A 56978-nucleotide genomic window follows, 5' to 3' on the forward strand; every position below is an offset into this window, starting at 1 on the left:
CTATCTGTTCAAACAAATACGCTATTGGATTCTCAAACCACATACACTCACCCGTCACCACACACCATCAAACATGGCGGTCTACACCGGGGGTGTCAGTTTCAATTTTCGTTGTCATCTCGCATCCAGTGAACGATCAACCCAAACTGTGTTTGTGCTGGTCATACCGGGTGAAAACTGTTCTCGAAGAGTTCGTTTTCTGCGGGGCAACGAGATACAACTCTAGACCAGGCTGGCTGGTGCGTGCAACTCGAAACCGGAAAACTCGACGTGACGCCCGTCACCAGGGACGATACGAGGGCCTCCTCCCCCGGAAAACCGGGGATCGGTGCGAGCAGAACCTCGCCGATGCCGGGTTGTGCCGGTGTTACGGTCGCTTCATGACTGCGGACAATGTTTCTCCTCGCCCCGACAACGGCTCAGCACCGATAGCTGTCATCGCCGGAGCCTCCGGCTTCATCGGCAGATCGCTCATTGCTCCCCTTCGGTCGTGGGGTTACCAGGTGTGCACCATCGGGCGGGCCGCTTCCTCTGACACACATGTCTCCTGGGACGATCCGGACGGAATCGCTGCCATGGTCGATGGCGCCGATCTGCTCATCAACTTCGCCGGCCGCAGCGTGGGGTGTCGATACAACGATCGCAATCGGCAGGAGGTCTGGGACTCACGAGTCACGACGACGCGGACCTTGAACGATGCAGTCAGAGCCGCCGCAGCACCACCGCGTCTGTGGATCAACTCGAGCACGGCTACTATCTACCGCCATGCAATGGACCGGCCGCAGACCGAGAACGACGGGGACATCGGTGAGGGCTTTTCCGTCGATGTGGCCACAGGCTGGGAGCGAGAATTCTTCCGTGGTGATCTCTTCCAGACCAGACGGGTCGCTCTGCGGATGGCGATTGTGCTCGGCGACGGCGCGGCGTTGAACATGCTCGCGACCGCAGCCAGATTCGGCGCCGGCGGTCCCCAGCTGGAAGGGCGCTGGTTCGGCCACACTCGCTACCGCGGCATCGGACCCGAGGCGTCAGGACCTGAGATCTGGCGGGGACATCCGCTCAGTCATGGGAAGCAGAGGTTCAGCTGGGTGCACATCGACGATGTTGTGCGTGCGATCCGATTCATCGATGCCCACGAGGAGATCACTGGTGCTATCAACGTCTCGAGTCCCGGTGTCTCGGACAACACCTCGCTGATGACCGCACTGAGACGAGCCGTCCGGATGCCGATCGGCATTCCGGCACCACGCTGGCTTCTGGAAATCGGGATGATCGTCCTCCGACAGGAATCGGAGCTGGTGCTCAAGAGCCGCTGGGTGCTGCCGCAGCGATTGGAGGAGGCAGGGTTCGAGTTCAGGTGGACGGATATCGGGGCGGCGACGAAGAGCCTGCTTCGGTAGAAGCTGGTCCACACGGATCCAGCACGGACGGCGTCAGCCGACGGCCACCTCGGCGGGGTTCCCTGCCTGCACACAATCAGGGCAGTAGGGTTGACGGTTCTTCTCCGTGCAGTCCACACAGCGCAGGTACTGCTCACGGCAGTCCAGGTTCGCGCAGTTGACGAAGTTCGGGGTCGCCTTCTCACACGCGACGCAGTGACCGATCGATTCGGCTCCTTCGCCGAATTCCACGTGCATGCGCTTGTCGAAGACGTAGAGGGAACCGTCCCAGTACCCGGTGTTGCCGAAGGTCTCTCCATAGCGGACGATGCCGCCGTCGAGCTGGTAGACCTCTTCGAAGCCCCGGTTCTTCATCAGCACAGACAGGACCTCACAGCGGATGCCGCCGGTGCAGTAGGTGACGACCGGTTTGCCCTTGAGGTCGTCGTACTTGCCCGATTCGATCTCGGCGATGAAGTCCTTGGTGGTGTCCGTCTCGGGCACGATCGCATCGCGGAACTTCCCGATCTGAGCCTCCATCGCATTGCGACCGTCGAAGAAGACGACATCGTCGCCGCGTTCGTCGAGGAGTTTGTGCAGGGCTCCCGGTTTGAGATGCTCGCCGCCGCCTTCGACTCCGCTCTCGGTCACAGTGATCTCGTCGTCGGTGCCGAAGGTCACGAGCTCGGGTCGGACCTTGACGCTCAGGCGGGGGAAGTCGTCTCCCTCGCCGTTGGACCATTTGATGTCGGCTTTCTTGAACGGCTCATACAATCGCGTCGCCCGCACATACCGCTTGACGTCGAAGATATCGCCGCCGATGGTGGCATTGATGCCGTCCTTCGACACGATCACGCGCCCCTTGAGCCCGAGACTCTCAGCCAGAGTATGTTGCCACAGCTTGACTGCCTCTGGGTCCGCCAAGGGAGTGAAGACGTAGAACAAGACGATTTTGGGAGTTGCCATGGCCCACATTCTAGTGGTCGAGACCTCGGGCGGTACCCGCATGTGGCGCAGACTACTGGTCGCCTCGATCACATCATCCACTCATCGATGAGACCGGTTTCTTCCCCTCCCCCGCACCACGGCTAAGATTGGCCCTGATGCCGTGTCGTATGAAAGGGCCGTTAAGAGGACATGTCGAGTAACCTCAACTCTGCGAATTCCACGCAGGTCGAATCCCAGCAGATCGAAACCGATCAGGCCGCCTCCAAGAAGGTCAAGGAGACCGTCGAGTTCGCTGCTGCGAATCCCGACGTGGACCAGCCCTATGCCGACCTCGGACTGAAGGCCGACGAATATGCGCAGATCCGCGAGATCCTGGGACGCCGCCCCACCTCGGCGGAGTTGGCGATGTACTCGGTCATGTGGTCCGAGCACTGCTCCTACAAGTCCTCGAAGGTGCATCTGTCGAAGTTCGGTGACAAGGTCACCGACGACATGAAGAAGCACCTGCTCGTGGGCATAGGCGAGAACGCCGGCGTCGTCGACATCGGCGACGGCTGGGCAGTGACCTTCAAGGTCGAGTCCCACAACCACCCCAGCTACGTCGAGCCGCACCAGGGTGCTGCCACCGGCGTCGGCGGAATCGTGCGCGACATCATCTCGATGGGCGCGCGCCCCGTGGCCGTGATGGATCAGCTGCGCTTCGGTGCCATCGACCACCCCGACACTTCTCGCGTGCTCCACGGAGTCGTCTCCGGAATCAGCAACTACGGCAACTCCCTCGGTCTGCCCAACATCGGCGGCGAGACCGTCTTCGACTCCGTCTACCAGGGAAACCCCCTGGTCAACGCCCTCGCGGTCGGCGTCATGCGCCACGAGGACATCCGTCTGGCCAATGCTTCGGGCAAGGGCAACAAGGTCATCCTCTTCGGTGCCCGCACCGGTGGCGACGGCATCGGCGGAGCCTCGATCCTCGCCTCGGAGTCCTTCGACGACACCAAACCTTCGAAGCGTCCAGCTGTGCAGGTCGGGGACCCCTTCGCAGAGAAGGTCCTCATCGAATGCTGCCTCGAACTCTTCCACGCAGGCGTGGTCGAAGGCATCCAGGACCTCGGTGCTGCCGGCATCAGCTGTGCCACATCCGAGCTGGCCTCGAACGGCGACGGCGGTATGCACATCGCCCTCGACGACGTACTGCTGCGCGATGAGACTCTCACCCCTGAGGAGATCCTCATGTCGGAGTCCCAGGAGCGGATGATGGCCGTTGTCACCCCCGAACGCCTCGACGACTTCCTGGCGATCGTGGGCAAATGGGACGTCGAAACCTCCGTCCTCGGCGAGGTCACCGACTCCGAACGCCTCATCATCGAATGGCACGGTGACGTCATCGTCGATGTGCCGCCTCGCTCTGTCGCCCACGACGGCCCCGTCTACGAACGTCCGATGGTCGAGCCATCATGGACCGCCGAGGTCGCGGCGAACACCGTGGAATCCGCTGGACTGGTCAAGCCCGAGGGCGACGAGCAGCTGCGCGCGACCGTCCTCCAGCTCGCAGGAGCACCGAACCTGGCGTCGAAGGACTGGATCACTTCCCAGTACGACAAATATGTGCAGGGCAACACCGCCCAGGCGTTCCCCGACGATGCGGGAGTCATTCGCGTCGACGAGGAGTCCGGGCTCGGCGTGGCCATCGCCACCGACGCCAACGGTCGCTACTGCTACCTCGATCCGGCCCGCGGCGCAGCGCTGGCGCTGGCCGAGGCCTACCGTAACGTCACCACCGCTGGTGCCATCCCTCGCGCGGTCACTGACTGCCTCAACTTCGGCTCACCCGAGGACCCTGAGATCATGTGGCAGTTCGCGGCCGCAGTCGAGGGCCTCGCCGAGGCGTGCCAGGACCTGGGCATTCCCGTGACCGGTGGCAACGTCTCCCTCTACAACCAGACCGGCGGCGTGGCCATCCACCCGACCCCGGTCGTCGGTGTCCTCGGCGTCTTCGACGACGTCACCCGCGCTACTCCGAGCGGCTGGAAGGAGCCGGGCCAGACCATCTACCTGCTCGGAACGACCGAAGCCGAACTCGACGGTTCGGCGTGGGCCGACGTGACTGCCGGCCACCTCGGTGGAGTGCCTCCGCAGTACAAGCCGGGCACAGAGAAGGAACTCGGTGAGATCCTCATCAACTCCTCGCGTGACGGCATGATCGATGCCGCGCACGACCTGTCAGAGGGCGGTCTGTCGCAGGCACTCATCGAATCCTGCCTGCGCTTCGGCACCGGTGCCCGCATCTGGCTCGACGAGGTGTGCGAACGCGACAACATCGACGTGTTCACTGCCCTGTTCTCTGAGTCCACCGCGCGTGCGATCGTGGCCGTGCCGCGGTCCGAAGAGGTCCGCTTCAAGGACATGTGCACCGCCAGGCATTTCCCGTTCATCCGCATCGGGATGACCGACACCGGCGACGAGGCACCTGTCCTCGAGGTCGTCGATCACTTCGAGATCGGACTCGACGAGCTGCGCGAGACTCACGAGGGGACGCTCCCGAAGTACTTCGGCTGAGCCGACCTCAGCTGAGTTCGTCGGCTGTTCGCAGCGGCGGGCAGCACGTCCTCACCTGCACGATCGTCGAGGGGACCACTGAGCATCGAGGGAGCCGGTTGCGACTGGCTCCCTCATCGCTTGGTGGTCCCCTCGACGATTCACACACCGCTCAGCTGATGGCTCACAAGTGATGAAGGCTCACATGTGGAGGAAGGGCACCAGCAGGGACACGATGAAGAGGTTCACAGCCCCGCCGAGTCGGGTGCTCAAGGCTGCGAAGGGCATGAGGTGGATGCGGTTGGCGGCACTGAGGACCGCCACATCTCCACTTCCTCCTGTATCTGCCATGACCAGCCCCGGGGTGATGGCGGCTTCGACGAAGTTGAACTTCAGCAACCAGCCCAGCACTCCGGCCACCAGTCCGGCCGACATGACTGTGAGCACTGTCAGCCCCATGAAGATCGGGTCCGAGATCGCACCGACGACTTCGTTGATGTCGATGTAGGTGATGCTCACGGCGACAAGTAGAGCCGGTAAGAAGTAGGAGGTCATGAGCTCTCCCCATTCTGTGCTCGCCTCTTCGAGCTCCCTGGGGAACAGGCCGAATATCTTGATCAGCGCTGCTGCGATGATGGTCCACGCATAGGGGTGGAGGAATGGCATGATCGCACCCAGCAGCGTCCCCAGGATGAAAAGCCCGGCGGCGATCGCCACTCCGATTCCCAGCTGCTGGAATGTCGACCCGCTCTTCTTCTCCGGCAAGCTCAGCTCGTTCTTCCGTCCCTTGACTCTCATCAGCTCGCCGTCGCCGTTGAATCCGACGAACCATTGCCTGCCGGACCGTCCGAGGCCGTTGAGCAGGCCGGCGAAGATGATGCAGAAGATGTTGCCGATCACCAGCGCTGCCATGAGGTCGGCCATGAAGACCGATGCGTCGGTGCCGGTCTGAACCGCATACATCTGCGACATCGGGATCGCCCCGACGCCGAGGCCACCGGCCATGATCGGTCCCGCGACGAAGAGGATGCCCTTGATGAACCCGAACCCGAGAATTGCGCTGATGCCTCCGATGATGAGGAATGTGACGACGATGCAGCCCAGCAGCGGGATGAGGAAGCGCGGGCCCGCTTTGAGTAGGAGTGCACGCGGCATCCCCAGGACGGAACCGGCGATCACGGCAACGACGAAGAAGTCGAGGAAACCGTAGCCGTCGAGGAAGTTCGTCACCACCGGCGGGATCGATGCCGGCATCGCTCCGGCGTAGATGAGGATGGCCGGGACGAAGGTGCACAAGAGCGTGGGCAGTCCGTAGTCGCGGACCTTCGGAATCGATTGGCCGATGGCCATGAGTGCCCCACCGAGGACGACTGTGATCCCGAAGCCCACGAGCATGCTGTCGGGCAGATTGTCGGTCACTGCCGCAACGAGGAAGGTGATGAACAGTGCGCCGAAGTAGAGGTAGGGCATGCCTGCGATCCGAAACAGATCACGTTTCCTGCGGGTACCTGTGGAGGCCTCGAGCGCGGGGGCGGCAGGAGCTTCAGTCTCGGGGTGAGCGGGACGACGAACTTCTGACATCATTGTCTCTTTTCGTTTAATGCGAATGGTGCCGATTCACTTACTGGGATGACCGTTGTACGGAGGGACCGATCTGTGTCGATCGCCCGTCGTCTTCAGGCGGCGACGGGCGTGCCTCTCGCGAGGGCTGCAGTCAGGAGTTTCCTGACTTCCGCCAGCCCCTCAAGGTCGATGCCTGTCTCGTATCCCCGCGCGCTCAGGTGCTCAACGAGTTCTTCCGTGGCGATGTTCCCGTGCGCACCCGGTGCGAAGGGGCAGCCTCCGTATCCTCCTGTGGCTGCGTCGAATTCGGTGATTCCGAGGTCAAGTGCTCGATCAACGGTGTCGAATGCCTGTCCTTTGGCATTGTGCAGATGCAGGCTGAGGTCGACGTCGGGCAGTTCGCCGCGCAGATGCTCGAGACTCGCCTCCACGTCCTGCGGTCTCGCGGTGCCTATGGTGTCGGCCAGACCGATCCGGCTCACGCCGATGTCGGCGTACGCCCCGGCGATCTCGGTCACTGCCTCAGGTGCGATGTCACCTTCGAAGGGGCACACGAATGCTGTCGAGATTCCTCCGCTGAAGTCCACTCCGGGATATGATTCAACGATCGGAGCCAGTTCGGCGATCGCCTCGCTCGGACTCCGTCCGGCGTTGGCCCGACTGTGAGCGGCACTGGCAGAGACAACCAGGGTAACGGTGGTGAATCCTGCTGCGACAGCTCGATCGACTCCGCGGCGATTGAGCGCCAGTGCCCGCCATGTGATCGCCGGGCGTTCAGAGACCAGACCGGCTAGCTCCTCGGCGCCGCTCATCTGCGGGACCCGTTTCGGATTGACGAACGAGGCCGCTTCGATGTCGGTGATACCAGCCTCGACGAGGGCCGCCGCGATGAGCAGCCGGTCCTCCACCGAGGTGACTCGGGGTTCGTCCTGCAGTCCATCGCGCAGGACGACGTCGGTGATCCTCGCTTGCGATTTCCTCATCAGATCACTCCTCTGCGCTTGAGGTCCGAGTAGTCCTCGGCACTCACTCCGAGGACGCCGGTGAGAATGGATTCGGTGTGTTCTCCCAGCTCAGGTCCGACCCATCTGATGTGCCCTTCTGACCCGGGGATCCGCGGTACGATTCCGGGAAAGCGGATCGCCTCGGTCGTATCGTCCTCGATGCTGACATCGATGGATTCGAGCATTCCCCTGGCCGCGAAGTGCTCGTCTGCGGCAATGCCCGTGGCATCGTAGACGGGACCAGCGGGCACTCCCGCCGCGGCGAGTTCGTCCACTGCTTCAGAGACCGTACGGTCCAGCGTCCAGTGCCGAACGATGTTGTCGAGTTCGGTCTCACGTTGGCTGCGTGTGTGTCCGTCAGCCAAGGTCACGTCGTCTGCCAGATCCGGACGGCCGCACAGCTGCATGAGCGCTCGGAACGGCTTTGCCGCATTGCCTGCGATCATCACTGACTGACCATCGGACGTCGGGTAGCTACCACTGGGGACGACCCCGGGGAGGTTGGCCCCGCTGCGTTCGCGCACCATTCCGTAGGCATCGTAATCGGGGATGAGAGATTCCATTGCCGAATACACCGCCTCATAGAGAGCGACGTCGACCACACGAGTCTGTTCGGCCCTATGACCGTTCTTGAGTGCGAACAGTTGGATCACCGCGCCGAGGGCACCATAGAGTCCGGCCATCGCATCCCCGATCGGAGCGGCCGGTCGAACAGGGGCGCGGTCGGCATGACCGGTGACATGACGCAGTCCGGCGAACGCCTCGGCCACTCCCCCGAATCCGGCACGGTCACGGTAAGGTCCGGTCTGCCCGTACCCGGAGATGCGCACCATGATGATGTCGGAATTCACCGCTTTGAGGTCGTCCTCGCCGAGGTGCCAATTCTCCAAGGTGCCCGGTCGGAAGTTCTCGATGACGACGTCGGACTTGGCGACGAGGTCCCTGACGATCTCCTGACCCTCTTCAGTGCGCAGATCGACGGTGACGGATCGTTTGTTGCGGGCCAGAGTTCGGAACATCATCGACACCTTGCCGCGCTGGCGGCGCCAGTTGCGCAGTTCATCCCCGGTGCCGGGCGTCTCGACCTTGATGACTTCCGCTCCGAAGTCTGCGAGAAGACGGGTGGCGAATGGTGCTGCGATGAAATTACCCAGCTCGAGTACCCGCACGTCGCTGAGCAGCGCGCCATCAGTTCGACTGTCTGCCAGCGGTGCGCTCTGGGCTTCCTCTGTGGTGGCCAACTGCGCCCTCCCATCCATTGATTATCATTATTTGATAACGTACGATCAGAATATGATTGGACATAATGTAACGGACGTCGGAGTCCTTGACAAGAGCATGGCCATCATCTCGGCCTGCGAAGCCTCACCGAGGATGGCGGCAGACATCGCCGAAGCTCTGAATCTCACTGTTCCGACTGTCCACAGACTGGCGCGGGCACTGGTGGCACATGGACTTCTCGCAAGAGAATCCAGCGGAGCGTTCCGACTCGGTGCACGCTTCATCAGCTTCGGCTTAGGCCAGATTGCGCGTGGACCTCTGCGCACCCTCGCCGAACGCACAGGTGAGGCATGTCAGCTGTGGGTCCCCCGGGGACCCAATCGCCTGTGCCTGGTCAGCGAGGCTATGCCCAACGAACTTCATGTCGAGCTCCACGAGGGCACTCAGCTGCCGCTCGAGGACGGAGGAACCGCGGCCCGCGTCATCGGCGGTGAACGTTCGGAACAAGGGTGGGTGCTCACCGTTTCGGAGCGGACGGTCGGTCTCACCAGCGTCAGCGCACCGGTAGAAACCAAAGATGGTCTGGTCGGAGCCGTGTGCATCGTGGCACCGGTCGCCAGAGTCAGCAGCAACCTCGGCGAACTCTACGGAACCCGCCTGCTCGTCACTGCCTCGGCGATCGAGCGGGCACTGGCCGCGGCATAGCGATCCGATGCTCCGCTGGCCACCCGGCTGAGCCCGTGCAGAAGTCCCAGGCCGCCGAATGACACTCCCAGCAAGACGAACTGCGTGAGGACCATTGACGTCGCGATCGAGGAACCAAGCCAGTTCATCGCCCATTCGACGAAGGCGACGACAAGTCCCGTGCACATCGCATATCCGGCGGCTACGAGGTGCGTCCACCAGGCTCTGTAGCGAGCGAGGTTCCAGGCGATGAGCATTCCGGCCAGTACGACGCCGCCGTGGAAGGTCCAGATGATGCTCTGGATGTTCATCGCCAGATCGACGCTGCCGACAACACGGTTCACGATGATCGGCAGCAGGTGCGGCAAGGCGAATGCGTAGATGCTGATGAAGATGGTCAGTCCCATCCCGAACAGCCGCATCGCCATCGGACTGCCCTTCACGATCAGCAGCGCGACGACGCCGAGGGTGAGTTCGAGGAACGCGACCACGACGGTCACAGTCGGATACAGGGTGAAGAATTCCGGTCGCACTCCATCGATCATCATCGGCATCAACACGAATTTCGGCAATGAGCCGACGACCAGGGCGGACCAGAACAGGATTCGCGCCGTCCACCCTGGACCGACTGCCCGTTCGTATCCTCCCGAGGAAGCCTGCTGACTCATGTCATCACTGTAGGTCTGCAAGGGCGAGGACCGCATTCTTTTCAGCAGGCGAAAGCCGAAAGCACGTGACCCAACATGACAGCCCCCTCGCATGCGGGACCGCTTATGTGATTGCCTGAGAGGGAACGCTGCGGCTGAACTGCCGCCGAACAACCAGAGGAGTCACACATGGTCACGATCCGCACCTCGCACGCAGGATCCTTACCCCGCACCCCCGAACTCATCGAAGCCAACAAGGTCAAGCAGGCTCAGAACCACGCTCGCCTCGCCGGTGAAACCGTCTCCGACGCTCAGACGCAGGAATTCGATGAACTCCTCGCCGCCAGCGTGGCCGACCTCGTCAAGCGCCAGAAGGATCTCGGCATCTCGAACCCCAACGACGGGGAGTACGGCCATTCGATGGCCGCGGACTTCGACTACGGCGCCTGGTGGCACTACTCCTTCGCCCGCACCGGCGGACTCGAACTCGACAATGTCGACAAGTGGGATGCGCCAGCCGTGCGCTCAGAACCAGGCAAAACGGTGCTGACCAGCTTCGGCGACCGCCGCGATCGCAATCTCTTCCCCGGTGTCTACGGCGATGCCAACGCTGGCACCGACACCGGCGATCAGCCGCAGTTCCCCAAGGCCACCAGCGCCATCCGCTACGTGGGCCAAGACCAGGTCGCCAGCGACATCGCCAACCTCAAGGCCGGTCTCGGCGCCGCCGGGTACGGTGAACGCGACGGCTACATCAACGCCCTGTCCCCCGGCTCGGCGTCTCGCATCGCCAATGAGTACTACACGACCGATGAGGAGTTCATCTGGGCGTGGGCCGATGTGCTGCGTGAGGAATACCTCGCCATCACCGAGGCAGGTCTGACCGTTCAGATCGACGATCCTTCCCTGGCCGAGAACTTCGACCAGATCAACCCGGAACCGTCCTTCGCCGATTACCGGTCCTTCATCCAGGTCCGCATCGATGCACTCAACCATGCACTGCGCGGCATCGATCCGGCTCAGGTGCGCGTCCACACCTGCTGGGGTTCCTGGCACGGTCCCCACGTGACGGACCTGCCGTTCAAGGAGATCGTCGACCAGGTGCTCACGCTCAATGCCGCTGGCATCACCTTCGAGGCTGCCAACGTCCGCCACGAACACGAATGGCGGATCTGGGAGGACACGAAGCTGCCCGAGGGCAAGTACATCATCCCGGGCATCGTCTCCCACTCCACGAATGTCGTCGAGCACCCCGAACTCGTCGCCGATCGCATCGAACGCTTCGCGAAGCTCGTCGGCCCCGACAATGTCATGGCCTCGACGGACTGCGGCCTGGGCGGACGCGTCCATCCCGAGATCGCCATTGCGAAGCTGCAGTCGCTGACCGCCGGAGCCGAGATCGCCGGAAAGCGTCTCTGAACTCAGGCTCCTCTGGGGCCCACGAACCTCACCTGAAACCCTTCGCCCACTTCACGCTCCGCTGCCGAGTTCCTCCTCGAGGCAGTCGGACAGCGTGGGGTGGGCGAACTGGTATCCGGTCTCTTCCAGCTTCTCCGGACGCACCTTCTGGTCAGCCAGGGCGAGCTCCTTGGCTCCGTCGGCCCCGAGCACCAGCTCGGTGACGAAACCGGGCGTGGGAATGCGGGCCGGGCGGTGCAGATGGGCGGCGAGCGCCTCGGCGAACTCCCGCTGCGAGATCATGTCCGGGGCCACCGCATTGACGGGTCCGCGGACGTAGTCGGTGAGCACCGCATGGACATAGGCTCTGGCCAGATCGTCGAGAGAGACCCAGGCCAGCCCCTGTTCACCGCTGCCCAATCGCCCTCCGGCACCGGCCAGGTACAGAGGCGTCTGGAGTCTGAGGAATCCGCTCAGTGAAGTCAGCGCAATGCCAGATCGGATCGAGACCCGGCGGATGCCCAGCTCTTCGACACGGGCGGCTGCGGCTTCCCATTCCTGGCACACCTCGGCGAGGAATCCGTCCCCGACCGGGGCGGTCTCGTCCACCGGCTCTTCAGCGTGGGATCCGTAGATCCCGACGGCGGAGGCGCAGACGAAGACTTCGGGTCGTTTCGCCTCGGGCAGGGTGCGCATCGTCTCCGCCAGCAGGGTCGTCGAGTCGATGCGTGAGGAGCGGATCTCCTCTTTCGCCTTCTTCGTGAACCGGGTGGCGATGGTGCGCCCACCGAGGTGGACGACCGCATCCGCCCAGGCCAGGTCGCGCGGGTTGATGATTCCCAATTCGGGATTCCAATGAGATTCGTATTCGACCTTCGGAGTGCGACGCACGAGCAGACGCACGAAATGTCCTGCAGTGGAGAAGAGTGCCGCGACCTGCCGGCCGACGAGTCCGCTGCCGCCGGCGATGAGGATGCGTTTGCCCTTCTTGCGCGTCAGCAGTGGTGCGTTCATGCGTTCGAGGAATTCGATGTCCATGAGCATGCGCTGCTGCCTGGCCTCGAAAGTCGCTTCCAGGTTGTGGATGAGGCTGCGGTCGATCGAGTCGAAGCCCGCCGGTGCCATCGAGAACTCAATATGGTCGTCGATCTTGGTTCCTCCAGCAACCGAGGAGAATTCGTGGGTGTGCTTCCACTGGCTCAGTGGGCCCTTTTTGAGCTCATCGACGAACGAGAACCGGGAGGGGCCCTCGGAATGCACCGAACTGAATGGCCGTCGGACGAGGCCGTAGCTGCCGGGCATGCTGGTCTTGACCTGAGCCACCGACCCCGGCGCGAGCGGAGGATAGCTCTCCTCGACGATCTCTTGGGCCCAGTGCGGGGACAGTCTGGTCAGCGCTCCGGGCTGTGCGTGCCACAGATAGGCTGTCTCGGCGGCGAGCGGGACTTCAGATGTCCACTCGAAATTGGTCATGGCATCCCTCCTACTCCAGATGATGCCACCGGAGTCTGAGAGTGTGACCTGCAACTCGCCCAATCCTGAGTGAATTATTCCTGCCTAGGTGGGGAGTCGGCACGAGCTGGGCCTCATCGAGCGCACGCCCCACCGTCGAGAGCCGACCGCAGGGACTCACCTTTCGATGTTGCGGTCGGCTGTCGACGATTCAGTGACGAGCGCGCGTGCGCTGGCGCCGTGCCTCAGGCGGTGGTGTCGGGGATCTTTCCGAACCTGAACGCGGTCCAGAAGTCTCCGCGGACGTAGCCGTTCTCAGGTTCCGGATCGTAGTCCCAGTGCCGGACCGTGCCGATCTTGAGCGCATCGGCGACGAGCTGGCGGCTCGACTGACTGCCCAGCACATGCTCCTCAAGATGCTCGAGGTCGTAGCGCGAGTCGAGCTCGGCTCGCATCGTGGCCACGAGCTCCGCACATCCGGCGTCGCTGGCGCGATTGACCAGCTCGTCCGGATCCGTTTCGAGGTCGAAGAGCAGCTCCGGATCTCCCGGGCAGATCGTCAGCTTGTACTGTCCGCGGATGAGCGTCACCTGCGGTCGGTATGTGCCCTCGGCGAAGTACTCGATGATGACGTCACGATCGGCTGGTTCCATCTCTCCTGCGGCTTCCCGCCGAGCGGACTCGAACAAAGAGACTCCTGTCGCATCGGGGTCCGAGGTTCCTGCCAGCTCCAACAGAGTCGGCATCAGGTCGACGAGGCTGACGGGGTTGGCATACCGACCCGGTGTGACCGCCTCGGCGGGGCCGTTGATGATGATCGGGACACGGGAGGACTGCTCGTACGGAGACATCTTGTACCACAGGCCCTTCTCCCCCAGCATATCTCCATGGTCGCTGGTGACGATGATTACTGTGTTGTCCTCCAGGTCGAGCTCGCGCAGACGCTGGCGGATCTTGCCGATGTGATCGTCGATGTAGCTCACCGAGGCATAGTAGGCACGGCGAGCCCGACGGATGTCCTCGGTTCCCGGTTCCTGCTGATCCAGCCCGCTCATCGTGCGCAGCCGGTGGCTGTGCGGGTCCTCGGCGATATCGGGGACCTCAGGGTGGGCTGGGTCCGGGATGTCCACCTCGGCGAACCTGTCCCAGTTCTCCCGCGGCGGCTCGTACGGGTCGTGCGGGTGGATGAACGAGGTGACCATGAGGAACGGCTGGTCCTCACCTGCGGCCTGGTTGGCGCGCACTCGTCCGTTGAGGTGACGCAGGGTCCGAAAGATCACCTCGTCGTCGAAGTCCTGCTGGACGTTCGCCTTCGCAGCACCGGCGGTGAACACCGGATCGGCCTCGTGATACCACTGGAGCTTCTGGTCGAGAGGACGCTGCCAGTCGGGAACCATGTCGAGGTCGGCCGGGTAGACGTCGGTGGTCAGGCGCTCTTCGAAACCGTGGTGCTGATCGGGGCCGATGAAGTGCATCCGACCGATGAGCGCGGTGTGGTATCCGAGCTTGCGCAGGCGGTGGGCGAACGTCGGCACCGAGGCGGCGAAGTCATCGCCGTTGTCGAGGCAGTCGATGTCGGAGGGCATCCGCCCGGTCATCATCGACGCCCGCGAGGGTGAGCACAGCGGGGTGTTGCAGTAGGCGCGATCGAAGACCGCTCCATCCTCGGCCAGGGAGTCCATGTTCGGGGTGAGTGCGGCGGTGTCTCCGTAGGCGCCCAGTGCCTGTGCGGCCATCTGGTCGGCCTGGATCACTACGATGTTCGGCGGTTGCATATGCTTGGTCACGTCCTTTCTCAAAAACGTATGGTCTGCTTGTGAAAGCATGATCTGCGAAGTCAGCTGCGTTGAAGACCTGCGCAGGTGTGTCAGATGGAACAGATTCTTGCGAAACCGGTTCCTAGATGTGGATTGAAGGTGGCGACATTGGCCTCATGCTGTGGCCCAGCACGGAACTCGCCCGTCGGAGCGAGCCAGGGTAGTCCTGGGTCCGCCGAGGTGGGTGTTGAGGAAGAAGAATCCCCCGCCGAGGTGCGAACGTCGAGCCGGGAATCGGCCACCATGTCCACTCCCGATCGGCAGCTGGCGACCGAGCTCGCGGCTCTGGCTCCGCAGGATCTGGCGATGATCGGCCTCAGCGGCGGCACATTCCTGATGGGCAGCGAGGACCCGCTGGCCTATCCCGAGGACGGTGAAGGCCCGGTCCGCGAAGTCGGTGTCGAGGGTTTCGCCATCGGTGCGACGACCGTCACGGTCGCAGAATTCGCCGCGTTCGTTGCAGCCACGGGTCATCGCACTGATGCCGAAACTCATGGTGACTCCTTAGTCTTCACCGGCCTGGTGGCCGAAGGTCTGGCCGAGATCTCTCCCTCTGTGCAGGCTACCCCCTGGTGGCGTCAGGTCACAGGGGCGACCTGGCTCCACCCCGGCGGGCCCGGGCCGACTGGTGTGGCAGGTGTGGCTGGCGTTCCGGGTTCGAGTCTCGACGCTTCGAGTCTCGAACAGTGGGCCAGGCATCCGGTCACACATGTCTCCCACACCGACGCCGAGGCGTATGCGCAGTGGGTGGGTGCCCGGCTGCCGACCGAAGTCGAGTGGGAGTTCGCCTCCCGCGGCGGCCTTGAACGGCAGCCCTACCCCTGGGGTTCGGTGCGCGAACCCGACGGCGTGGCCCGCATGAACACCTTCGCCGGGGTCTTCCCCAGCGGACCGACGGCGCCGGTGGGCACCGTTCCCGCCGACGCGTTTCCTCCCAACGGCTTCGGTCTGCACAACACGACCGGGAACGTATGGGAGTGGACGAGCAGTCACTTCAGTGCGCACGACCAGCGACCGGTGCTGCGTGGCGGGTCCTATATGTGCCATGACTCGTATTGCCGCAGGTACCGGACCTCGGCACGTTCGGCCGCGACTCCGGACACCTCACTCGGTCACACGGGATTCCGCCTCGCCCTCGACCTCTGAACTCGCCGAGGTGGTGTCGGAGTCGTCGCTCTCATCCTCCTCGGGAGTCCAGCCGTCGGCCCATTCGCCGGTTTCGTAGTCGAAGCCGACCGGCTCACCGTATTCATCGGTGCGCTGGTACCAATCGGTGTAGTCCCCATGCTCGGAGTCGATGCCGCCGTTGGCGCCGTCGCCCGGTTCGGTCTGCACGACTTGGAACGCGAAGTCGTCACCGAATCGGTCGGCACCTTCGACCACGGCATTGTCCACAGCGTTCTGCGCGTACTGTCGCCGCAGTGCCAGCGGGTCGGTGCGCAGTTCTTTGAACCAGGCGATGATGATGAACAGCATGATGACGGCGAACGGCACAGCGGTGACGATGACGAGCTGCTGCAGACCTTCCAGGGCGCTGGCGTTGCCCAGAAGGAGCATGACGACCGCGATCCCGGACATCACGAGCCCCCAGAACACGACGACCCACTTCTTGGGTTCCTGATCGCCTCGGCTGGTGAGCATTCCCATGACCACTGAGGCCGAGTCTGCTGAGGTGATGAAGAAGATCGCAAGGACGACGATGGCGACCGCCGGCAGCCATTCGACGTAGGGCAGGTTGCCGATGAGAGTGAAGAACACCTCGGGGGCTTCCATGCTGTCGGTGAACCCGGATGCCCCTGACCGGTACATCCAGATCGATGTTCCGCCCATGATGCCGTAGGCGACGAAGAGCAGGGTCGAGGGAATGAAGATCGTGCCGAGGATGAACTGGCGGATGCTGCGTCCTCGTGAGATGCGGGCGATGAACGTGCCGACGAACGGGGACCAGGAGATCCACCAGGCCCAGTAGTAGACGGTCCATACGGACTGGAATTCCTGGGTTTCGCCGCCCCAGGACAGGGAGCGTCCCATCATGTCGAAGAGCGAACCGAAGTATTCCATCATCGCCGAGGGCAGCAGGTTGAGCAGGAACAGCGTCGGGCCCAGGAACAGCACGAGCGCCACGATGCCGACGGTGAGGATGATGTTGATGCTCGACAGGTAGCGGATGCCCTTCGAGACACCGGAGACCGCGGAGATGATGAAGCCGACGGTGAGGACGCAGATGATGACGACGAGCATGTTGTTCGTCATCGGTCCTACCCCGCTGACGATGCTCACGCCCGTACCGATCTGCATTGCTGCGATGCCCAAGGCAGCAGCAGTTCCGAACAAGGTCGCGACGATCGCGAAGATGTCGACAAGCTTGCCGGCGAAGCCCTCGGTTTGGCGTTTGCCGAACAGGGACTGGAAGATCGAAGACAGCAGAAGTGAGCGTCCGCGCCGGTAGGCGGCATAGGCGATAGCGCCACCGACGAGGGCGTACATCGCCCAGGCGTGGAATCCCCAGTGGAAGTAGGTCTGGGCCATCGCCCCGTGCAGGGCCTCCGTGGTTTCGGGGTCGTTGGTCAGCGGCGGTGGGCTGATGAAATAGGTCAGCGGTTCGGACGGGCCGAAGAACAGCACCCCGATGCCGATGCCCGCGGCAAAGAGCATCGCCACCCAGGAGAAGGTGCTGAACTCGGCTTTCTCATCGTCCTTGCCCAGCGGAATCTTGCCGTAGGACGAGAACGCGAGGATGAGGAGGGCGACGAGCACCACAATGGCGACGACGTTGAAGAACCAGCCGACGTTCAGAGTCGCCCAGTCGTAGGCGGCCTGAGCCACCGAGGCGACGCTTGAGGGACTCGTGATGCCCCAGATCACGAAAGCAACGGTGAGTGTGCCGGCGACGACGAAGATGATCTTGTCGAGGGAGTAGTGGCGACGCTGTTCGTCGATCGCGATTCCCGGGACCAGGATCGGGTGGGTGTTGTGCGGATACTGGGTGTTGTTCTCCGGCTCATTCTCGGCAGGATGCCTGGGGCGGCTGTAGTCCAGTTTGCCCAAGCCCTTCCCCGTCTCGCGGCTCATTCGTCGGGCATCGGCCTTGAGCTTTTCGCGTGAGGCTCTGCGTTCGGGGCGCAGGGAGCCGGAACCGTCAGAGCCGAGGGTCGGCGCGGTGGTCGCCGAGGTGTCGGCATCGCTTGCCGAAGCACCGGTTCCCGTGGTGTCGGTTCCCGCAGTATCAGCGGCGGTTCCTGTGGGTCTTGATGTGTCTGGTGTGGAGTCATCGGACATGCAGCGATGGCCCTTTCTCAATCGTCGAGGAAACTGATGATCGAAAGTTGCCAGAGTGGTCTACGGCTCTGAACCGCACCACCCGATTGCTGCGCCTTCCCAGGAATCATTGGCGAAACCGGCAGTGGGATGGGGTGCTGTGCGCGTGGCAGAAAGGGTCCGGGCACAGAGGTCTGCCCCGAAAATACCTGTCTGTGCCATAGCTTCGGACCTTAACAGCTTCCTGAGAGCTTCTCAAAGGAATCCTGTCACATTGCTGCGGCGCCCCACGCAATCGCACGAAGGTTCGTACTGCCCCGGGTCAGTCGGTGAGGAAACGCTGCTCGATGAGATCCACGATCTCCTCGCTCGCGGCAGCGGCGTCGTACCCCGGGTCCTCGAGTGCCTCGCCGACGACAGCGTCGATGGCACCGCCGATGATGAGTGCAGCCGTCCGCGAATCCGACGGGCTCTTGACTCCGCGCGCTTCCCGTGCCGATTTGAGCAGCTCAGCCACCGGCTTCCACCGTGCGGAACTGTCTGTTCTTGCCCCACCGTGGATCAGCGCTTCGACGCTCACTCGGGTATGACTGGGGTGGTTGACGTAATGGGTGACCAACGAACGCACATAGGCACTCGGACGGTCGGTGACCTCGGCGGCGTCGATCGCCTCTCCGACCGAGGAGACCATAGCGTCGAGCACATGCTGATAGGCGCCACGGACAAGAGTGGCCTTGTCGGTGAAGTGATACAGGACAGTCGGCTTGGTCACGCCTGCACGATCAGCGATCTGAGACAGTGACACACCGGAGAATCCGTGCTCGGCGAGCAGCTCGATCGTGACATCGATGATCTGTGCGCGCCGTGCTCGCTGCGTGAAGGTCGACTGCCGACCCTTCGTCTTGTCCTCTGCCGAGTCTTGTCCCATACCGCGATTATACTATACGGTTGAATCACTGACCGATCGGTAGAGGAGTGCTGATGACGGATCGCGATACCCAAACCCCCAGACGCCGAATGCTGCGCCCTCGGGTGCTCATGCCGATAGCCTCGGCCATTGTTGCCGCGGTTGCCATCGGGTACTTCCTCCGGGCCCCCTCGCCCGTCGGCCACTGGGACAGCGCCGAGGGAGAGGCAGAATTCGACTCCGCCTACACCGCGGCCTTCGCCAGCATGCCGAAGCCAGCAGACACCATAGACATCCGCACCGCCTTCGGATTCGTCCGGGTCTATCGCTTCGAAGGAACCGGCGACGCCGCGCCGATGATGCTGCTCCCCGGAACCGCCTCGTCGACTCCGGTCTGGGCCGACAACATGCCGTCTCTGCTTCGGATCGCCGATGTCTACGCCCTCGATCTCCTTGGTGAACCGGGTCGCAGCGTACAGAGTTCGCCGATCACCGATACCGAAGATGAGGCCGCGTGGCTCGCTGAGACGATCGCTGCGCTTCCAGAGGATTCTGTGAACCTGGTCGGGCTCTCGCTCGGGGGCTGGACGGCGGCCAATCTCGCCATCCGCCATCCGCAGCATGTGAGGACCCTGACCCTCATCGATCCCGTCCAGACCTTCGACGGCATACCGGTGGAGACGATCCTACGTGCGATCCCCGCAACGGTTCCATGGATGCCCAAGGCCGGACGGGATGCGTTCAATTCATACACCGCCGGCGGCATCGAGGTCGAAGATGTCCCGGTAGCCGACATGATCGAATCCGGGATGCATCATTACGCCATGAAGAAGCCTCAGCCGTCCCGAATCACCGAAGGACAGCTGTCCGACCTGCCGATGCCGGTGCTCGCGATCATTGCGGGACGCTCAGTCATGCATGACCCGGACACTGCCTCGGCCACGGCCACGCGAACCCTGGGTACTGGTGCGGTGCACGTCTATGAGGATGCCTCACACGCCGTCACCGGCGAGTATCCCGACGAGGTCGCAGCTGACATCGGGGAATTCGTCACTCGACCGTGACCGTCACCAGGTCAGTTGAGCAGCGCCCGGTCCCCCAGTGTCGCGCCCTTGAGTTTGGAGAACTCGCCCAGCAGAGTCTTCACCGTCAGCGTCTTCTTCTCTTCGGCCGAGGCCTGGTAGATGATCTCGCCTTCGTGCATCATGATGAGTCGGTTGCCCAGCGCGATCGCCTGTTCCATGTTGTGCGTGACCATGAGCGTGGTCAGCCCGTCATGGGACACGATCTTCTGCGTCAGGTCCGTCACGAGTGCCGCACGCTGGGGGTCGAGTGCCGCTGTGTGCTCGTCGAGGAGCAAGATGCGAGGCTGGGTGAATCCGGCCATGAGCAGGCTCAGCGCCTGGCGCTGTCCGCCGGAGAGCAGGCCCACCTTGGTCTTCAAGCGGTTCTCCAGCCCGAGCTCCAACGTGGCAAGCTCATCTCTGAACAGGTCCCGCCTCGCCGAGGTGGTTCCTCGTCCCAGCCCACGTGCTTTTCCGCGCTTGAGTGCCAGTGACAGGTTCTGTTCGATCGTGAGGTCCGGTGCGGTGCCGGCCATCGGGTCCTGGAATACCCGGCCCAGATATTTGGCCCGTTTGTATTCGGGCATCCGGGACACCTCGGCGCCGTCGATCGTGATCGATCCGGAGTCGATGGGCAGTCGGCCCGAGATCGTGTTGAGCAGTGTCGATTTTCCTGCGCCGTTGGAGCCGATGACGGTGACGAAATCGGATTCTTCGAGCTCGAGCGACAGATTCTGCAGCGCCTTGCGTTCATTGACGGTGCCAGGGAAGAAGGTCTTCGAGATGGTGTCGATCTTCAGCATGTGCCTCAGTCCTCCTTCTGATCTGACGCTGCAGCGGTTCCTGCGGTCCTCGCAGACGTCCCCGCGGGGACGTCGGTGGCCCCGGCAGGGACGTCGACCGTCCCGGCGGGCACTTGGGCACCCGCCGCGTTCGCAGGATCGTCGGCTGGCACAGCTCCTGACGCGGCTCGGTTGCCGCGCGATCTCAGCGACGGTACTCGCTTGAGGAATCCCCACCTGGGCAACAGCAATGCGACCACGACGAGCAGTGCGGTTGTCAGCTTCATATCGTTGGTGTCGAGGCCGGCACGCAGCGCCAGGAAGATGATGAGGCGGTAGATGACCGAGCCCATGAGAGCTCCGAGGCTGGCCATGAAGATGTTGCGGCTGCCGAAGACTGCCTGCCCGAGGATGACCGAGGCGAGTCCGACGAGGATAAGACCGATGCCCATGCTGATGTCGGAGAATCCCTGGTATTGGGCGATGAGCGCGCCGCAGAGCGCGACGAAGCCGTTGGACAGGGCCAGGGTGAGCATCGTCGTGTTGTCGGTGTTCACGCCGAGGCTGCGGATCATCTGTCGGTTGTTGCCGTTGGCCTGGATCGCCAGGCCCAGGTCGGTGGTGAGGAACCAGTCGATGGCGAATTTCAGAATCAGGGTGAAGATGAGGAGAACTGCTATGGAGACCCAGGTGCCCAGCCACATGTTCTCCCGCAGCGGGGTGAACACGGTGTCCTCTCGCAGGAGCGGGAGATTCGCCTTGCCCATGATCCGCAGATTGATCGACCACAGTCCGATCATCGTCAGGATTCCAGCGAGCAGGCCGTCGATGCCTCCCTTGGTGTGGAGGAGTCCGGTGATGTAACCGGCGATGAGTCCTGCGCCGATGGCTGCCAGGGTCGCCAGGAAGGGGTTGACCCCGGCGATGATCAAGGAGGCTGCGGTGGCACCACCCGTGGTGAAGCTTCCGTCGACGGTGAGGTCGGGGAAGTTGAGAACCTTGAAGGTCAGGTAGACCCCGAGCGCCATCGCTCCGTAGATGAGCCCGAGTTCCAGTGCTCCGAACATGTGTTTCCGATCAGGTGGTGATGTGAGGCGGGGGTAGGTGTCGCCGACCGGTCCCGTGACTCGGCCGGCGACGGGAGTCGATCAGTCGATGACCTTGTCGGCGTCATCGATGATCTTCTTCGGGATCTCAACGCCCTGTGCCTTGGCGGCCTTCGGGTTGACGACGAGCTCGAGGTCTGAGCTGGTCTCCACTGGCATATCGGCTGGCTTCTCACCATCCTGGAGGATCTTCAGCGCCATCTTGCCGGTCTGTTCGCCCAGCTTCGTGTAGTCGATGCCGCGAGTGATCGCCGCACCCTGTTCCACCTGGCCCGCTTCAGAACCCACGAGGAGCGCCTTGTTCTTCTCAGCGGCCTGGACCATGGTCGTGACGGCGGAGACGACGTTGTTGTCGGTCGGAACATAGTAGGCGTCGACCTTGCCGAGGGAGTCCACTGCCTGCGCCAGCTCACTCGAGTTGGCGATCGTGGCTTCCTTGATCTCGACGCCCATGTCCTTCGCAGCCTTCTTCGCGAGTTCCACCTGCACCTCTGAGTTGACCTCGCCGGAGCTGTAGACGATGCCGACGGTCTTGGCATCAGGTTTGAGATCCTTGACCAGTTGGAGCTGTTCGGCGACCGGATTGAGGTCCGAGGTGCCGGTGACGTTGGCTCCCGGTGCATCGTCGGACTTCACGAGGCCTGCTTCTTGGGCGTCGGTGACGGCGGTGAAGAGCACAGGAACGTTGGTGATCGCCTGTGCGGCTGCCTGTGCTGCGGGGGTGGCCACCGCGAGGACGAGGTCGAGGTCTTCATTGGCGAATGTCTGCGCGATCGACGTCGCGTTGGCCTGCTCGCCCTGAGCGTTCTGTTCGTCCCATTCGACGGTGACGTCGGCGTCTTCGAAGGAGTTCTTGAATCCTGCGCTTGCCGCGTCGAGCGCCGGGTGCTGAACCAGCTGGGAGATGCCGATCGAGTAGGAATCGCCGCCCTCTCCGCCACCGCTGGAGCCGTCTCCGCCCGAACATGCTGACACCGCAATAACCGAACTCACCGCCACAATCGCTGTGGCCAGATGCCTGAGACGCATTCTTCTCCCCTTTGAAAATCCGGTCCACCTGCGCAGAACCGGAACGAACCCTGTCATCTGTTCCCGGTCGGACCCATCGGTGGGCCGCACGTGGAACTGCAGACGACCCACGCACCGATGCGGCTCAGATCATTCTGATTCCGCAGTCGGTCAGGGGTGCGACTGTGATGACAACCACTCTATTGGGCGCCACTGACACGACCGACCAAAACAAGGTTTTGGAGACAATCGTCCCAGTATTGTTATCTGTCGCGACAAACGTCCCCTGGCGTCGCACATCCGCTACCCAAGCGTCCTGGCACGGCGTCCCCGTGGGGACGGCCGTGCCAGAGGATCAGGCATCGATGTCGACGTCAGACCGACCCAGCACATCAAGGATCCACGCGAAGTCGAAAGCTGTTTCCTTCCAGGAGTCGTAACGTCCCGACGCACCCCCGTGACCGGCGACCATCTCGGTCTTGAGCAGCGCATCGGCTCCGACCTCACGCAGTCGGGCGACCCATTTGGCGGGTTCGACGTAGAGGACTCGGGTGTCATTGAGCGAGGTCACGGCCAAGATCTTCGGATGGGCCACCTCGGCGACGTTCTCGTAGGGAGAATAGGAGCGCATGTACTCATAGACGTCCCGGTCATGGAGCGGATCTCCCCATTCCTCCCATTCGATGACGGTCAGCGGAAGTTCGGGCATGAGGATCGAGGTCAGTGCGTCGACGAAGGGCACATGGGCGCTGACCCCGGCGAAGAGATCCGGTGCCATGTTCGTCACCGCTCCCATCAGCAGGCCTCCGGCCGATCCCCCGGTGGCGACGAGCCTGTCCGGGCTCGTCCATCCCTCGGCAACGAGGTGGCGTCCGGCAGCGATGAAGTCAGTGAAGGTGTTCTTCTTCGTTGTGGTTTTGCCCTGGTCGTACCAATGGCGACCCATCTCACCGCCGCCGCGCACGTGTGCGATGGCGAAGACGACCCCGCGGTCAAGCAGGGAAAGCCGAGACACGGAGAAGTACGGGTCCATGCTCATCTCATAGGAGCCGTACCCGTAGAGCACCAGAGGTGCAGGCTCGACGGGCGCTGCTTCATGGGCGTCGGTTACCCTCGCCGAGGCCGTGGTGCCCGAGGTAGTGGTGCCGTTGTCGAGCGCGATGAGGTCGGTGCGATAGACCAGAGAGATCGGAACCTGGGTTCCGTCCTCGGCGCTGGCCCAGACGAGGGATTCACTGTAGCGGTCGAGGTCGACCGAGCCGAGGACGGGCTGGCGCTTGAGGACCGTGTCGGTGCCGTCTGACACGCTGTGCTGATAGATCACAGCGGGCGTGGACATGGAGGTGAAGAGCAGTCGGATGCTCGTCTGTGTGAACTCGGGATTGCCGGCGAATCCCAGAGTTCCGGTCTCTCGCGAGAAGGGCAGTTCCCGCAGTGGGCCGAAGGGTGACGCGGTGTCACCGGACGTGGGCTGCTCATGTGCGTCCAGCTCTATGATGCCGACTCGGGCGAATCCTCCGCGGCGATAGCTGACGACGATAAAGCTCGCGAAGGCATCGACATCTTCGATGCGCAGCCCGTCAACCTCAGCGAGCAGCGGACGACCGATGGAGGTCGGATCGGCGACGGAGTCCGGTTCGTCGACGGCGTCGACGCTTTCGCGTGCTGTACCGGCTGGATCGGCGACGGGCACGTCGATGATGTCGAAGTCCTCGCGCTCCTGATTGTGCGTGATGAGGAAGCGATCCTCACCGGCGATGATCGCGTGCTCCACAGAGTATTCGACCCCGTCGACACGGGGCCAGACGACCTGCGGTGCAGATTCGAGGTCATCGGCTTCGAGCGACCAGAAGCCTGTGGTGGTCTTCGACCCGGTGACGATGAACATGTATTTGCCCGAGCGGGAGAATCCCGAGCCGACGAAGAAGCGCTCGTCTGGCTCATGGAAGATGCAGACATCGTCGCTGCTGTCGGTGCCGACACTGTGACGCCAGACCTTTTCTGGTCGCCAAGCCTCGTCGACAGTGGTGTAGAAGACGTAGCGGCCAGTTGGGTCGATCGAGGCTCCGGCGAATGTGCCGTCCACGGTGTCGGGCAGGTCCTCGCCTGTGCTCAGGTCGCGCAGTTTCAGCGTGTACCGCTCGTCGCCGGAGTTGTCCACGCCGAAGAGCAGATACCGGCCGTCGTCGGTCAGCGAGAAGGTGCCCAGCGAGAAGAACTCCTGGCCTTCGGCGGCGATGTTCGAGTCGAAGATGACCTCTTCGCCGAGAAGCGCCTCCTCGCCGACCTCGGGCGGAGTCCAATCATCGACGTCCGCGATGGGCGCGCGAACGCTGATCCCGTAGTCGAGCCCGGCCTTCGTTCGGGAGAAATACCAGTAGTTCCCGCGTCTGGTCGGCACCGACATGTCGGTTTCCTTGATGCGGGTCTTGATCTCAGTGAAGATCGATTCGCGCAATGGCTCGAGCCCGGATGTCTGCGTGCTCGTCCACTCATTCTCGGCTTCGAGGTGGGCGATGACCTCCGGGGACTCCTTCTCGCGCATCCATTCGTAGTCGTCGACGAAGGTGTGGCCGTGATGGGTGCGCTGCTGGGGGATCTTCTTGGCCACTGGGGCGCTGAGGGCAGTGTCGTTCATGGTCCCAGCCTAGCTACCTCGATGCCAACGACGCAGTACAGGACGACAAAGCACCAGAGACACCACTGGAACCGGATGCCCTCGCGACTTTCCAGTCCCCGTACCATCGAGTGAGCAGAACGAGCAGAACGCGATCAGTGCGCACAAGCGCGTAATGTGACCTGCATCAATCTAAGCTATGACGAGCCTCACATGCAGTTCACAACAGATATGAAAGTTTGGTCAATGACGAACCAATCCGCCTCAGATCCTGGCGCAGATCCAGGGTCTGCGCCGCCCCATCCGACTCGGCGCATGTTCGGCCGAATCGCGTACGGCGCAATCGCAGTGGCAGCCATCGGGACGGCCACCACCTATTCGGTCAGAGCCGCATCGGCCAAGGGTGATCTCTCCTCCAACCTCACACTCATCGCACCAGCCGGTGCCGGTGGCGGCTGGGACGGGTTCGCCCGGGAGACTCAGCAGGCCATGCGCGCGAATAAGCTGGCCAACAACGCTCAGGTCGTCAACATCCCCGGAGCCGGTGGCACCATCGGTCTCGGCAAGTTCTCCACCATGGGCGGGCAGGCCGACACCATTCTGGCCACAGGCACCGCGATGGTCGGCGGCATTGCGCTCAACAAGTCGCCCGTTGGTTTCGATGACACCACCTTGCTCGCCAGGGTCGCGGAGGACTATGACGTGCTCATCGCCGCCGCCGATTCCCCCTATAACACGATCGACGACGTCATCAGCGCCTGGAAGAAGGACCCGGAAGGGTTCGTCTGGACCGGCGGCTCCGCTGGCTCAGTCGACCACCTCACGATCGCTCAGCTGGCGCTGCTGGCAGATATCCCTGCCTCGGGCATCACCTACATTCCCAAGTCCGGCGGCGGCGAAGCGATCCAGACTCTGCTCTCGGGCACCACAGACTTCGCGTCCTGTGGCTTCAACGAGGTCTCTGACCAGATCGAAGCCGGCCGCGTCAAAGCAATCGGCGTGGCCGCACCCAAGCGCATCCCCGGCTTCGACGACGTACCCACGATGACCGAACAGGGCTACAAGGTGACGCTGACCAACTGGCGCGGCTGGCTCGGAGCACCCGGCATCACCGAGGACGAGGCCTCACAGCTTGTCGACATCCTCAAACAGACTCGCGACAGCGCGGAATGGGCAGATGCCCTCGAGCGCAACAAATGGACGGACGTGTGGCAGACCGGTGAAGAGTTCGCAGAATTCGTCAAAGAGGACACCTCCCGGATCGAGAAGCTGTTGAAGGAGTTGGGACTGTGAGCGCTCAGACGTCAACGAAGAAGAGAACCAGGACGGCCCACATCGGCGCCGGGACCTGGTGGCAGGGTCGATCAGGTCTCCTGGTCCCCCTCATCATGGCGGGGTTCTCGACGTACCTGCTCATCGGCATCATCACGATGGACGTCGCCGAGGACACCGATCCGCCGGGACCGCAGTTCTTCCCTATGATCATCATGATCGTCGGCTACGTGCTCACGATCCTGCTGACGATCGCCTATATCCGCAATCCCGAACCCGTCGATGTCGATGATGATCTCCCCGCCGAGGTGGAGGAGCAGAAGGCGTTCTCGACACCCGTGACTTCCGCGGTGTCGGCCTCGCGTCTCGACCCGCACGAGGAGGACGAACCGCTCCAGGATCGCCAGGCACTCGCCGAGGCGCGGGTTGCCGATTCGCGGCACCGCACGCACAGCGACTTCGTGTCTCTGGCCTGGGGTGCTGGCGGGTTCGCCGCGTTCGCCCTCATCCTCGAGTTCGCCGGGTGGATCCTCGCCGCGGCGCTCCTGTTCTGGTGCGTGGCCAGGTCGATGGGCTCAAAGCGTCCCCTGTTCGACCTCATCATGGCGCTGACATTCTCGTCCCTGGTCTACATCGCGTTCGCGGTGCTGCTGGGACTCAATCTTCCCTCGGGAATTCTGGGAGGTGGCTTCTGATATGGACGCTCTCATGTCCCTGCTCGAAGGCTTCACACACGCGCTGACGCCGATGAACCTGCTGTGGGTCCTCGTCGGCTGTTTCCTCGGCACAGCCGTCGGAGTCCTGCCGGGCCTGGGGTCATCGATGGCCGTGGCCCTGCTGCTGCCGATGACCTTCGCCCTCGACCCGACCGGCGCTTTCATCATGTTCGCCGGCGTCTACTTCGGTGGTCTCTTCGGTGACTCCACCATGGCCATCCTCATGAACACCCCCGGCCAGGCATCGGCGATCGCCTCGACGTTCGAGGGCCACAAGATGGCCCGCAACGGGCGAGCACCGCAGGCGCTGGCCACGGCCGCGATCGGTGCCTTCATCGGCGGTTTCGTCTCCTGTTGCCTGGTGGTGTTCGTCGCCCCGGCCCTGGCGGATTTTTCGACGAACTTCGGTCCCGCCGAGTTCTTCGCACTGGCCCTCTTTGCCTTCGTGGCAACCTCATCGGTCGTTGCGGACTCCGTGCTCAAGGGCCTCATGGCCCTGGTGCTCGGCATCGGCTTCTCGGTCATCGGCATCGATTCGGTCTCCGGCACCGAGCGTTTCACCATGGGCGTCCCCGAACTCTTCGACGGAGTTTCGCTGGTCACGGTGACCGTGGCCATCCTGGCCCTGGGCGAGGTCTTCTTCATCGCCTCCCGGATCCGCCGCAAGGTCAACGACAATACGATCAACTCATCGGGCCGCCCATTCCTCTCGCGCAGGGAGTTCGGCGAGGCGCTGCCCGCGTGGCTGCGCGGCACTGCGATCGGTCTGCCCTTCGGAGTGATCCCCGTCGGCGGTGCCGATGTGCCGACGTTCATGTCCTATGGCCTCGAGCGCAAGCTCGACTCGAAGCGCAAGGATCCGCAGTTCGGTGACAAGGGCGCCATCCGCGGCCTGGCTGGCCCCGAGTCGGCGGGTTCTGCCACGACCGGCATCGCCATGGGCGCACTGTTGGCGCTGGGTCTGCCGATCTCCGCGACGGCTGCGATCATGCTTGCCGCATTCCGACAGTACGGCCTGCAGCCGGGACCGCTGCTCTTCGATCGGTCGCCGGAACTCGTCTGGGGTCTGCTGGCGAGCTTCTTCATCGCGATGATCGTCCTGCTCATCATCAACCTGCCCTTCGCTCCCCTGTGGGCGAAGCTGCTCAAGATCCCGGATCCCTACCTCTACGGCGGCATTGCGGTGTTCTGCGGGCTCGGCATCTATGCCACCTCGGCGTCGCAGTTCGAGCTCATGATCCTGCTGGGAATCGGCATCATCAGCTTCGTGCTCAAGCGCTACGGTGTGCCGCTGGCTCCTCTGATGATCGGCATGGTCCTCGGCCCGCTGGCCGAGTCCAGCCTGCGCGATGCCCTGCTGGCTTCGGGCAATGATGTCTCGGTCCTCGTGTCCTCACCGATCACGATCGTCCTCTACGTCATCCTCATCGGTGCGCTGCTCTATACAGGCATCGGCCGTGTGGTCGCACGCAGGCGAGCGCGGAACGCCGTTGCTCCTGCATCGCGCGACAGTGAGTCGGTCAGCTCATGATGTGAGTTGACGCGGCGGGTGTAAGGCCAGACGCGTTCGGTGGCCCGGGCCGAAGGAGAATCCCCCTTCGGTCCGGGCCACCGTCGCATTCACTGTGGAAAGACGTTCGCATTCTGCCCCGCCGACGACCATCTGTGGACAGTGAATGCCTATCCCCCCCGTTACCTTTAAGTAGCCTCACAATCCGTCAGGATAGAAGGGGTCGCTGGCCTAAGATTCCCGGCATGATTCATGCCCCCAGCCATTCATGGTCCGGGGGGTGTTGTCACCGGGAGTCGAAGGCACCAGGGAAATCGCTAATAGGGGCCAGAACCACTGGCAGAACACATGCCTTGAGCCCGACCGTAACGTGGATGCCGAACCCCGGAGCCACACCTAACACCACCGGCCAGCCGAACCACTCATAACCGCAGTCACACCAGTCGAAGAAGATGAGTGACATGATCACCAACCACGCTGAGATCGACGTATTCATCGGCATCGATGTCGGCAAACACGACCACCACGCCGTGGCTCTGGCCAGGGACGGCACCCAAATCCTGTCGAAGGCCCTGCCCCAGAACGAGGGGAAGCTCCGGGGCCTGCTCGGCAAGCTGCGTACCCACGGGACACTCCTCGTCGTCGTGGACCAGCCCGCCACGATCGGAGCACTGCCCGTCGCTGTTGCACAAGCGGCCGGCATCACTGTGGGCTACCTGCCCGGGTTAGCGATGCGTCGCATCGCTGACCTGCATCCAGGAGAGGCGAAGACTGATGCCAGGGATGCTGCGATCATCGCCGAAGCTGCTCGGACCATGCCGCATACCTTGCGGGGGATTCGGGTCAGTGATGAAAACGTCGCAGAGCTTTCCATGTTGTGCGGTTACGACGACGATCTCGCGAAACTGGCCACGGCAACATCGAACAGGATTCGTGGTCTGCTGACACAGATCCATCCCGGACTGGAGGCTGTCATCGGTGCTCACTTGGACCATCCTGCGATGACGGCGCTGCTGGTGAAGTATCCGACTCCGAAGGCTTTACGTCGGGCCGGTAAACGCCGGGTTGAGACACTGCTGGCCAAACACGCACCCAGAGCGTGGAAACGCTGGGCGACAGCGATTTTCACCGCCTTGGAAGAGCAGACTGTGGTGGTCGCGGGCACCGATGCGGCAGGGATCGTCCTACCGCAACTGGCCACAGCTTTGGCTCAGACGAGGTCGTCGCGGGACGAGGTCTTTGCACGGATCGAGGAGTTGGTGGAATCGCATCCTCTTTTCGAGCTCCTGACGTCGATGCCGGCAGTCGGCGTCAGGACAGCGGCGAGAATCCTGACCGAGGTCGTGGGCAAGGACTTCGCCACCGCCGGGCACTTGGCCTCTTACGCCGGTTTGGCACCGGTGACGTGGAGATCGGGGACGTCGATCCGTGGTGATCATTCGTCCCGCCGGGGCAACAAAGTGCTCAAACGGGCGCTATTCCTATCGGCATTCGCAGCGTTGAAAGACCCGTTGTCGAGGACGTATTACGACCGGAAACGCGCCCAGGGCAAGAAGCATAACCAGGCCCTGATCGCGTTGGCTCGTCGACGCTGCAACGTGTTGTTCGCGATGCTGCGTGACGGTGCCTATTTCCACGTACCGATGGAGGCCACCGCCGCGTAGACAGGTTCACAAGCGCCCACGTCCAGTCCGAGACTCCGGTCCCGGACCAATCAGTACTGCCCAGCATCAGCCGGCAAGACTATTCGAAGAAGCCCCCGTCACCCCTTGACGAAAACCATAGGGGCACCCCCCCCAAGCATTCGGGGATGCCCGCCGGTTTCAGTGGGTTCAGGCCAGCGCGATTCCCGTCGCGGCCCCGACGAACACCTCTGTTGGTTCGGCGCGATGATCTCAACGTCTCCTCGGCCGTGGGGCCGAGCTTCAGGCTGGGCCTCGAGTCCGGCCCGCACCCTTGAGGCCGAAGGACGTGAGGACCGCAGCGATGAGCACCAGGACGACCGCAGCCCCCGCCGCCCATTGGACGCCGAGGTCGAAGGACGTCACAGCCGCCTCGGCGAGCTGGTCCCCGAGGTGACCGCCTTGAGCAACCGCGTGCTCAAGTGACGATCCGAGGGTCTCGAATTCAGGCCCACTCGCCTTATCCCCGAGCGCTGACTGCAGCTGAGAGCTGTAGACCATGGTCGTGAGTCCCCCGAGAACGGCGGTTCCCATGACAGATCCGAATTCGTACGCAGTCTCGGAGATCGCCGAGGCGGCTCCGGCCTTGTTCGCGGGCACTGCAGACAAGATGAGATCGTTCGTGATGACCTCTGCGGTGCCGAGACCCACACCGAGGATGAGGAAGGAGATGAGCATACCTGCCACCGAATGTTCGGGTGTGAAGGCTACGATCCCCATCCCTGTTGCGTTGAGCACGAGGGCACAGGGCACGACCACGCGCGGCTGCAGTCGGGCGATGATCGGCACCGCGGTGTAACCGGCGACGATCGAAGTGATGAGGCCGGGCACGAGGACCAGTGCAGCTTCGACTGGGGAGAGTCCGAGCACCAGCTGGAGCAGCTGCGTGCCGAAATACAGGAAGCCCGCCAAGCCCATGACGCTGAGCAGGTTGGACAGCACTGCCGAGGTGAAGATCTTGTCGGCAAAGAGCCTGACATCGAGCATCGGGTTCGCCGAGGCAAGCTGACGCATGACGAAGCCGGTTCCGGCAACGACGGTGACCGCGAGACTGGCCCAGAAGAGCATGTCCACACCATCGGCCATGACGTGCTTGATGGCGAAGACGAGCGGGGCGAGCATGAGCATCGACAGCCCGATCGACAGTGGATCGATTCGGCCCGGGTTCGGATCACGCGACTCGGGCAGCAGAAGGAGAGCCGCCGGAATGAAGAGCGTGATCAGCGGCAGATTGATGAAGAAGACCGAACTCCAGTGGAAGTGTTCGAGCAGGATTCCGCCGACGATGGGCCCGAGCGCGGCACCTCCGCTGAACATGGCAGCCCAGGTGGCGATCGCAACGCGGCGGTCCTTGTCGTGGAGGAAGATATTGCGAATGAGTGAGAGGGTCGAGGGCATCAGCGTGGCGCCGAAAAGGCCCAACAGCGCGCGAGCAAGGATGAGCATCTCCGCTGACGTGGAGTATGCCGCCAGCAGTGAAGCCAGGCCGAAGCCGAAGGCGCCGATGATGAGCAGTCTGCGGCGTCCGACCCGGTCGCCGATGCTGCCCATAGCTACAAGCAGGCCTGCGAGCATGAGGGCATAGATATCGACGATCCAGAGGAGCTGGGTACCTGTGGGATGAAGCCCGGTGCTGATGGCCGGTATCGCGAATCCCAAGACGGTGTTGTCGATCGAGATGAGCAGAACAGGGATCATCAGCACAGCCAGGCCAGCCCATTCGCGCCGGCCGGCGCGCACTTGTGGTGTCTGTGTGGTGAACATGAAATATACTGTACCGTCTAGACGGTACAGTCGGCAAGATGGGACGCAGACGATGATTGGCCTGCGGGCTTCGGCTAGGCTCGGCGCTATGGCACGCAACTCCACCGACACCAAAGAGAAGCTCCTCGACGCCTTCGACATCCTCCTGGACAAGCAGGGCATCTCCGGCGCAACCCTGGATGCGGTCGCGGCGAAGGCCGGCGTGTCCAAGGGAGGCTTGCTTTACCACTACGGTTCGAAGGCGGAGCTGGTCAAGGGAAGCCTCGAGAGGCTCGACAAGCTCGTTGCTGAGGACGTCGAGTCGATGAAGGCCGCCGGCAAGCGCCTCCACCTCTATTACCTCGAGACTTCGGCCGAGATCGGAACACCGCTGGACCGCAGCCTCATCGCCGCCAGCTGTCTGGCACAGGAGAACGACGAAGCGAAGAGCGCTCTGCGCAGGACCCGCGAGGCCTGGTTCAACGCACTCAACGATCACCTCGGTGATGCTGATATGGCCATGACGATCCAGCTCATCGGCGACGGCATGTACTTCAATCAGAACTTCGGTCTGTCCCAGGACGAGGCCCTCGCCCACGTTAAGAACGTCCTAGAACGGCTGGGGCTGTAGACAGCTCACCGGTGCAGCAACAGCGCACCCCCGGGCAGGGATCGCCTCGGCGAGTTTCGTCCACGTATTCGCAGCCTCAACCCTCAGAACTAAGCATCCGGCAGCAATCGAGTACCTGCGAGTGATTCTCGGGTCGGATCTTGCATGATCACATGGTGGACGTCGACAACCGACCCTGGAAGAAACGAGGATCGTCGTGCGCCCAACTGACAACCACTCCCTTCCCGCGAGCACTGCAACCGACCGGATTCAACGCCCGCGACACATCTCGGTGGTGGCCCTCTTGATCGCCTTGGCGGCAGGCGTCGCAGAGATGATCGCCCACCTGTGGGAAGCGGAGAACCTCAGCGGAGAAGGACCAGCGATCCTACTCCGCCTCGGAATCTACGCAGTTGTCGCCGGCCTCATACTCGCCTTCGCCCGCGGCCACAGGTGGGCGGCGGCGGTGCTCATCGTCGGACTCGGCGTCGTCGGCATGGCGTCGCTGATCGCCGAACCGTTGACCTGGCTCTTCACCGACGGTGATATGGGTTCACTGCTCGCTACCGCGGACGCCTCAATAGTTCTGATCATCCTCATCAGAACTGTGCACATCGCTGCTGTCATCGTCGCGGTCCCACTCATGATCCGAATCCTTGCGATCACTCGCAGAGCCAGGTAAGCGCGCCTCACAGAGCACTCGACGTAATCTGCACCCCGCAGACCGGGGCCTCTGAGCCCCTCGTACCGAGCCTTGAGCTGAAGCGCCAGATACAGCGAGTAGCGCCGCGACTGGTGAAGGTTGCCGCCTTGGAACCATAGGTTCTCCTGTTAGGTGTGCTTCCACATGTTCCGCTGCTCACCTTCCCACGGACCTGGGTCGGTCCTTTGTGGTCTCCGAGCCCAGAAATCGGCCTGCAGTCCGGCTCATCGTCGATTGATGAGTCGGACTGCAAGCCCTTCACTGAGATCCCGGGTCAGTGCCGTCAGAGTTCCGGGTGTCGATTGTGGAAGTCCGTCACCTGCTGGAAGGCATTAGCAACTCGCACCAGATCCTTCTCGGTCAGAGCGGCGCCAACCAACTGTCCTGCAACCGGCAACGAACTGGCTGGGGTAAATCCGATCGGGAACGTAATCGTCGGCATCTGGCTCATCGTAAAAGGAACCGTGTACCGGTGAACCTCAGCTAATTGTTCGGCACCCATTTTCACCATGTCAGAAGCAAGCGGAGCTTCGTAGGGCAGCCCTGGGATGAACATTATGTCCACTGTTGACAAGACGTTCTCAACTGCCCCTTTGAAGATCGACCGACGCTTGAGCACTTCTTGATACTCAATTGCCGATGCGCGCTTGCCGATATTGATCACTTCACGCAGGCCCTCTCCATAGGTCGCCTCATGTTCGTCGAACCACTTGCCGTGAGCCAAGGCGGTCTGCACACCGCAGACAGTGAACCAGTCATCGTTGATCTGTTCAGGATCAGGAAAACTCACCGGTACTATCTCCGCACCGAGGTCTTCGAGAGTGGCAATGGCAGCAAGCATGCTGCCTCTCACTGTTTCCGAGACAGCAGTGAGCGCCCAAGTGATATCAATACCGATCCTGGTACCGGATAGGCCGATATCCGTTCGAGCACCGTATCTATCGACAGCTGCGGACAATGAAGTTGGGTCCTTCGGATCGAAGCCGGCAATTGCTTCCAGGACGATCCCAGCGTCGCGTGCCGATCTTGCCATTGGCCCAACGTGGTCAAGACTTCCCGCCAACTCGAAAACTCCATATCTGCTGCAACGACCCCAGGTCGGCTTTAGCCCGGTAACCCCGTTGGCAGACGAAGGCATGCGGATAGAACCACCAGTGTCTGACCCCAAAGTCGCAAAGGCCAAACCGCCCGCAGTTGAGGACCCGCTTCCGCTGGAGGAGACTCCCACCCAGCGATCCAAACCCCATGGGTTCTTAGGCGGCTCGAAAGGGAAAGTATGCTCTCCATATACGCCTTCTGTGGTGTGCACCCTCCCCAGGATGATCGCCCCGGCGTCTCGCAGACGTTGAACGACAGTCGCCGTTGTATCGGCCGTCATCCCTTTGCGACTCGGCATTCCTGCCTCAAGAGGACGACCGTGGTCGCCGTAGATGTCTTTGATAGCCATCGGCACTCCGTGCAACGGACCACGCCAATGTCCGCGGCGATATTCCTCATCCAGAACATCGGCGTCGTGTGCAGAATCCTCGGCTACATATGTATACGCCTGTAGAACCGGATCGATTTCGGATACACGCTGGAGCATATGGTCAACCACTTCACGCGAGCTGACTTCCCGCCGCATTATCTTCCCGGAAACGGATTCCAGAGTCTCAAAGTGCAGATTTTCATCAATCATGTGTCCTTCTCTTTCTATGCCTGCTGCTTGGCCGCGTTGTCGACAAGAGAATAGAAGCGTCCCCTGGTGATCACTGTCAGCAGTACGTGCAGAATCGGGCCGATGAACATCGCGACGAACGATGCGTAGTAGATCGGATACATGCCGGCAAGACCCAGACCGCCGATGATGACGGCGACCCCCATGGCGATCATTCCGCATGGGTTCCAGTCTCTAATAACTTTTTCGTCGTAATCGATCTTCTCCGTCGCAGCGTATTTGAACACTTTTCGGCAGATGTAATAGTCCGCGAGAAGGATAAAGATCCATGTATTCGTCATGATTCCGGTCACGGCAAGGAAGGTGTCCGTGTACTGCAGGACGTTGACGGGATAGAGCGCGATACCGAGGACCAGTAGACCAACCATCCACCAGTTTCGCCGGATGGGCTTCTTCGCGAACGCGTCCCAAGTGTTGGAGAACGCGAGAGACCCCGAATAGAGGTTCATGACGTTGATTCGAATTTGGGTGATGATCGCGAACACAACACCGAGGAAGCCCATAACCATGGCGAAGACGAACCCAGGGTCCGTCGAATAGAGGACTGGGTCCCCTTGCGTGATGCTCGGGTAAACAGTGAATGCGAGCAACGACCCTAGTATCAGGACGACTGCGATCATGATCATTTCACCAAACATGATCCCGGCTGTCCCCTTGTACCCGATCTGGGGACGCGAGAACCGACCATAGTCGGTGGCCAGCAGAGCCTGAAATACGATCTGCCCATTGACCAAAGAGAACGCCTGCCACATTACAGTTGGATCATCTGGGGTAAGAGAAACCCACTGGCCGGGACCAGCGATCGCATGCCCCTGTGAGAGCATAAATATTCCGAGTATAAAAAGTCCCAAGAAGATCGGCATACCGAAGCGCTGCAAGATGTTCATAGAGTGCATTCCTCGCCATGCAAAGTACAAAGCGGCAGCACCGACGAGCGCAAAAATGACACTTGCGGTCACCGAACTTTGTCCAACCCCAAAATATTCACTCAACGCGTGAGAAACTATACTGCCTTCAAAAATGAAGTAGAAAATATAGTTGATACCGTAGATAAAAGAAGCGACTGCCGACCCTTTTGCACCAAACCCCAGCCCTCGGGTCAGCAGTACGAGACTGAGTCCTTCCTTGGACGCGATCTTCATAATGAGCGATCCCAGCACCGTGGACACGACCACCAAATATCCGATCGGAATCAGCATCATGGGCCAACCGACCAGGAACCCGATCTGGCCTCCGAGGGTGAACCAGAACATCGCGGTGACGTTACCCGTGAGAATCAGGAGGATAGCAAATGCGGGCCATCGTTGAGCCCGTGGAACTCGCTCCGTTGCGTAACTTTCCATTTGATCGTCCAGCGACGTTGCCGGACTTCTAAAGGCATCCCTGAGCGCCAATGTGACCTCTTTCATAGATGAGATCTAGCAAGAGTCACACACTCCGGCATAAACGTTCAATAGTTGCAGGACTAAAATCCCACCTACCAAGACTGCAAAATTGAACAGTGATTGTGCAAAAGTCTTCACTGCTGCTGATCAACCAGACGATTCAGATAAAGCGATACCTTTCTTGACCATGCGCCTTAAACATTGACAATTGTTCAGTTCGCTAAAGATCCGAGAAAAGGCCCGATATTTGGTCCCTGGAACTCATAGGCGAAGGGCTGCGTGAATCGATTCACGCAGCCCTCCACACTCAAACATTCACAGGCGACTCAGCACTCACGGAGTCCGCCTCGCGTCGCGTCAGCTCAGGTGGTGCACCTCCTGCACCCCGTACACCGGGGTATCCAACCCCTCGTACCGGGCCTTGAGCTGCAGCCCCAAGTACAGCGAGTAGTGCCGCGACTGGTGGAGGTTGCCGCCCATGAACCACAGGTTCTCCTGTTGAGTGGGCTTCCACATGTTCCGCTCCTCGCCCTCCCACGGGCCGGGGTCCTTGGCAGTGTCGGAGCCCAGGCCCCAGCATTTGCCCACCTTGTCCGCCGTCTCCTGATCGACGAGGTCGGCCACCCAGCCGTTCATTGACCCATATCCTGTGGCATAGACGACGAGGTCGGCAGGCAGTTCGGTTCCGTCGGCGAGGACCACGGAGGTCTCGGTCAGATGATCGACGTCTCCCTTGGCCAGCTTCACCTTTCCGTCGGCGACGAGTTCTGCCGAGCCGACGTCGATGTAGTAGCCCGAGCCGCGGCGCAGGTACTTGAGGAAGAGCCCGGACTCGTCGTCGCCGAAGTCGAGATCGAAACCGGCATCTTCCATGCGCTGGTAGAAATCCTTGTCGCGTTCCTTCATCTGGTCGTAGAGCGGGATCTGGAATTCGTGCATGATGCGATACGGCAAAGAGGCGAAGATAAGGTCCGCCTTCTCGGTCGTCACGCCGTTGGCCAGGGCCTTCTCCGAATAGAGGTCGCCAAGCCCGATCTCCATGAGGGAGTCGCTTTTGACGATGTGTGTGCTTGAGCGCTGCACCATCGTGACATCGGCACCGTGCTCGTACAGTGCTCCGCAGATGTCGAAGGCGGAGTTGTTGCTGCCGATGACGACGACCTTCTTGCCCGTATAGGCGTCGGGGCCCCGGTGCTGCGAGGAATGCTGCTGCTCTCCCCTGAAGCTGTCGGCACCAGGGAAGGACGGGACATTCGGCTTGCCCGACATTCCCGTGGCCATCACCAGGTGAGTCGGGTTGAGCGTGACCTTCTTACCGTCGCGGTCGACTTCGACCGTCCATTGCTTGGCCTTCTCGTCATACTTCGCCGAGTTCGCCGTCGTCGATGACCAGTAAGGAATCTCCATCACCCTGGTGTAGAACTCCAACCAATCGGCGATCTTGTCCTTGGGTGCGAAGACGGGCCAGTTGTCGGGAAATTTGAGATAGGGCAGGTGGTCGTACCACACGGGGTCGTGCAGGCACAGTGACTTGTACCGTGAACGCCACTGGTCTCCCGGCTTCTCCCACCGATCGATGACGAGCGCCGGGACTCCCATCTGACGCAGGCGAGCGCCGAGCGCAATGCCGCCCTGTCCCCCGCCGACGACGAGAGTGTACGGCTGTGCGGTGTCTCCCCAGGCTGCGTCCTCCTCTGCAAGCTTCTCCGACCAGCTCTTCCGCTCAGGGTCGACGCCGTGTTCGGCCCCCTTGACCCGTCGGTGTCCGCGAGGCTCTTCATAGCCTGTCAGTTCCTGCAAGGAGGTGAGCATGGTCCATGCTTTGGGCCCGTCCTCGTCGATGAGTCGCACCAGGCCCTTGCCTCGGCCGACAGAGGTGGCGAAGGTGAACCAGGCTTCGGTGACCCCGTCGGCGGTGGCGGCAGGATCGCTGAGCTCGAAATCGGATGGTGCGACCCTGTCCGCGTTCACGGTCAGCAGGTCTCTGACTCCGTCATGGTTCTCCACTGTATTGAGGTTCCACGTGAAAGACACGAGATCTCGCCAGTAACTCGTGGTGGCGAACAGTCCCACAGCTGCTTCGATGTCACGCGCCCGCAGTGCGGATTCGAAGCTGCTGAGCCACTCGGTCGCGATGTCATCGGCGGTGAGCTGTGTGCGGTCAATTGTCGTTGTCATGTCACTCCTCCTCGTTGAGCTGTGTGCCCCCAAGCTATCCCTCCACGAACAGCCGAGGAAGAGTTGCATCGAGTTGCATGGCCAGTGACGATTCCCACGCCTATACTCGTGACATGCCTCAGCCGGATCTGGCGCATCTCGCCAGAGATCTGACACGCATTCACGATGCAGTGATCACCGGCGCATCGCCGCCGGAGCAGCCGCGGGCGCTCGTTGCGCGCTCGTGGGATCGAATGCTGCGCTTGGGCCTCGACCCATCGGGCAGCAATCGCAGAATCTTCTCCGCCGAGGCGGACGTGGAGTCCCGTAGGCATCGTTCAAAGCTGCGCCTCATCGTCGAGGAGCTGAAATCCGTGTTGCTGAGGATGCCCGATGCAGGCAGCTTCATTCTTGTCGTCGCCGATGCCGAGGGAGTGATCCTGTGGCGAGACGGCGCCACCGCTGCCAGACGTCAGGCGGATTCGCTGGGATTCGTCGAGGGTGCCCACTGGTCCGAATCCAGGGTGGGCACGAATGCCATCGGCACTGCTCTGGCCGAGGAGGCCGCGGTCCAACTGTTCTCCGCCGAGCACTTCGAAACATCGCAGCATCCCTGGTACTGCAGTGCGGTTCCCATCCACGATCCCATCGATGGCAGCCTCCTGGGCGTCGTCGACATCAGCGGACCAGCACTCACCCTCCATCCTGCCGTGCAGTCTCTGGTCACAACTGCCGTCCATCTGGCGCAGGCGAGGCTCTCCCTCATCCAACAGGAGCAGCTGAGCGGCCTGCGCAATCGCATGTCCATCGTCCTCAGCGGCAGTCACGGTCCTGCGCTGGTCGTCGACGACGATGGCTGGGTCGCCTATCAGCAGGGTGTTCGCAGCCGCGATCGGATCGAAGTGCCGGCACCTGACCGCACGATCCTCATCCCCGGGGCTGGATTGTGCCTGCCGGAGAAGATCACCGGCGGTTGGCTGCTGAGACCAGCAGAGGCCGCCGACGAAGCACAGGTCTCGGTCACGCTGCGACAGACAAGCCAACCCGCGGTGCTCGAGATCAATTCCGGCGATGATCCGCTCACGGTTCCGCTCACGCCACGGCGTGCGCAGATCCTCGCCGCGATCACCTCGGCGGGGCCATCTGGAATCAGCACTGCCGACCTCAGTCGCACGATCTACGGCGATGCCGAGCATCTGGTCACGGTGCGTGCAGAAGTCTCCCGCCTCCGCCGCTCGATCGGCGCACTTCTTGCGACGCAGCCTTATCGTTGGGCAGAAGGCGTGAGCGCGAGACGCGCGTAGCCCAACGTGATCCGCGGGTCATCCTCGCAGCTGGAAAAGCCTCTCTACACCGCGGCCGACACAGTGCTCGGGCATCACTCCTGATCTGCGCCCGCACCTCGATAAGTCCCGAAGCTCCACAGCACCCCCTCCGGGTCGGTGACGCTGAAGTCCTTGGAGCCATAGTCCTGTTCACTCAGACCCATGACCTTCGTGGCACCGGCCGCGATCGCGCGATGATAGAGCTCCTCGACTCGGCCAGTGGCGATGTACACCGAGCCGGCGGCGACTCCGGTTTTCGTCATGACACCGCCGTCGTCGCGCGTGGAGCCGAGCATGACTCCCCCACCTTCTGGCCAACGCAGTTCGGCGTGATCGACTCGCTGAGGGACATCGGCGTTCGTGTACTCAGCGATGGCTTCGAAGCCGAAGGCGTCCTGCAGGAACGCGATCGCAGCCTTCGCATCTCGGTAGCGGAATGTGGGCCAGACATTGGTTCCGGTGGTCGTTGACATGGTGTGTCCTTTCCTCGTCGTATCGGTCCACACCATCGTGGACCCGGCGCCACCGCGGCGGCTTGGACATTTGGGAACTGCGCGGGCTGCGGAGACACAGGGTGCAGCTGTACCGACGCTCGCCGAGGCGGCGCTTACCGATCCAGCGACCAGCGATCTCGGTCCTGCCGCACCACGGGGTCCTCGGTCAGCCACAGAGACGGACTGGTCCCTGTGAGCAGTCGGAAGTCGCGGTTGAGATGGGATTGGTCGGCATAACCGCAGATCGCAGCGATATCTGCCAAGGTTCGAGACTGCGCCGAGATCATTCGTCTCGCCCGATCGAATCGCATGATCCGCGCCGCCTCCTTGGGTCCGATGCCGAATTCTGCACGGAACACTCCATTGAGGTGACGTCTGCTCCAACCGATCCGATCCGCCACAAGTGAGACGGGCAGCCCGCCGTGGCTGCGGGCGATCTGCTTCCAGGAGCTGACCACCTCGGGCCGAGGCCGGGTGCCTTCGTGGACGGCACGGACGAGGACCTCGTCGATGGCATCGAAGCGGGCAGACCAGGTCGTGGCTTCGTTGACGCGTTCGTACAGCTCGGCGGCGATGGGGCGTGAGATCTCGGCAAGGTCGTGCGTGCGGTGAACGAGGTCGACGGCAGGGGTGTCGAAGAGGATGCGAGGAGCGAAGGGGGTGAAGTTGACCTGAATTCCGGCCATTGCGCCGTTGTGCCTGATGAGGGTGGGTTGCAGATGCAGGCCCGCGAGCAGTACGTCGAAGGACTCGGTGCGCTCGGTTGCCGCGTCGTATTGGTGCAGCGGTTCGTCGATGGAGACGATGAACGTCAGGGTGCCCGATGGCAGCCCGAGATGTGTCCCGGCGGGGACGCCCGAAACGTCGTAGGCGACGTAGTCACCCACGAAGGGGCTCAGGCGCGGGTGTGGCCTGCGAATGAGGTCATCCCGAGTCGCCGCGGACATGACAGCAGTGTAGACCCGGGGTCTGACACGGGCATGGTCCACCGGCCGCCGTTCAGGTCTGCCCGCAGATCCTCAGACCGGGCACTTCACCCCTCAGTGGTCGCTCTCCACACCAGGTCAGTGAATTCCCTGTCGAGGTCGAGTCCGAATTCAGTCGACAGCACCTCGGCGAATTCCGTGGCATCAGACAGGGTCCGTTCGTGTCGATCGGGTCGCACACCGCCGATCATGCGCCGCAGTCGGCGCCCCTCCACAGTGACCCTGCCGCCTTCGGGCAGCGGCAGAGCGAGAATGGGCGGACCGGTGAACCGCGACCCGGGCTTCGTCGAGGTGAACCAGTTCGCCAAGTCCAGATCGGCCTGCGGGCGAGGGACTTCACTGAACGCATAGACGATGCGAAATTCCTGGTCATCTCGCGTTCGTGATTGGAGCACCCAGTCACTGTCGGCGCGCAGCTGCGGTGCGAGAACAGTCCTCGCAGGGACGATTCGGTGTTCGCCGTGGGACGTCATTCTGGCCGCAGCGGATTCGGAGAGTTCGAGCGCAGCCTCCGGCGTTCCCCCGCCGAAGCCGGGATCAACGAGAAAACGACGGCCGTCGAGGTCGACGATGGTTCCCTGGTGAGTCAGTGCTCCCGGTGCCGTCTGCCCGTCGCCGAGGTGGACTCGGGCCAGAATCGGGTGTGCCCTCAGCCCCAGTTCGGTGACGACCCCGCGGATGAGTGACGCATGCTCGTGGCAGTATCCGCCCCGACCATCGGTGAGCAGTTTGTCCGCAGATCCGTCGATGTCGATGGCGACGGCTTCGAGGTCTCCCCTGGCGCGAAAGGCAACCACGTCGAGATTCTCAAAGCAGATCGAGTGCGTGTGCGCGACCAGGATCTCGTCAAGAAGTTCGACAATCTGCGCACAAGATCCCTGAGCACGTCGGTGCAGTTCGGGGGCGGAATCACTCAACCCGAGCCGATCCGCATACCGACTGAGAAGCGAAACGTGCGTCATGTGTCGACCTCCTTGGTGTGCCGCGCAGGCGTAATCATTGTCTGATTCGATCCTATGGCTGAGGGACTGGGAACCCCATTTCAGTGTGCTGCCGCCAACCTATTGACATATGCAGGTAGATACCTGCATATTAGAGATGTGACCGACACCGACACACTCGACAGAGTGTTCAAAGCCCTCGCCGACCCAACCCGTCGACGACTCCTTGACGTCCTCCGCAAAGAGGACGGGCAGTCACTGAGTGAACTCTGCGAAGGCCTCTCGATGGCCAGACAGTCAGTGACACAGCACTTGAATCTGCTCGTCGACGCCGACCTAATCGCGATCGTCCGCCACGGACGAGAACGACGACACTACCTGAACTCGTACCCGATCCATGAGATGCAGAATCGATGGACCCGCGAGTTCGACCAGCACCACTTCGACGTCATCGACGCCGTCAAGAGAAGAGCCGAGGAGACAGCCATGACCACCACCGAAGAATTTCCCGATTTCGTCTATGTCACCTATATCCGAGCCACTCCGGAGCAGGTCTGGGACGCGCTCACCGACCTCGAGATCACGCGCCTGTACTGGGACGATGTCGCCGTCGTCTCCGATTGGCAGGTCGGGTCGTCATGGGCCCATCACAAAGGCGGACCGGACGGTAAAGCCGATGTCTGGGGCAAGATCCTCGAGACCGATCCACCGAATAGACTCGTCTTCACCTTCCAGCCAATCGACCAGGATCTCGACGACGAGGGCTCCGTTGCCTCATACCTCATCGAGCAGTCCGGCGAAGTGGTGAAACTGACCGTCACCCACACGAACTTCGCCGACGCCGGCCTGCACACCGGAGTTTCGAAGGGTTGGCCCGCGGTTCTCGCCGGACTCAAGTCCTACCTTGAGACCGGTCAGGCACTGCCCGACGACAGCTGGGACATGGCTGTGCGCTGAGCACCGTCACTCCTGCAGAGCAGATTCCTCCTGCAGCACGGACTCCAACAGGCCCGGGAAACGAGCATCGATGTCGTCACGCCGCAACGTCAAGCGGCGGTTGCGGCCATGCAGTTCACTGATGATGACGCCGGCTTCGCGCAGCACCTTGACCTGGTGCGAGCGTGTCGACTTCGGTGCGTTCGGATCCAACGCCGAGCAGTTCGCCATGTCCATCGGACCCTCCTTGAGCTGCTGAACCAGAGCCAGTCTGGCCTCGTCACTGAGGGCGAATAGCACTGCGGTCAGCTCGATGTCCTCGCGCTCCGGGTGCGGCAGTTTCTCATTGGCAACCATGGTTCGATAATAGTTGAACTGTTTGAGAATGTCGTATAGCCTCCAAGAATGGTTCCAAAAGTTTCGAACATCATGGAGGAGGCTACTGTTTCCGCGGTTCAGCCGCCTCCCACCTTTGCTTGGTGGTCGCGCGAGCGTTGGCGTCTGCGCATGGTCCTGATCGCCACCTCGGCGATGATGGCCGGAGCCAGCGCCCCGTCGCCGTTCTACCCCGTCATCCAGGCCGATTTCGGCTTTGCTCCGGTGATGATCACGGTGGTGTTCGCCGCTTACGCCGTGGCATTGCTGGCGGCACTGCTCACTGCAGGCGCACTCTCCGATCACATCGGGCGCCGCCCCGTCATCTGCGCGGCATTCGTCGTGCTCGCCATCAGCATGTTCCTGTTCTGGCATGCCGACAGCGCTGCGGCTCTGATCCTCTCCCGAGTCGTCCAAGGAATTGCCAGCGGAATTCTGCTGTCGACTCTCTCGGCGACGGTCGTCGACCTGGAACTGCCGCACAAGCCAGGCTCAGCCTCCTCGTGGAACGCAATTTCGGCGATGGCGGGCCTGGCCATCGGCGGATTGTTCGCCGGAGCAACTCTCGCCGTTCTCGTCGAGAGCAGCGGCGCCGCGGTGGTCTTCGGAACCCTCGTGTGCACATATCTGCTGCTGGCCGGCATCGTCTGGGTCCTGCCGGAGACCTCGGCCCGGCGCCGAGGAGCCTGGGCATCATTGCTGCCGCGCGCGGCTCTGCCCAGGGAAGTGCGCAAGGCGTTCCTGTTCGCTGTGCCGGCCTTCGTCGCCGGCTGGGCTACGGGAGGCTTGTACCTCTCCCTCGGCTCAAACATCATCACCACCGAGTTCCATACGAATTCCCACCTCGTCAGCGGACTCGTCGTCACGATGCTCGCCGGTTCCGGAGGACTGGCCGGGTTCTTCATGCGCAACCGATCCGCGCGCACCGTCACCCTCTACGGAACGATCTCGCTCGCCGTCGGCAGCACTCTCACCCTGGTGGCCCTGACTCTCACCTCGCCCGAACTGTACTGCCTCGCCGTCATCATCACCGGAACCGGCTTCGGCACGGCCTTCCCTGGTGCGCTGAAGACCATCCAGGCAGCTGTGAAGCCGGAGGCCAACGCCGAGGTGATGGCCGCAGTCTTCGTTGTCTGCTATCTGGCATTCGGCCTTCCGGTCGTCATCGCCGGGATCCTCGTCCCTGCCATCGGACTCTTCGCAACCGCATGCTGGTACGGCGGTTTCGTGGCATTCCTTGCTCTCTGCGCGGCACTCCTGCGCTGGTTCAGCGGCGGACGCCTGCACTCGGCCGGCACCCAGAGCGCTTAAGTTCACCCCCAGGGCTGGGGCTTCAGCCCGTGCCCGCCCCGATAATTCGGTGAGCTCGGTTCCTTCCAGTCGCCGAGGAGGTATTCCGGCAACGCATAGACGGTGACCTTGAGTGGGTGACAGTTCTCGACAGGGTCCTCGTTGTCCTCGCCGAACATCGGCTTCGACAGGTCTCCCCCGGGACAGGTCGAGAGTGCCGCCAACAGATCCTGCTCCGCGAAGAATTCGAAATGGTCACCCGGCTGGGCAGGACAGGTCTTCATGAAGTATTCGTCGTTGTCATTCAGGCCCGTGCACTGGAAGACGTTGAGGACATCGTGGACGTCGAACTCTGTGAGACCGAACGGCAGAATCGCCCGAACCAGGTTGGAATGACAGTGATAGTCGAAGTCGACGCCGTTGAGCATCGTGGAGACATAGGGATCACAGCGGGTGCCGAGAGTGTCGTGGAGGCGACCGCCCTCGAGATCTGTGCCGTAGTCGGCCAAGGTGTCGCAGACGATCGTGGCCATGGGGCGCAGGAACGGCAGTGTCGACCACAGCCGGTCGAACGTCGAGACGTGCGCCGCCTGCAGCTGACGGGTCCGCGAGGCCCAGAACCTCTCCCGCGGATCGTGCCGATTCCACAGATTGAGGTCCCCGACCTGCGGCCCCTCAACGGTGGAGATCCGACAGACATGGCCGGCGGGTACTTCCCAAGCCTGCCCCGAACGGATCGGGATGGTGAATTCCTCGACGACTTCGCGCCGTTCGGTCTGCTCACCGATGGGCCGATACAAGTCACGATCGGCTTCGAGGGATGGGCCCTGATAAGCGGCCTCGGTCAGTCGCGGTTGCTGCGACATTCGGTGTCCTTCCTTTGGTCGTTGTCCTCCTGCTTACCCAGCATCTGCTTCCACGGCAATGCTGTCAGCAGGGAGAGGACCGCGATGGCCAGAAACACCATCACGATCGGCTGCGAGATGACTGCCCCGAAGTCTCCACCAGTCAGGCCCAGGGCCTGCTGCAGGTTGCGTTCGAGCATCTCTCCCAGGACCAGTCCGATGACCAGCAGCGCCGGTGACATTCCGACCAGGCGCATCACGTAGCCCAGAATGCCGAAGCCCAGCGCAATATAGACATCGGTTGCCGAGTTGTGGATGCTGTAGCACGAGATGAGAGCCAGCATGAGGATCACCGGTGCCATATAGGGCATGGGAATCGCGAGGATTTTGGACAGGAGCGGTGAAGCAGCAATGTTGATGATCACGCCGAGGATGGCGCTGATCAGAAGCGCGCCGATGATCGTCCAGCCTAAGACGGGGTTGGCGTCGAAAAACCCCGGTCCGGGGTTGAGCCCGTACATCATCAGATACGCCAGCAGCACCGCGGTCGTTCCTGACCCGGGGATGCCCAGAGTCAGCAGCGGAACCATGGACCCGGACACAGCAGCGTTGTTCGCCGCTTCAGGTGCGACGAGTCCTCGCACTGCTCCCTTGCCCATTCCCGCGGAGGCGGGCGCCAGCCGCTTCTCCAGACCGTAGGAGAAGAATGCCGCGATCGTCGTCCCCGCTCCGGGAAGAACTCCTGAGACGAATCCGATGACCGAGCCGCGCAGGCTCGGCAGAGTTCCCTGTCTGAGTTCGCCCTTGGTCGGGAAGAAGCGGCCACTGAGGCGAGACAGACCCTGACCGGTATGGCCCATCATTGTGCTGGCAAGGATCTCACCGACTCCGAAGACTCCGATGATCGCTACGATCGGTTCGACGCCTTCCAACAGCGTGAACGTGCCGAATGTGAATCGCGGCAGCCCCGTTTGGAGTTCGATGCCGACCGTGGAGATCGCGACACCGATGACCACAGCGGTCAGACCGAGCATCGGAGCATTTCCCACCAGCGTGGCGCTGAGAACGAGAGCCATGACGACCACGGCGAAGTAGGCGGCCGGGCCGAATGCCAACCCCAGCTCGGACATCGGCCCTGCGATGAATGCCAGCCCCAGAAACGCGAGAATGCTGCCCACGAACGAGGCGAGGGCTGAGATCGTCAGGGCTGAGGCGGCTCTGCCCTTGAGAGCCATCGGGTGCCCATCAAGCGTGGTCATGATCGCGCCGGGGTCGCCGGGGATGTTGAGCAGGATCGCCGAGATCCGGCCACCGTATTCGGCGCCGAGATACAACGACACCATCAGCGGCAGAGACAGTTCGGCAGGCATGGTGATCGCCACGGGCAGAAGCAGAGCAATCGCTGTCGAGGGTCCGACCCCGGGAAGAAGACCGGCGACGGTCCCCAGGAGCACGCCGAGGAGGATGACGAGAAGCAGGATCGGCGACGTGGTGATCGACCCCAGCGCGCCCAGCAGTTCGGTCCAGGAGTTCATAGGTTCAGTCCTCCGAAGAGCAGGTACTCGATCCAGCCGACAGGCAGGAGTACGTTCAACCACACGTCGAAGACGAGGAAGAGCACCAGGCCGATGACCAGGCCCACGACCAGCAGCCACGCCGCGCGCTTGAGAGACAGCCTGACCCCGAAGACGAATGTGGAGGTCAGGACCGAGAAGATGGCAGCCGCCTCGGCGAATCCGATGAGGAAGATCGACGCAGCGAAGAGCGCGAAGAGCACGATGCAGATGGCGACTCTCAGCAGCTCCGTCTTCGATACCGCCTGCACCTCGACGCGTCCGCGAAGCAGCGTGAGCACGCCGAGTGCGGTGGTGCAGGTCAGGACGATGGCGACGACGACCGGGAAGGCTCTGGGCCCGATCCCTTCGTCGGTCTCCGTGTCCGGCAGCAGCAGAGCGTTGACCAGATAGAAGACGGCGATGGCGCCGAGGACTGCCACGGCGATACCCGTCGACAGCGCGGTGCTCTCTGTCTTCGACCCCGCTTCGTGCGGCGTCTCGGCCAGTGTCGGTTCAGATGTCATTTCGCCAATCCCACCTTGTCGAGCACTTCTGTCGATTCCTTCTTCTCAGGCAGAATGACCGAATCCAACCATTCGTCACCCGGCATATATGCGGGGTCGATGCCCAAGGCATCTGCTTGGTCCTTGAACTCGTCCGACTCGACGCTGCGCTTGAGGGAGGCCTGCCACCACCGAACGGCTTCGTCTGACATTCCGGCGGGACCGAAGACGCCGCGCCAGTGGTTGATCGTGATGTCCATATCGAGGTCGTGCCAGGTCGGTGCGCCCTTGGCCGGGCCGTCGGTGAGAGTCTTCGGCGCTGAAACGGCGATGATCTCGACGTCGCCGGATTCGACGAGCTCCATCGCTTCTGAAAGTCCTGTCGAGGCAACGTCAACGCGACCACCCAGAAGTTCGTTGTTGAGGTCGCCTCCGTCGGAGAACGCAATCAGCTTCAACGACGCCAGGTCGTCGATGCCGTATTCACTGGCCGGTCGGAGCACATTGAGCTGGTCATCGCTGGGAACGGTGCCGATGCCGAACTTCACGGACTTGGGATCGTCCTTGATGCTGTCGAGGACCTTCTCAGGTGAGTCGAACTCCGAGTCGGACCTGGACAACCAGACTTCATAGTCGGTGGTCAGCTGGGCGATCGGGGTGAAGTCGTCAAGTGACATGTCGGTGGTCCCGGTGATGTGGGACAGAAAGACACGATTGGATTCGAAGACCACACTGGTTCCGTCATTCTCACGCTGGAGGACGGCCGCACGGGCAGGGTTGCCGCCGCCTCCGCCCATATTCTCGATCGTCATCAGGCTGTCGACGCCGGCGGCTTCGAGTCCGTCCTTCGTCATCCGTGCAGCCAGGTCGAGTCCGCCCCCTGGCGATCCGGCGGCAATGGCAGTGACCTGTGGTGGCGGAAAGCCCTCGTTGCGATCGATGTCGGGCATACAGGCAGACGTCGACATGAGGGTCATCAGCGCGACTGCGGCGGCCAGGGGCTTTCGCAACGGACGTTTCGGTGCCAAAGAAGATGATGTTCGCATCGGCGCGAACAGCGTAGTGAACATAGCGTTCGACGCTAGCAGTCAACAAGGTGGAATCTCAATGAAGCTTGCGAATATGAGATGAGTCGCCTGTATCGGCGACGGCCAGTGCCGGAATTCGGGAGTCAGAGTCTGAGATGACTTCGGCGGTGACCTTCGCCAAGAAGATCACCGCCGATGAGACACAGCCATTGCTGTGCGTCAGACGCTCAGTCCAGCAGGTCGTGCCGCACGATCGACTGTTCGCGGTCGGGACCGACGCCGATGACCGACATCCGACAGCCAGAACGCTCTTCGAGTGCGAGCACGTACTTCTGCGCGTTCTCGGGCAGGTCCGCGAAGGTGCGAGCCCCAGTGATGTCCTCTGCCCAGCCCTCGAAGTATTCGAAGATGGGCTTGGCGTGGTGGAACTCGGTCTGCGACATCGGCATCTCGTCCTGGCGGACTCCGTCGACCTCGTAGGCCACGCACACGGGGATGGACTCGATGCCGGTGAGCACGTCGAGCTTGGTGAGCACATAGTCGGTGAACCCGTTGACGCGTGCAGCGTAGCGGGCGATGACGGCGTCGTACCACCCGCAGCGACGCGGGCGTCCGGTATTGACTCCGAACTCACCGCCGGCCTTCTGCAGGTACTCCCCCATATCATCGAAGAGCTCGGTGGGGAATGGCCCGGCCCCCACTCGCGTGGTGTAGGCCTTGACGATTCCGACGACGCGATTGATGCGTGTGGGTCCGATGCCCGAGCCGACGCAGGATCCGCCGGCGGTCGGGTTCGAGGAGGTCACGAAGGGGTAGGTGCCGTGGTCGACGTCGAGCATCGTGGCCTGGCCGCCTTCCATGACAATGACCTCGTCACGATCGAGGGCGTCGTTGAGCAGCTGCTCGGTCTCAGCAACGTAGGGGCGCAGTCGTTCGACGAAGGGCAGGAAGTAGTCGACGATCTCTTCGACGTCCACGGCTCGGCGGTTGTAGACCTTGACGAGGAGTTCGTTCTTCTGCCGCAGCGACCCTTCGATCTTCTGGCGCAGGATCGACTCGTCGAAGATGTCCTGGACGCGGATGCCGAGGCGTCCGATCTTGTCCATGTAGGCCGGTCCGATGCCACGTCCGGTGGTGCCGATGGCGCGCTTGCCCAGGAACCGTTCGGTCACCTTGTCCAAGGTCTGGTGGTAGGGCGCGACAAGGTGGGCGTTGGCCGATATCCGCAGCTTCGAGGTGTCTGCACCGCGGGATTCCAGGGCTTCGATCTCTTCGAAGAGGGCTTCGAGGTTGACCACGACGCCGTTGCCGATGACCGGTGTGACGTTGGGCGAGAGGATGCCTGCCGGCAGAAGCTTGAGTTCGTACTTCTCACCGCCGACGACAACCGTGTGGCCTGCGTTGTTCCCACCGTTGGGCTTGACCACGTAGTCGACGCTGGTGCCGAGGATATCGGTCGTTTTACCTTTACCTTCGTCGCCCCATTGAGCGCCGACGACAACGATTGCTGGCATGAGAGTTCTTCACCTCAAAGTGAAAGCGGGGATGTCATTACCGCATTAGTCTACTGGGTCACTATGACACGACGGCGAGCAGGCTCTACATCCGGGTGCTCGAGATCTGAGCCCGCTGCGCGAGGACCTGCTCTCGCAGGATCTCCGCATGGCCGCAATGCTGGGCCAGCTCACGCAGCATGTGAAGGTAGATCCAGCGCAACGGCATCGGCCCCGACCGGTGCCCGGTGAGCACCGTGTCCAGAGTCATCCCCTCCACCGCGTGATGCGAGCGCTCGACAGCCTGCCAATACGCCTCAGTGACGCTTGCCACCGTGTCCTCATCAGCAAGGATGAACGAGTCTCCGGAGTCACTCGGCAGCCCGTATTCGGTTCGGTACCGCCCGGTCACGACCTCCCCGAACCACACGGTCTCGACGAAGATCGCGTGCTTGGCCAAGGACAGCAGAGTCGTCCGGCTGGGCACCAGAGAACGGCGCGCCTCGTCCTCGCTCATCCCCTCCAGACAGACCAGGAGCTTGCCCCGGTATTCGTCGACGAGTGCGGGCAGCTGTTCATCGATGGGCGCAGTCCTGATGTCACGCTCTTTTGAGTCGGCCATGACCACCAGCATAGGCCTCACCCTCGCCGAGGTGGCCCGCCGTTGGCCTGCCGACTCACCCACCCAGCCGCGCCTCTTGCCCCGCCGAGCTCGTCGTACTTATGCTGAGACCACCAGTAGTTCCGTCGTTCGGGCAAATTGCTCCTGAACATCGCCGGTGACGTCGACGTCAGGCATGCAGCCCCGTTGGAGGTCGTCATGTCAATCGCGAGCCCGTCAGCTTCATCCTCAGCGTCAGCGCGCCCCACCCTTCCCTTCGCCAGCCGGGCCGACAGCCTCGTCGGCTCTGTCATCGATTCCTCCGTGGCGATGCTCGCTGCCTACGACCACGACATCGTCAAGTTCGGTATGGGCTCGCCTGCCCCCGATATGCTGCCGGCCGAGGACTTCGCTCGGATCGCGAACACCGTCTTCACTCCGGAGAGTTTCACCTACGGGGAGACGCAGGGCGAGCCTGTCCTCATCGACGCGCTGCTGAACTACCTGCAGGAGACCGGTCAGATCCCGGCCGAGCATTTCGGCAACCGTGAGCGCCTGGTCATCACCACCGGCGGCATGCAGGGAATCGATCTCGGCTTCAAGCTCTTCGTCAGCCCCGGCGACCTCGTCCTCTGTGAGGCCCCCACGTACACGAACGGCTCGGCCACAGCCCTGAGCTATGAAGCGGAGATCGCCGAGGTACCGGTCGACGATGAAGGAATGCAGGTGGACGCGCTCGACGACATCGTGGCCCGGGCCGGTCGCGCCCCCTCGGTGATCTATACGGTCCCGACGTTCCAGAACCCGGCCGGCGTGACGATGTCCCTGGCCCGCCGTGAGAAGCTCCTCGAATTCGCCCACCGCCACAATTCGGTCATCCTCGAGGACAATCCCTACGGCACTCTGCGCTTCTCCGGGGAGGACATCCCCTCCCTCAGCCAGCTCAGCCCCAATGATCCCCTGATCTTCGGTGTACGCACCTTCTCCAAATTCGTCGCCCCCGGCCTGCGCATCGGCTGGCTCGACATCGACCCGGACCTGCGCGGTCTGATCATCAACGCCAAGCAGACCATGGACTCGTGCACGAGCCTGCCCACCCAGCACATGGTCGCGAAGTGGCTCAATGACGGCAATGCCGAGACCCACGTCGCCCATCTGCGCAGCTCCTATGGCGAGCGCAAGACGGCGATGACGTCCGGTCTCGAACGGCTCTTCGGCGAGGAGATCCGGTCAACAGATCCCGATGGGGGCTTCTTCCTGTGGGTGACGTTCAATGACGAGACCATCAACACCGAGGACCTCATGCCCGTGGCTCTGGAGGAAGGCGTGGCCTACATTCCCGGAACCGCGTTCTCCCAGACCGGTGATTTCACGAACGCGCTGCGCCTGTGCTTCGCCTCGGCGGAACCGCAGCGCATCGAGGAAGGGCTGCAGCGACTGCACCGGGCCGTTGGCAAGTACTCGTCGGCTCGCTCACACGCCCGTCACTGACCCTGTTCTGACCACTCACCCTCGCCGAGGCGACTGATCCATTGGATGAGCAGCTGGGTCTCGGCTGCACCGAGGACCTCCGGATGCGCTGCCGCACGTTCGATCACCGAGTGCCCCAAGTGCTGCCCATCATCGCCGGCCTGCCCCGATCCGGTGATCGCGGCGATCACGCCTTCACGCACTCCTGCTGAGAGATCCGGATCGGCTCGGCCCTGGATGATCAGCCGCAGTGTCACTCCGATGTTCGTCGCCAGGATGTGGGCCGCGGCCTGCTCATAGCCAACCACCAGCCGGCCCTGCTCCTCGGCCCGTCGTGTCAGTGAACGGAGGATCTCGCTCGGCTTCGACTGCGCTTCCGGTGAGTACCCGGGCCTGACCTTGCCGTACATGAGCGTGTAGAAACCGGGGTTCTCCAGCCCGAAGGACACATGAGCATCCCAGCCCATCCGCAGGTCCTGGATCGGATCACCGCTGGATTCGGAGGCTGACTTGGCAGACAGATACATGTCGAAGCCACGTTCGATGACGGCCCCGATGAGCCCCTGCTTGTTGCCGAAGAAGTGATACAGAGTCGGCATCTTCACACCCACGGCATCACAGACCGCCCGCAGGGAGAAGTCCTCCCCGGGGGTTGCAGCAATGAGGTCCGCAGCCGCGTTGAGCAGGCGCGTCCGTGTATCAAGCGATGCCACCTCTGTCATGTCGCTATATTATCGTGTATTGTCGCTATAGTCAGATGTACCACCGATACAAGCGGAGATGCCATGACCGATCAATCACTCCAGGGCAAGCACATCCTCATCGCCGGCGGCGGAAAGAATCTGGGCGGGCTCATCGCCCAGCAGGCCGCCGAGGCGGGCGCCGATATAGCCATTCACTACAATTCCGAATCCTCCCGCAGTGAGGCCGAGGCCACTCTCGCCGCGGTCGAGTCGAGCGGGGCAAAGGGCGTGCTCCTGACCGGAGACCTCACCCGGCCTGCCAACGTCGAGAAGCTGTTCGCTGATGCCGCCTCGGCGCTGGGAACGATCGACATCGCAGTGAATACGACGGGCAAGGTGCTGCGCAAGCCGATCGCGGACACCACAGAAGACGAGTACGACTCGATGTTCGACATCAACTCCAAAGCCGCCTACTTCTTCATCAAGGAGGCGGGGAAGCACCTTGCCGACAACGGCAAGATCATCACCATCGTCACGGCGCTGCTTGCGGCATTCACGGACGGGTATTCGACCTACGCCGGCGGCAAGAGCCCGGTCGAGCACTTCACCAGGGCGGCTGCGAAGGAGTACGCTGAGCGTGGAATCTCGGTCACGGCGATTGCCCCGGGGCCGATGGACACTCCGTTCTTCTACGGTCAGGAAACACCCGAACGGGTGGAGTTCCACAAATCGCAGGGCATGGGCAATCAACTCACTCAGATCGAGGACATCGCTCCGATCGTGCGGTTCCTCGCCACCGAGGGCTGGTGGATCACCGGCCAGACGATCTTCGCCAACGGCGGATACACCACTCGCTGACCCACCGCGCACACAGCACACACAGCACATATCTCAAAGAAGCTAAGGAACACCAAATGTCAGATCTGCAGATTCCCGAGCCCGTCGCCGGCTTCATCGACGCCGTCAACGCCCACGACGACCAGGGCTTCCTCGACGCCTTCACCGCCGATGGCACCGTCGATGACTGGGGCAGAGAATTCACCGGCCGCGATGCCATCAAGGCCTGGAGCGACAAGGAATTCATCGGCGCGACCGGCACCCTCACGCCCGAAGAGGTCTCGAACGATGGTGATGAGGTCACCGTCATCGGCGACTGGCGCTCAACTCACGCGAACGGCCGATCCTCGTTCACCTTCGCCGTCGACGGCGCCAAGCTGAGCCGGATGACGATCCGCGAGGGCTGAATAACCTCATCCAACCAGGGGCCGTCGGATGTCAGTCATCCGGCGGCCTCTTCGCGTGCCCGTGTGGCAGAATTGCCGTGATGCACATCAGCGTCACGGCGGTGGGGCTCGCCGTACCCAACCTCGGTTCTCCGACAACAGTCCCTACCTCGACCGGCGTCAGCATGCCCAGAAGGTAGGAGTTCCCATGAGCAACGTCCCCAGCAATACCAGACCCGCCCATCTGCGCCTGCCCTATCTGGGATTGGCGCTCATCGGCGGCACATTCGGCACTGCTGCCCGCGAGGCCATCACACTTGCGCTCCCCTCCGCAGACGGCATTCCGTGGGCGATCTTCGCCGTCAACATCCTCGGCTCCTTCCTACTGGGGCTGCTTCTCGATGCCCTGGCCCGAATGGGTCCCGATGAGGGACGCAGGCGTCGGCTGCGGATCCTGGTCGGAACCGGGTTCATGGGTGGCTTCACCACCTACAGCGCGCTGGCTGCGGCCACAGCGAGCCTCCTCAGCGAGGGGGATGTCGGTGCCGGGATCACCTACGGCCTGGGCACAGTGCTCGTCGGCGGTCTGGCCACGTGGGCAGGCATCGCCGTGGCAACTGTCGCGCACAATCGAGGCGCGAAATGACGCCGCTGATCTTCATCGCGCTCGCCCTGGCCGGGGGCATCGGCGCCTCCGCGAGGATGCTGCTCGACGGGATCATCAGATCACGCGTGAGCAGCGCCTTCCCCTGGGCCACGATCGCCATCAACGTCAGCGGGTCACTGGCGCTGGGGCTGCTGACCGGGCTGGCCAGCGCCTCGATCCTGCCCGAGGAGTGGCAGCTTGTCGTCGGCACAGGCTTCCTCGGCGGGTACACGACATTTTCGACCGCCAGCTTCGAGACCATCCGCCTCATCCAGGAACGCCAGTGGGCTCTCAGCCTATTCAACGGCATCGGCACGCTGGTGGTGGCGACCGCAGCGGCAGGATTGGGACTGTGGATCGGCGGGCTGATGTGACGCTGGTGCGGGCGGAGTCAACTGCTCCACCCGCACCTATGCTCACAGTCTCAGACCGACAGCCTACTTATGCGCCCGCAGGTACTGTGTCGGCTTGTAGTCGATCTCGTGACGCAGTGCGGCTGCGGCGCGAATAGGGAAGTTGGGATCGCGCAGCGATTCGCGGCCAAGGAGAATGACGTCGGCCTGCTCGGTCGCCAGAATATGCTCGGCCTGGAACGGCTCGGTGATGAGTCCGACTGCAGCGGTGGGGATGTCGGCCTGCTTGCGGATTCCGGCAGCGAAGCTCGTCTGGTAGCCGGGGCCAACCGGGATCTTGGCCACGACGTTCGCACCAGTCGAAACGTCGACCAGATCAACCCCGTGGTCCTTCAACCACCCCGACAGCTGAGCCGTATCATCGAGAGTCAGCCCGCCTTCAGTCCAGTCCGTCGCGGATAGGCGTACGAGCACGGGAACGTCTTCGCCCACCTCGGCGCGGGTGGCGTCAACGACCTCGAGGAGGAAACGGGCCCTGTTCTCTGGGGTTCCGCCGTAAGAGTCGTTGCGGGTGTTGGACAGCGGGGAGAGAAACTCATGGAGCAGGTAGCCGTGCGCACCGTGAATTTCCACGAAGTCGAAACCGGCCTCCATCGACCTGCGAGCTGAGTCCGCGAAGGCAGTGACAGTCTCAGCGATCTCTGCTTCGGTGAGCTCACGTGGCGTGTTCAGTCCGGGGAAGGCCACTGCGGAGGGCGCGAGAGTCTCCCAGCCGCCTTCGCTCTCGGACAGGCTGCCTTCATTGCCGTATCCCAAGTCGGGGTAGGTCGAGGCCTTACGCCCTGCATGGGCCAGCTGGATTCCAGCCGCGGCTCCCTGCGAGTGCATGAAGTCGACGATCGGCACCAGAGCATCACGCTGTTCGTCGTTCCACATACCCAGGTCCCGCGGAGAGATCCGTCCTTCAGGAGTAACGCCTGCGGCTTCGACGATGATGGCGCCTGCGCCGCCCTTGGCCATCGATCCGTAGTGGACGAAATGCCATGGTGTGACAACGCCGTCAAGGTGGTCTGCCGAGTACTGGCACATCGGCGGCACCCATGCACGGTTGCGGAAAGTCACGCCACGCAGGGTGAGTGGTTCGAACAGCAGGTTGGACATAAGACCTCGTGATCATCGGTAGTGGGCTCGAGTCGTGGATGCTGGACTCGAGATGAAGTACGAAACTCCTCGTACTTCGACAGTTACCGTACTACGAATAAAGACGTACAATCAAAGGACAGTGAAACAATGTGACAGGAAGATCACCGAGATACTCAGACGAGGAGGCAGCACATGAGAACTC

50 protein-coding genes (1 of these 50 running past the window's edge) are annotated in these 56978 nt (G+C 62.4%); 21 read left to right on the forward strand and 29 right to left on the reverse strand.

The genetic code is table 11. The features are described 5' to 3' along the window. The first annotated feature begins 380 nt into the window (after nt 1–380). The gene (locus JTF07_RS10440) at nt 381–1400 is read left to right on the forward strand and encodes an epimerase (RefSeq protein WP_204234219.1); all 1020 of its coding nucleotides are present in this window, start codon (nt 381–383) and stop codon (nt 1398–1400) included. A gap of 33 nt (nt 1401–1433) precedes the next feature. On the opposite strand, the gene trhO is transcribed toward JTF07_RS10440, so the two are convergent. After that, entirely contained in the window at nt 1434–2345 is a 912-nt protein-coding gene (trhO, locus tag JTF07_RS10445; protein ID WP_204234220.1) for an oxygen-dependent tRNA uridine(34) hydroxylase TrhO, read from the reverse strand. Nucleotides 2346–2516: 171 nt separating this feature from the next. Here trhO and purL point away from each other — a divergent pair, with 171 nt between their 5' ends. Then, nucleotides 2517–4883 carry a phosphoribosylformylglycinamidine synthase subunit PurL gene (purL, locus tag JTF07_RS10450; protein ID WP_204234221.1) on the forward strand — a complete coding sequence of 789 codons (2367 nt, stop codon included), beginning with the start codon at nt 2517–2519 and terminating at the stop codon, nt 4881–4883. Between the two features lie 180 nt (nt 4884–5063). On the opposite strand, the gene JTF07_RS10455 is transcribed toward purL, so the two are convergent. The 3 genes from JTF07_RS10455 to JTF07_RS10465 form a co-directional block, all read right to left on the reverse strand. Beyond that, nucleotides 5064–6443, reverse strand: a complete 1380-nt coding sequence (locus JTF07_RS10455) for a 2-hydroxycarboxylate transporter family protein (RefSeq protein ID WP_252199737.1) — start codon at nt 6441–6443, stop codon at nt 5064–5066. 95 nt (nt 6444–6538) lie between these two features. Further along, nucleotides 6539–7408 carry a hydroxymethylglutaryl-CoA lyase gene (locus tag JTF07_RS10460; RefSeq protein ID WP_204234223.1) on the reverse strand — a complete coding sequence of 290 codons (870 nt, stop codon included), beginning with the start codon at nt 7406–7408 and terminating at the stop codon, nt 6539–6541. Continuing rightward, the gene (locus JTF07_RS10465; RefSeq protein WP_252199738.1) at nt 7408–8670 is read right to left on the reverse strand and encodes a CaiB/BaiF CoA transferase family protein; all 1263 of its coding nucleotides are present in this window, start codon (nt 8668–8670) and stop codon (nt 7408–7410) included. The genes JTF07_RS10460 and JTF07_RS10465 overlap by 1 nt, the downstream gene beginning before the upstream one ends. Before the next feature lie 52 nt (nt 8671–8722). Here JTF07_RS10465 and JTF07_RS10470 point away from each other — a divergent pair, with 52 nt between their 5' ends. After that, nucleotides 8723–9355 carry an IclR family transcriptional regulator gene (locus tag JTF07_RS10470; protein ID WP_204234225.1) on the forward strand — a complete coding sequence of 211 codons (633 nt, stop codon included), beginning with the start codon at nt 8723–8725 and terminating at the stop codon, nt 9353–9355. On the opposite strand, the gene JTF07_RS10475 is transcribed toward JTF07_RS10470, so the two are convergent. Next, nucleotides 9295–10002 (reverse strand): hypothetical protein, encoded by a 708-nt coding sequence (locus JTF07_RS10475; RefSeq protein WP_204234226.1) that lies wholly within the window; start codon nt 10000–10002, stop codon nt 9295–9297. The two genes, JTF07_RS10470 and JTF07_RS10475, sit on opposite strands and share 61 nt — an antisense overlap. A 168-nt stretch (nt 10003–10170) precedes the next feature. On the opposite strand from JTF07_RS10475, the gene JTF07_RS10480 reads away from it, so the two are divergent. Further along, nucleotides 10171–11400, forward strand: a complete 1230-nt coding sequence (locus tag JTF07_RS10480) for a cobalamin-independent methionine synthase II family protein (RefSeq protein WP_204234227.1) — start codon at nt 10171–10173, stop codon at nt 11398–11400. 51 nt (nt 11401–11451) lie between these two features. Here the strand turns inward: JTF07_RS10480 and JTF07_RS10485 are convergent, their stop codons facing one another. Both JTF07_RS10485 and betC read right to left on the reverse strand, forming a co-directional pair. After that, the gene (locus tag JTF07_RS10485) at nt 11452–12852 is read right to left on the reverse strand and encodes a TIGR01777 family oxidoreductase (RefSeq protein ID WP_204234228.1); all 1401 of its coding nucleotides are present in this window, start codon (nt 12850–12852) and stop codon (nt 11452–11454) included. 224 nt (nt 12853–13076) lie between these two features. Further along, complete coding sequence (betC, locus tag JTF07_RS10490; protein WP_353843934.1) at nt 13077–14618, reverse strand: choline-sulfatase; 1542 nt, start codon at nt 14616–14618, stop codon at nt 13077–13079. 273 nt (nt 14619–14891) lie between these two features. On the opposite strand from betC, the gene JTF07_RS10495 reads away from it, so the two are divergent. After that, nucleotides 14892–15794, forward strand: a complete 903-nt coding sequence (locus JTF07_RS10495; protein WP_252199739.1) for an SUMF1/EgtB/PvdO family nonheme iron enzyme — start codon at nt 14892–14894, stop codon at nt 15792–15794. Here the strand turns inward: JTF07_RS10495 and JTF07_RS10500 are convergent. Beyond that, a complete protein-coding gene (locus JTF07_RS10500) occupies nt 15753–17927 on the reverse strand; it encodes a BCCT family transporter (RefSeq protein WP_204234229.1) in 2175 nt (724 codons plus the stop codon). The genes JTF07_RS10495 and JTF07_RS10500 overlap by 42 nt on opposite strands. A 301-nt stretch (nt 17928–18228) precedes the next feature. Then, nucleotides 18229–18834 (reverse strand): TetR/AcrR family transcriptional regulator, encoded by a 606-nt coding sequence (locus JTF07_RS10505; protein ID WP_204234230.1) that lies wholly within the window; start codon nt 18832–18834, stop codon nt 18229–18231. 53 nt (nt 18835–18887) lie between these two features. Here JTF07_RS10505 and JTF07_RS10510 point away from each other — a divergent pair, with 53 nt between their 5' ends. Continuing rightward, nucleotides 18888–19877 carry an alpha/beta fold hydrolase gene (locus tag JTF07_RS10510; protein ID WP_252199740.1) on the forward strand — a complete coding sequence of 330 codons (990 nt, stop codon included), beginning with the start codon at nt 18888–18890 and terminating at the stop codon, nt 19875–19877. A gap of 11 nt (nt 19878–19888) precedes the next feature. Here the strand turns inward: JTF07_RS10510 and JTF07_RS10515 are convergent, their stop codons facing one another. The 4 genes from JTF07_RS10515 to JTF07_RS10530 all read right to left on the reverse strand — a co-directional run bounded on the left by JTF07_RS10515 (nt 19889) and on the right by JTF07_RS10530 (nt 25411). Beyond that, nucleotides 19889–20680: an ABC transporter ATP-binding protein gene (locus JTF07_RS10515; RefSeq protein WP_204234231.1), complete on the reverse strand. Its 792-nt coding sequence runs from the start codon at nt 20678–20680 to the stop codon at nt 19889–19891. A gap of 5 nt (nt 20681–20685) precedes the next feature. Beyond that, the gene (locus JTF07_RS10520; protein ID WP_204234232.1) at nt 20686–21726 is read right to left on the reverse strand and encodes an ABC transporter permease; all 1041 of its coding nucleotides are present in this window, start codon (nt 21724–21726) and stop codon (nt 20686–20688) included. Nucleotides 21727–21807: 81 nt separating this feature from the next. After that, on the reverse strand, nt 21808–22794 hold the full coding sequence (locus JTF07_RS10525) for an ABC transporter substrate-binding protein (protein WP_204234233.1): 987 nt from the start codon (nt 22792–22794) through the stop codon (nt 21808–21810). A 334-nt stretch (nt 22795–23128) separates the two neighbouring features. Continuing rightward, a complete protein-coding gene (locus JTF07_RS10530) occupies nt 23129–25411 on the reverse strand; it encodes a S9 family peptidase (RefSeq protein WP_204234234.1) in 2283 nt (760 codons plus the stop codon). 225 nt (nt 25412–25636) lie between these two features. Here JTF07_RS10530 and JTF07_RS10535 point away from each other — a divergent pair, with 225 nt between their 5' ends. The 4 genes from JTF07_RS10535 to JTF07_RS10550 all read left to right on the forward strand — a co-directional run bounded on the left by JTF07_RS10535 (nt 25637) and on the right by JTF07_RS10550 (nt 30552). Continuing rightward, nucleotides 25637–26683, forward strand: a complete 1047-nt coding sequence (locus JTF07_RS10535; RefSeq protein ID WP_204234235.1) for a Bug family tripartite tricarboxylate transporter substrate binding protein — start codon at nt 25637–25639, stop codon at nt 26681–26683. Further along, nucleotides 26680–27357, forward strand: a complete 678-nt coding sequence (locus tag JTF07_RS10540) for a tripartite tricarboxylate transporter TctB family protein (protein ID WP_204234236.1) — start codon at nt 26680–26682, stop codon at nt 27355–27357. The genes JTF07_RS10535 and JTF07_RS10540 overlap by 4 nt, the downstream gene beginning before the upstream one ends. Before the next feature lies 1 nt (nt 27358). Further along, nucleotides 27359–28909, forward strand: coding sequence for a tripartite tricarboxylate transporter permease (locus JTF07_RS10545; RefSeq protein ID WP_204234237.1), 1551 nt, complete (start codon nt 27359–27361; stop codon nt 28907–28909). Nucleotides 28910–29349: 440 nt separating this feature from the next. Beyond that, entirely contained in the window at nt 29350–30552 is a 1203-nt protein-coding gene (locus JTF07_RS10550) for an IS110 family RNA-guided transposase (protein WP_204234238.1), read from the forward strand. A 261-nt stretch (nt 30553–30813) separates the two neighbouring features. Here the strand turns inward: JTF07_RS10550 and JTF07_RS10555 are convergent, their stop codons facing one another. Beyond that, on the reverse strand, nt 30814–32334 hold the full coding sequence (locus tag JTF07_RS10555) for an MFS transporter (protein ID WP_204234239.1): 1521 nt from the start codon (nt 32332–32334) through the stop codon (nt 30814–30816). 88 nt (nt 32335–32422) lie between these two features. On the opposite strand from JTF07_RS10555, the gene JTF07_RS10560 reads away from it, so the two are divergent. Together JTF07_RS10560 and JTF07_RS10565 are read left to right on the forward strand one after the other, a co-directional pair. Next, nucleotides 32423–32944: a TetR/AcrR family transcriptional regulator gene (locus tag JTF07_RS10560; RefSeq protein ID WP_204234240.1), complete on the forward strand. Its 522-nt coding sequence runs from the start codon at nt 32423–32425 to the stop codon at nt 32942–32944. Between the two features lie 274 nt (nt 32945–33218). Continuing rightward, on the forward strand, nt 33219–33605 hold the full coding sequence (locus JTF07_RS10565; RefSeq protein WP_204234241.1) for a hypothetical protein: 387 nt from the start codon (nt 33219–33221) through the stop codon (nt 33603–33605). Between the two features lie 304 nt (nt 33606–33909). Here the strand turns inward: JTF07_RS10565 and JTF07_RS10570 are convergent, their stop codons facing one another. From JTF07_RS10570 to JTF07_RS10580, 3 genes are all read right to left on the reverse strand, one after another. Continuing rightward, nucleotides 33910–35304 carry an amidase gene (locus tag JTF07_RS10570; RefSeq protein WP_204234242.1) on the reverse strand — a complete coding sequence of 465 codons (1395 nt, stop codon included), beginning with the start codon at nt 35302–35304 and terminating at the stop codon, nt 33910–33912. 14 nt (nt 35305–35318) lie between these two features. Next, nucleotides 35319–36752 carry a purine-cytosine permease family protein gene (locus tag JTF07_RS10575; protein ID WP_204234243.1) on the reverse strand — a complete coding sequence of 478 codons (1434 nt, stop codon included), beginning with the start codon at nt 36750–36752 and terminating at the stop codon, nt 35319–35321. Between the two features lie 333 nt (nt 36753–37085). Further along, on the reverse strand, nt 37086–38906 hold the full coding sequence (locus JTF07_RS10580; protein WP_204234244.1) for a flavin-containing monooxygenase: 1821 nt from the start codon (nt 38904–38906) through the stop codon (nt 37086–37088). Nucleotides 38907–39019: 113 nt separating this feature from the next. On the opposite strand from JTF07_RS10580, the gene JTF07_RS10585 reads away from it, so the two are divergent. Further along, on the forward strand, nt 39020–40189 hold the full coding sequence (locus tag JTF07_RS10585) for a GAF domain-containing protein (RefSeq protein ID WP_204234245.1): 1170 nt from the start codon (nt 39020–39022) through the stop codon (nt 40187–40189). A gap of 74 nt (nt 40190–40263) precedes the next feature. On the opposite strand, the gene JTF07_RS10590 is transcribed toward JTF07_RS10585, so the two are convergent. The 3 genes from JTF07_RS10590 to JTF07_RS10600 form a co-directional block, all read right to left on the reverse strand. Then, nucleotides 40264–40683, reverse strand: coding sequence for a VOC family protein (locus JTF07_RS10590; RefSeq protein ID WP_204234246.1), 420 nt, complete (start codon nt 40681–40683; stop codon nt 40264–40266). A 134-nt stretch (nt 40684–40817) separates the two neighbouring features. After that, on the reverse strand, nt 40818–41651 hold the full coding sequence (locus JTF07_RS10595) for an AraC family transcriptional regulator (RefSeq protein WP_213018796.1): 834 nt from the start codon (nt 41649–41651) through the stop codon (nt 40818–40820). An 86-nt stretch (nt 41652–41737) separates the two neighbouring features. Beyond that, nucleotides 41738–42652: an arylamine N-acetyltransferase family protein gene (locus tag JTF07_RS10600; protein ID WP_204234248.1), complete on the reverse strand. Its 915-nt coding sequence runs from the start codon at nt 42650–42652 to the stop codon at nt 41738–41740. A gap of 138 nt (nt 42653–42790) precedes the next feature. On the opposite strand from JTF07_RS10600, the gene JTF07_RS10605 reads away from it, so the two are divergent. Then, nucleotides 42791–43588 (forward strand): ArsR/SmtB family transcription factor, encoded by a 798-nt coding sequence (locus JTF07_RS10605; RefSeq protein WP_204234249.1) that lies wholly within the window; start codon nt 42791–42793, stop codon nt 43586–43588. A gap of 6 nt (nt 43589–43594) precedes the next feature. On the opposite strand, the gene JTF07_RS10610 is transcribed toward JTF07_RS10605, so the two are convergent. Continuing rightward, the gene (locus tag JTF07_RS10610) at nt 43595–43924 is read right to left on the reverse strand and encodes an ArsR/SmtB family transcription factor (protein WP_204234250.1); all 330 of its coding nucleotides are present in this window, start codon (nt 43922–43924) and stop codon (nt 43595–43597) included. Nucleotides 43925–43972: 48 nt separating this feature from the next. On the opposite strand from JTF07_RS10610, the gene JTF07_RS10615 reads away from it, so the two are divergent. Further along, the gene (locus tag JTF07_RS10615) at nt 43973–45253 is read left to right on the forward strand and encodes an MFS transporter (protein ID WP_252199741.1); all 1281 of its coding nucleotides are present in this window, start codon (nt 43973–43975) and stop codon (nt 45251–45253) included. A 2-nt stretch (nt 45254–45255) separates the two neighbouring features. Here the strand turns inward: JTF07_RS10615 and JTF07_RS10620 are convergent, their stop codons facing one another. The 6 genes from JTF07_RS10620 to JTF07_RS10645 all read right to left on the reverse strand — a co-directional run bounded on the left by JTF07_RS10620 (nt 45256) and on the right by JTF07_RS10645 (nt 51279). Then, nucleotides 45256–46098, reverse strand: a complete 843-nt coding sequence (locus JTF07_RS10620) for an urea carboxylase-associated family protein (protein ID WP_204234251.1) — start codon at nt 46096–46098, stop codon at nt 45256–45258. Beyond that, nucleotides 46077–47612, reverse strand: a complete 1536-nt coding sequence (locus JTF07_RS10625; RefSeq protein ID WP_204234252.1) for a tripartite tricarboxylate transporter permease — start codon at nt 47610–47612, stop codon at nt 46077–46079. The genes JTF07_RS10620 and JTF07_RS10625 overlap by 22 nt, the downstream gene beginning before the upstream one ends. Beyond that, nucleotides 47609–48157: a tripartite tricarboxylate transporter TctB family protein gene (locus tag JTF07_RS10630; RefSeq protein ID WP_204234253.1), complete on the reverse strand. Its 549-nt coding sequence runs from the start codon at nt 48155–48157 to the stop codon at nt 47609–47611. Before JTF07_RS10630 ends, JTF07_RS10625 begins: the two co-directional genes overlap by 4 nt. Beyond that, on the reverse strand, nt 48154–49206 hold the full coding sequence (locus JTF07_RS10635; RefSeq protein WP_204234254.1) for a Bug family tripartite tricarboxylate transporter substrate binding protein: 1053 nt from the start codon (nt 49204–49206) through the stop codon (nt 48154–48156). The genes JTF07_RS10630 and JTF07_RS10635 overlap by 4 nt, the downstream gene beginning before the upstream one ends. Before the next feature lie 185 nt (nt 49207–49391). Further along, entirely contained in the window at nt 49392–50678 is a 1287-nt protein-coding gene (locus tag JTF07_RS10640; RefSeq protein WP_143923594.1) for an adenylosuccinate synthase, read from the reverse strand. 85 nt (nt 50679–50763) lie between these two features. Continuing rightward, nucleotides 50764–51279, reverse strand: coding sequence for a DinB family protein (locus tag JTF07_RS10645; protein ID WP_204234255.1), 516 nt, complete (start codon nt 51277–51279; stop codon nt 50764–50766). 198 nt (nt 51280–51477) lie between these two features. Here JTF07_RS10645 and JTF07_RS10650 point away from each other — a divergent pair, with 198 nt between their 5' ends. Continuing rightward, nucleotides 51478–52749 (forward strand): aminotransferase-like domain-containing protein, encoded by a 1272-nt coding sequence (locus JTF07_RS10650; protein WP_204234256.1) that lies wholly within the window; start codon nt 51478–51480, stop codon nt 52747–52749. Here JTF07_RS10650 and JTF07_RS10655 read toward each other — a convergent pair. Next, nucleotides 52743–53450 carry a TetR/AcrR family transcriptional regulator gene (locus JTF07_RS10655; protein WP_204234257.1) on the reverse strand — a complete coding sequence of 236 codons (708 nt, stop codon included), beginning with the start codon at nt 53448–53450 and terminating at the stop codon, nt 52743–52745. The genes JTF07_RS10650 and JTF07_RS10655 overlap by 7 nt on opposite strands. A 63-nt stretch (nt 53451–53513) precedes the next feature. Here JTF07_RS10655 and JTF07_RS10660 point away from each other — a divergent pair, with 63 nt between their 5' ends. The 4 genes from JTF07_RS10660 (at nt 53514) to crcB (ending at nt 55654) form a co-directional block, all read left to right on the forward strand. Then, the gene (locus JTF07_RS10660; RefSeq protein WP_204234258.1) at nt 53514–54269 is read left to right on the forward strand and encodes an SDR family oxidoreductase; all 756 of its coding nucleotides are present in this window, start codon (nt 53514–53516) and stop codon (nt 54267–54269) included. Between the two features lie 56 nt (nt 54270–54325). Continuing rightward, nucleotides 54326–54655 carry a nuclear transport factor 2 family protein gene (locus JTF07_RS10665; protein WP_204234259.1) on the forward strand — a complete coding sequence of 110 codons (330 nt, stop codon included), beginning with the start codon at nt 54326–54328 and terminating at the stop codon, nt 54653–54655. 187 nt (nt 54656–54842) lie between these two features. Next, complete coding sequence (locus JTF07_RS10670; RefSeq protein WP_204234260.1) at nt 54843–55280, forward strand: fluoride efflux transporter FluC; 438 nt, start codon at nt 54843–54845, stop codon at nt 55278–55280. Further along, complete coding sequence (crcB, locus tag JTF07_RS10675; RefSeq protein WP_204234261.1) at nt 55277–55654, forward strand: fluoride efflux transporter CrcB; 378 nt, start codon at nt 55277–55279, stop codon at nt 55652–55654. The genes JTF07_RS10670 and crcB overlap by 4 nt, the downstream gene beginning before the upstream one ends. Before the next feature lie 63 nt (nt 55655–55717). Here crcB and JTF07_RS10680 read toward each other — a convergent pair whose 3' ends face one another. Beyond that, nucleotides 55718–56794 (reverse strand): NADH:flavin oxidoreductase/NADH oxidase, encoded by a 1077-nt coding sequence (locus JTF07_RS10680; protein ID WP_204234262.1) that lies wholly within the window; start codon nt 56792–56794, stop codon nt 55718–55720. 174 nt (nt 56795–56968) lie between these two features. Between JTF07_RS10680 and JTF07_RS10685 the strand changes: the two genes are divergently transcribed. Continuing rightward, nucleotides 56969–56978: the 5' portion of an ArsR/SmtB family transcription factor gene (locus tag JTF07_RS10685; RefSeq protein ID WP_204234263.1), read on the forward strand. 326 nt of this gene lie beyond the right edge of the window; only the first 10 of its 336 coding nucleotides appear in the window; the start codon lies at nt 56969–56971; the stop codon falls past the right edge of the window.

The sequence above is a fragment of the Brevibacterium sp. RIT 803 genome (assembly GCF_016892625.1).
Lineage (GTDB): Bacteria > Actinomycetota > Actinomycetes > Actinomycetales > Brevibacteriaceae > Brevibacterium.

Excerpts from the sequence above, each read along its gene's own strand:
- JTF07_RS10440 (WP_204234219.1), top strand. The coding sequence starts at position 381 with ATGACTGCGGACAATGTTTCTCCTCGCCCCGACAACGGCTCAGCACCG.
- trhO (WP_204234220.1), bottom strand. The coding sequence starts at position 2,345 with ATGGCAACTCCCAAAATCGTCTTGTTCTACGTCTTCACTCCCTTGGCG.
- purL (WP_204234221.1), top strand. The coding sequence starts at position 2,517 with ATGTCGAGTAACCTCAACTCTGCGAATTCCACGCAGGTCGAATCCCAG.
- JTF07_RS10455 (WP_252199737.1), bottom strand. The coding sequence starts at position 6,443 with ATGTCAGAAGTTCGTCGTCCCGCTCACCCCGAGACTGAAGCTCCTGCC.
- JTF07_RS10460 (WP_204234223.1), bottom strand. The coding sequence starts at position 7,408 with ATGAGGAAATCGCAAGCGAGGATCACCGACGTCGTCCTGCGCGATGGA.
- JTF07_RS10470 (WP_204234225.1), top strand. The coding sequence starts at position 8,723 with ATGATTGGACATAATGTAACGGACGTCGGAGTCCTTGACAAGAGCATG.
- JTF07_RS10475 (WP_204234226.1), bottom strand. The coding sequence starts at position 10,002 with ATGAGTCAGCAGGCTTCCTCGGGAGGATACGAACGGGCAGTCGGTCCA.
- JTF07_RS10480 (WP_204234227.1), top strand. The coding sequence starts at position 10,171 with ATGGTCACGATCCGCACCTCGCACGCAGGATCCTTACCCCGCACCCCC.
- JTF07_RS10485 (WP_204234228.1), bottom strand. The coding sequence starts at position 12,852 with ATGACCAATTTCGAGTGGACATCTGAAGTCCCGCTCGCCGCCGAGACA.
- JTF07_RS10495 (WP_252199739.1), top strand. The coding sequence starts at position 14,892 with ATGTCCACTCCCGATCGGCAGCTGGCGACCGAGCTCGCGGCTCTGGCT.
- JTF07_RS10500 (WP_204234229.1), bottom strand. The coding sequence starts at position 17,927 with ATGTCCGATGACTCCACACCAGACACATCAAGACCCACAGGAACCGCC.
- JTF07_RS10505 (WP_204234230.1), bottom strand. The coding sequence starts at position 18,834 with ATGGGACAAGACTCGGCAGAGGACAAGACGAAGGGTCGGCAGTCGACC.
- JTF07_RS10510 (WP_252199740.1), top strand. The coding sequence starts at position 18,888 with ATGACGGATCGCGATACCCAAACCCCCAGACGCCGAATGCTGCGCCCT.
- JTF07_RS10515 (WP_204234231.1), bottom strand. The coding sequence starts at position 20,680 with ATGCTGAAGATCGACACCATCTCGAAGACCTTCTTCCCTGGCACCGTC.
- JTF07_RS10520 (WP_204234232.1), bottom strand. The coding sequence starts at position 21,726 with ATGTTCGGAGCACTGGAACTCGGGCTCATCTACGGAGCGATGGCGCTC.
- JTF07_RS10525 (WP_204234233.1), bottom strand. The coding sequence starts at position 22,794 with ATGCGTCTCAGGCATCTGGCCACAGCGATTGTGGCGGTGAGTTCGGTT.
- JTF07_RS10530 (WP_204234234.1), bottom strand. The coding sequence starts at position 25,411 with ATGAACGACACTGCCCTCAGCGCCCCAGTGGCCAAGAAGATCCCCCAG.
- JTF07_RS10535 (WP_204234235.1), top strand. The coding sequence starts at position 25,637 with ATGACGAACCAATCCGCCTCAGATCCTGGCGCAGATCCAGGGTCTGCG.
- JTF07_RS10545 (WP_204234237.1), top strand. The coding sequence starts at position 27,359 with ATGGACGCTCTCATGTCCCTGCTCGAAGGCTTCACACACGCGCTGACG.
- JTF07_RS10550 (WP_204234238.1), top strand. The coding sequence starts at position 29,350 with ATGATCACCAACCACGCTGAGATCGACGTATTCATCGGCATCGATGTC.
- JTF07_RS10555 (WP_204234239.1), bottom strand. The coding sequence starts at position 32,334 with ATGTTCACCACACAGACACCACAAGTGCGCGCCGGCCGGCGCGAATGG.
- JTF07_RS10560 (WP_204234240.1), top strand. The coding sequence starts at position 32,423 with ATGGCACGCAACTCCACCGACACCAAAGAGAAGCTCCTCGACGCCTTC.
- JTF07_RS10570 (WP_204234242.1), bottom strand. The coding sequence starts at position 35,304 with ATGATTGATGAAAATCTGCACTTTGAGACTCTGGAATCCGTTTCCGGG.
- JTF07_RS10575 (WP_204234243.1), bottom strand. The coding sequence starts at position 36,752 with ATGAAAGAGGTCACATTGGCGCTCAGGGATGCCTTTAGAAGTCCGGCA.
- JTF07_RS10580 (WP_204234244.1), bottom strand. The coding sequence starts at position 38,906 with ATGACAACGACAATTGACCGCACACAGCTCACCGCCGATGACATCGCG.
- JTF07_RS10585 (WP_204234245.1), top strand. The coding sequence starts at position 39,020 with ATGCCTCAGCCGGATCTGGCGCATCTCGCCAGAGATCTGACACGCATT.
- JTF07_RS10590 (WP_204234246.1), bottom strand. The coding sequence starts at position 40,683 with ATGTCAACGACCACCGGAACCAATGTCTGGCCCACATTCCGCTACCGA.
- JTF07_RS10595 (WP_213018796.1), bottom strand. The coding sequence starts at position 41,651 with ATGTCCGCGGCGACTCGGGATGACCTCATTCGCAGGCCACACCCGCGC.
- JTF07_RS10600 (WP_204234248.1), bottom strand. The coding sequence starts at position 42,652 with ATGACGCACGTTTCGCTTCTCAGTCGGTATGCGGATCGGCTCGGGTTG.
- JTF07_RS10610 (WP_204234250.1), bottom strand. The coding sequence starts at position 43,924 with ATGGTTGCCAATGAGAAACTGCCGCACCCGGAGCGCGAGGACATCGAG.
- JTF07_RS10615 (WP_252199741.1), top strand. The coding sequence starts at position 43,973 with ATGGTTCCAAAAGTTTCGAACATCATGGAGGAGGCTACTGTTTCCGCG.
- JTF07_RS10620 (WP_204234251.1), bottom strand. The coding sequence starts at position 46,098 with ATGTCGCAGCAACCGCGACTGACCGAGGCCGCTTATCAGGGCCCATCC.
- JTF07_RS10625 (WP_204234252.1), bottom strand. The coding sequence starts at position 47,612 with ATGAACTCCTGGACCGAACTGCTGGGCGCGCTGGGGTCGATCACCACG.
- JTF07_RS10630 (WP_204234253.1), bottom strand. The coding sequence starts at position 48,157 with ATGACATCTGAACCGACACTGGCCGAGACGCCGCACGAAGCGGGGTCG.
- JTF07_RS10635 (WP_204234254.1), bottom strand. The coding sequence starts at position 49,206 with ATGTTCACTACGCTGTTCGCGCCGATGCGAACATCATCTTCTTTGGCA.
- JTF07_RS10640 (WP_143923594.1), bottom strand. The coding sequence starts at position 50,678 with ATGCCAGCAATCGTTGTCGTCGGCGCTCAATGGGGCGACGAAGGTAAA.
- JTF07_RS10645 (WP_204234255.1), bottom strand. The coding sequence starts at position 51,279 with ATGGCCGACTCAAAAGAGCGTGACATCAGGACTGCGCCCATCGATGAA.
- JTF07_RS10650 (WP_204234256.1), top strand. The coding sequence starts at position 51,478 with ATGTCAATCGCGAGCCCGTCAGCTTCATCCTCAGCGTCAGCGCGCCCC.
- JTF07_RS10655 (WP_204234257.1), bottom strand. The coding sequence starts at position 53,450 with ATGACAGAGGTGGCATCGCTTGATACACGGACGCGCCTGCTCAACGCG.
- JTF07_RS10660 (WP_204234258.1), top strand. The coding sequence starts at position 53,514 with ATGACCGATCAATCACTCCAGGGCAAGCACATCCTCATCGCCGGCGGC.
- JTF07_RS10665 (WP_204234259.1), top strand. The coding sequence starts at position 54,326 with ATGTCAGATCTGCAGATTCCCGAGCCCGTCGCCGGCTTCATCGACGCC.
- JTF07_RS10670 (WP_204234260.1), top strand. The coding sequence starts at position 54,843 with ATGAGCAACGTCCCCAGCAATACCAGACCCGCCCATCTGCGCCTGCCC.
- crcB (WP_204234261.1), top strand. The coding sequence starts at position 55,277 with ATGACGCCGCTGATCTTCATCGCGCTCGCCCTGGCCGGGGGCATCGGC.
- JTF07_RS10680 (WP_204234262.1), bottom strand. The coding sequence starts at position 56,794 with ATGTCCAACCTGCTGTTCGAACCACTCACCCTGCGTGGCGTGACTTTC.